Annotated in this window: 58 protein-coding genes, 1 tRNA gene and 1 pseudogene (2 of these 60 only partly in view); 17 read left to right on the top strand and 43 right to left on the bottom strand. The window is 74.1% G+C overall.

What is annotated here, in order from left to right; all coding sequences use genetic code 11:
* Window positions 1–1,143: the 3' portion of an aldehyde dehydrogenase family protein gene (locus AB3388_RS08060; RefSeq protein WP_495410241.1), read on the top strand. The gene continues 348 nt to the left of window position 1, outside the view; 1,143 of the gene's 1,491 nt are visible here — the last part of the coding sequence; its start codon lies beyond the left edge, outside the window; its stop codon occupies window positions 1,141–1,143.
* Here AB3388_RS08060 and AB3388_RS08055 read toward each other — a convergent pair.
* The 10 genes from AB3388_RS08055 to AB3388_RS08010 form a co-directional block, all read right to left on the bottom strand.
* On the bottom strand, window positions 1,106–2,539 hold the full coding sequence (locus AB3388_RS08055) for an amidase (protein WP_495410240.1): 1,434 nt from the start codon (window positions 2,537–2,539) through the stop codon (window positions 1,106–1,108). The two genes, AB3388_RS08060 and AB3388_RS08055, sit on opposite strands and share 38 nt — an antisense overlap.
* 104 nt (window positions 2,540–2,643) lie before the next feature.
* Window positions 2,644–3,588, bottom strand: coding sequence for an AraC family transcriptional regulator (locus AB3388_RS08050; protein ID WP_495410239.1), 945 nt, complete (start codon window positions 3,586–3,588; stop codon window positions 2,644–2,646).
* A gap of 127 nt (window positions 3,589–3,715) precedes the next feature.
* The gene (locus tag AB3388_RS08045; RefSeq protein ID WP_495410238.1) at window positions 3,716–4,249 is read right to left on the bottom strand and encodes a 2,4'-dihydroxyacetophenone dioxygenase family protein; all 534 of its coding nucleotides are present in this window, start codon (window positions 4,247–4,249) and stop codon (window positions 3,716–3,718) included.
* 147 nt (window positions 4,250–4,396) lie between these two features.
* On the bottom strand, window positions 4,397–5,005 hold the full coding sequence (locus tag AB3388_RS08040; RefSeq protein WP_495410237.1) for a response regulator transcription factor: 609 nt from the start codon (window positions 5,003–5,005) through the stop codon (window positions 4,397–4,399).
* Window positions 5,002–6,153 (bottom strand): sensor histidine kinase, encoded by a 1,152-nt coding sequence (locus tag AB3388_RS08035; protein ID WP_495410236.1) that lies wholly within the window; start codon window positions 6,151–6,153, stop codon window positions 5,002–5,004. The genes AB3388_RS08040 and AB3388_RS08035 overlap by 4 nt, the downstream gene beginning before the upstream one ends.
* Before the next feature lie 21 nt (window positions 6,154–6,174).
* Window positions 6,175–6,960, bottom strand: a complete 786-nt coding sequence (locus AB3388_RS08030; protein ID WP_495410235.1) for an ABC transporter permease — start codon at window positions 6,958–6,960, stop codon at window positions 6,175–6,177.
* Window positions 6,957–7,892: an ABC transporter ATP-binding protein gene (locus tag AB3388_RS08025; RefSeq protein ID WP_495410234.1), complete on the bottom strand. Its 936-nt coding sequence runs from the start codon at window positions 7,890–7,892 to the stop codon at window positions 6,957–6,959. The genes AB3388_RS08030 and AB3388_RS08025 overlap by 4 nt, the downstream gene beginning before the upstream one ends.
* Before the next feature lie 124 nt (window positions 7,893–8,016).
* Entirely contained in the window at window positions 8,017–9,432 is a 1,416-nt protein-coding gene (locus AB3388_RS08020; RefSeq protein ID WP_495410233.1) for a glycine--tRNA ligase, read from the bottom strand.
* 70 nt (window positions 9,433–9,502) lie between these two features.
* On the bottom strand, window positions 9,503–9,769 hold the full coding sequence (locus tag AB3388_RS08015; RefSeq protein WP_495410232.1) for a hypothetical protein: 267 nt from the start codon (window positions 9,767–9,769) through the stop codon (window positions 9,503–9,505).
* On the bottom strand, window positions 9,766–10,047 hold the full coding sequence (locus tag AB3388_RS08010) for an antibiotic biosynthesis monooxygenase (protein ID WP_495410231.1): 282 nt from the start codon (window positions 10,045–10,047) through the stop codon (window positions 9,766–9,768). The genes AB3388_RS08015 and AB3388_RS08010 overlap by 4 nt, the downstream gene beginning before the upstream one ends.
* Before the next feature lie 65 nt (window positions 10,048–10,112).
* Here AB3388_RS08010 and AB3388_RS08005 point away from each other — a divergent pair, with 65 nt between their 5' ends.
* Window positions 10,113–10,541 (top strand): Fur family transcriptional regulator, encoded by a 429-nt coding sequence (locus AB3388_RS08005; protein WP_495410230.1) that lies wholly within the window; start codon window positions 10,113–10,115, stop codon window positions 10,539–10,541.
* 14 nt (window positions 10,542–10,555) lie between these two features.
* Here AB3388_RS08005 and AB3388_RS08000 read toward each other — a convergent pair whose 3' ends face one another.
* Window positions 10,556–11,419 carry a hypothetical protein gene (locus AB3388_RS08000; protein ID WP_495410229.1) on the bottom strand — a complete coding sequence of 288 codons (864 nt, stop codon included), beginning with the start codon at window positions 11,417–11,419 and terminating at the stop codon, window positions 10,556–10,558.
* Window positions 11,420–11,703: 284 nt separating this feature from the next.
* On the opposite strand from AB3388_RS08000, the gene AB3388_RS07995 reads away from it, so the two are divergent.
* On the top strand, window positions 11,704–13,533 hold the full coding sequence (locus AB3388_RS07995; RefSeq protein ID WP_495410228.1) for a serine/threonine-protein kinase: 1,830 nt from the start codon (window positions 11,704–11,706) through the stop codon (window positions 13,531–13,533).
* 51 nt (window positions 13,534–13,584) lie between these two features.
* On the opposite strand, the gene AB3388_RS07990 is transcribed toward AB3388_RS07995, so the two are convergent.
* Complete coding sequence (locus AB3388_RS07990; RefSeq protein ID WP_495410227.1) at window positions 13,585–14,424, bottom strand: serine/threonine-protein kinase; 840 nt, start codon at window positions 14,422–14,424, stop codon at window positions 13,585–13,587.
* Between the two features lie 277 nt (window positions 14,425–14,701).
* On the opposite strand from AB3388_RS07990, the gene AB3388_RS07985 reads away from it, so the two are divergent.
* Both AB3388_RS07985 and AB3388_RS07980 read left to right on the top strand, forming a co-directional pair.
* The gene (locus tag AB3388_RS07985) at window positions 14,702–16,792 is read left to right on the top strand and encodes a cation:proton antiporter (protein WP_495410226.1); all 2,091 of its coding nucleotides are present in this window, start codon (window positions 14,702–14,704) and stop codon (window positions 16,790–16,792) included.
* A gap of 114 nt (window positions 16,793–16,906) precedes the next feature.
* Window positions 16,907–17,368 (top strand): ester cyclase, encoded by a 462-nt coding sequence (locus AB3388_RS07980; RefSeq protein WP_495410225.1) that lies wholly within the window; start codon window positions 16,907–16,909, stop codon window positions 17,366–17,368.
* 51 nt (window positions 17,369–17,419) lie between these two features.
* Here the strand turns inward: AB3388_RS07980 and AB3388_RS07975 are convergent, their stop codons facing one another.
* From AB3388_RS07975 to era, 6 genes are all read right to left on the bottom strand, one after another.
* On the bottom strand, window positions 17,420–18,811 hold the full coding sequence (locus tag AB3388_RS07975; protein ID WP_495410224.1) for an FHA domain-containing protein: 1,392 nt from the start codon (window positions 18,809–18,811) through the stop codon (window positions 17,420–17,422).
* Complete coding sequence (locus AB3388_RS07970; protein WP_495410223.1) at window positions 18,811–19,245, bottom strand: hypothetical protein; 435 nt, start codon at window positions 19,243–19,245, stop codon at window positions 18,811–18,813. Before AB3388_RS07970 ends, AB3388_RS07975 begins: the two co-directional genes overlap by 1 nt.
* A gap of 45 nt (window positions 19,246–19,290) precedes the next feature.
* Entirely contained in the window at window positions 19,291–20,847 is a 1,557-nt protein-coding gene (locus AB3388_RS07965) for a hypothetical protein (protein ID WP_495410222.1), read from the bottom strand.
* Between the two features lie 562 nt (window positions 20,848–21,409).
* On the bottom strand, window positions 21,410–22,174 hold the full coding sequence (locus tag AB3388_RS07960; RefSeq protein ID WP_495410221.1) for an isoprenyl transferase: 765 nt from the start codon (window positions 22,172–22,174) through the stop codon (window positions 21,410–21,412).
* Window positions 22,171–22,917 (bottom strand): DNA repair protein RecO, encoded by a 747-nt coding sequence (gene recO / locus AB3388_RS07955; RefSeq protein ID WP_495410220.1) that lies wholly within the window; start codon window positions 22,915–22,917, stop codon window positions 22,171–22,173. The genes AB3388_RS07960 and recO overlap by 4 nt, the downstream gene beginning before the upstream one ends.
* Window position 22,918: 1 nt before the next feature.
* Window positions 22,919–23,836 (bottom strand): GTPase Era, encoded by a 918-nt coding sequence (gene era / locus AB3388_RS07950; protein ID WP_495410219.1) that lies wholly within the window; start codon window positions 23,834–23,836, stop codon window positions 22,919–22,921.
* Between the two features lie 61 nt (window positions 23,837–23,897).
* Here era and AB3388_RS07945 point away from each other — a divergent pair, with 61 nt between their 5' ends.
* The 3 genes and pseudogenes from AB3388_RS07945 (at window position 23,898) to AB3388_RS07935 (ending at window position 25,104) form a co-directional block, all read left to right on the top strand.
* Window positions 23,898–24,491 (top strand): hypothetical protein, encoded by a 594-nt coding sequence (locus tag AB3388_RS07945; protein ID WP_495410218.1) that lies wholly within the window; start codon window positions 23,898–23,900, stop codon window positions 24,489–24,491.
* Window positions 24,492–24,512: 21 nt separating this feature from the next.
* Window positions 24,513–24,836 (top strand): annotated as a pseudogene (locus AB3388_RS07940) (DUF6176 family protein); the annotation flags it as partial.
* 31 nt (window positions 24,837–24,867) lie between these two features.
* Window positions 24,868–25,104, top strand: coding sequence for a hypothetical protein (locus tag AB3388_RS07935; RefSeq protein WP_495410217.1), 237 nt, complete (start codon window positions 24,868–24,870; stop codon window positions 25,102–25,104).
* Window positions 25,105–25,168: 64 nt separating this feature from the next.
* On the opposite strand, the gene AB3388_RS07930 is transcribed toward AB3388_RS07935, so the two are convergent.
* The 5 genes from AB3388_RS07930 to AB3388_RS07910 form a co-directional block, all read right to left on the bottom strand.
* Entirely contained in the window at window positions 25,169–25,501 is a 333-nt protein-coding gene (locus tag AB3388_RS07930; RefSeq protein ID WP_495410216.1) for a cytidine deaminase-like protein, read from the bottom strand.
* 6 nt (window positions 25,502–25,507) lie between these two features.
* On the bottom strand, window positions 25,508–26,842 hold the full coding sequence (locus AB3388_RS07925) for a hemolysin family protein (RefSeq protein ID WP_495410215.1): 1,335 nt from the start codon (window positions 26,840–26,842) through the stop codon (window positions 25,508–25,510).
* On the bottom strand, window positions 26,839–27,342 hold the full coding sequence (gene ybeY / locus AB3388_RS07920; protein ID WP_495410214.1) for an rRNA maturation RNase YbeY: 504 nt from the start codon (window positions 27,340–27,342) through the stop codon (window positions 26,839–26,841). Before ybeY ends, AB3388_RS07925 begins: the two co-directional genes overlap by 4 nt.
* Window positions 27,343–27,347: 5 nt before the next feature.
* A complete protein-coding gene (locus AB3388_RS07915) occupies window positions 27,348–29,534 on the bottom strand; it encodes a PhoH family protein (protein WP_495410213.1) in 2,187 nt (728 codons plus the stop codon).
* Between the two features lie 111 nt (window positions 29,535–29,645).
* Entirely contained in the window at window positions 29,646–30,464 is an 819-nt protein-coding gene (locus tag AB3388_RS07910) for an enoyl-CoA hydratase/isomerase family protein (protein WP_495410212.1), read from the bottom strand.
* A 222-nt stretch (window positions 30,465–30,686) separates the two neighbouring features.
* Here AB3388_RS07910 and AB3388_RS07905 point away from each other — a divergent pair, with 222 nt between their 5' ends.
* Window positions 30,687–31,241, top strand: coding sequence for a hypothetical protein (locus AB3388_RS07905; protein WP_495410211.1), 555 nt, complete (start codon window positions 30,687–30,689; stop codon window positions 31,239–31,241).
* Between the two features lie 94 nt (window positions 31,242–31,335).
* On the opposite strand, the gene AB3388_RS07900 is transcribed toward AB3388_RS07905, so the two are convergent.
* Window positions 31,336–31,695, bottom strand: coding sequence for a histidine triad nucleotide-binding protein (locus tag AB3388_RS07900; RefSeq protein WP_495410210.1), 360 nt, complete (start codon window positions 31,693–31,695; stop codon window positions 31,336–31,338).
* 105 nt (window positions 31,696–31,800) lie between these two features.
* On the opposite strand from AB3388_RS07900, the gene AB3388_RS07895 reads away from it, so the two are divergent.
* A complete protein-coding gene (locus AB3388_RS07895) occupies window positions 31,801–32,799 on the top strand; it encodes a pyridoxamine 5'-phosphate oxidase family protein (protein WP_495410209.1) in 999 nt (332 codons plus the stop codon).
* A gap of 42 nt (window positions 32,800–32,841) precedes the next feature.
* On the opposite strand, the gene AB3388_RS07890 is transcribed toward AB3388_RS07895, so the two are convergent.
* From AB3388_RS07890 to hrcA, 3 genes are read right to left on the bottom strand one after another with little or no spacing between them, the layout of a single operon-like run.
* Window positions 32,842–33,597 (bottom strand): 16S rRNA (uracil(1498)-N(3))-methyltransferase, encoded by a 756-nt coding sequence (locus AB3388_RS07890; protein WP_495410208.1) that lies wholly within the window; start codon window positions 33,595–33,597, stop codon window positions 32,842–32,844.
* Window positions 33,597–34,733 (bottom strand): molecular chaperone DnaJ, encoded by a 1,137-nt coding sequence (gene dnaJ, locus AB3388_RS07885; protein ID WP_495410207.1) that lies wholly within the window; start codon window positions 34,731–34,733, stop codon window positions 33,597–33,599. The genes AB3388_RS07890 and dnaJ overlap by 1 nt, the downstream gene beginning before the upstream one ends.
* A gap of 12 nt (window positions 34,734–34,745) precedes the next feature.
* Window positions 34,746–35,768 carry a heat-inducible transcriptional repressor HrcA gene (gene hrcA, locus AB3388_RS07880; RefSeq protein ID WP_495410206.1) on the bottom strand — a complete coding sequence of 341 codons (1,023 nt, stop codon included), beginning with the start codon at window positions 35,766–35,768 and terminating at the stop codon, window positions 34,746–34,748.
* 224 nt (window positions 35,769–35,992) lie between these two features.
* Between hrcA and AB3388_RS07875 the strand changes: the two genes are divergently transcribed.
* On the top strand, window positions 35,993–36,379 hold the full coding sequence (locus AB3388_RS07875) for a type II toxin-antitoxin system VapB family antitoxin (protein WP_495411444.1): 387 nt from the start codon (window positions 35,993–35,995) through the stop codon (window positions 36,377–36,379).
* Here AB3388_RS07875 and AB3388_RS07870 read toward each other — a convergent pair.
* The 6 genes from AB3388_RS07870 to hemW all read right to left on the bottom strand — a co-directional run bounded on the left by AB3388_RS07870 (window position 36,376) and on the right by hemW (window position 41,863).
* Window positions 36,376–36,981, bottom strand: a complete 606-nt coding sequence (locus AB3388_RS07870; RefSeq protein WP_495410205.1) for a response regulator transcription factor — start codon at window positions 36,979–36,981, stop codon at window positions 36,376–36,378. The genes AB3388_RS07875 and AB3388_RS07870 overlap by 4 nt on opposite strands.
* Entirely contained in the window at window positions 36,978–38,078 is a 1,101-nt protein-coding gene (locus AB3388_RS07865) for a sensor histidine kinase (protein ID WP_495410204.1), read from the bottom strand. The genes AB3388_RS07870 and AB3388_RS07865 overlap by 4 nt, the downstream gene beginning before the upstream one ends.
* Window positions 38,079–38,098: 20 nt before the next feature.
* Complete coding sequence (locus tag AB3388_RS07860) at window positions 38,099–38,848, bottom strand: ABC transporter permease (RefSeq protein ID WP_495410203.1); 750 nt, start codon at window positions 38,846–38,848, stop codon at window positions 38,099–38,101.
* Window positions 38,845–39,732, bottom strand: coding sequence for an ABC transporter ATP-binding protein (locus AB3388_RS07855; RefSeq protein ID WP_495410202.1), 888 nt, complete (start codon window positions 39,730–39,732; stop codon window positions 38,845–38,847). Before AB3388_RS07855 ends, AB3388_RS07860 begins: the two co-directional genes overlap by 4 nt.
* A 70-nt stretch (window positions 39,733–39,802) precedes the next feature.
* Entirely contained in the window at window positions 39,803–40,663 is an 861-nt protein-coding gene (locus AB3388_RS07850) for an oxygenase MpaB family protein (protein WP_495410201.1), read from the bottom strand.
* Between the two features lie 12 nt (window positions 40,664–40,675).
* On the bottom strand, window positions 40,676–41,863 hold the full coding sequence (hemW, locus tag AB3388_RS07845; RefSeq protein WP_495410200.1) for a radical SAM family heme chaperone HemW: 1,188 nt from the start codon (window positions 41,861–41,863) through the stop codon (window positions 40,676–40,678).
* Window positions 41,864–41,912: 49 nt separating this feature from the next.
* Here hemW and AB3388_RS07840 point away from each other — a divergent pair, with 49 nt between their 5' ends.
* Window positions 41,913–42,680 (top strand): enoyl-CoA hydratase-related protein, encoded by a 768-nt coding sequence (locus AB3388_RS07840; protein ID WP_495410199.1) that lies wholly within the window; start codon window positions 41,913–41,915, stop codon window positions 42,678–42,680.
* A 70-nt stretch (window positions 42,681–42,750) separates the two neighbouring features.
* Here the strand turns inward: AB3388_RS07840 and AB3388_RS07835 are convergent, their stop codons facing one another.
* A complete protein-coding gene (locus AB3388_RS07835; protein ID WP_495410198.1) occupies window positions 42,751–43,125 on the bottom strand; it encodes a PH domain-containing protein in 375 nt (124 codons plus the stop codon).
* A gap of 124 nt (window positions 43,126–43,249) precedes the next feature.
* On the opposite strand from AB3388_RS07835, the gene AB3388_RS07830 reads away from it, so the two are divergent.
* Complete coding sequence (locus tag AB3388_RS07830) at window positions 43,250–43,405, top strand: hypothetical protein (RefSeq protein WP_495410197.1); 156 nt, start codon at window positions 43,250–43,252, stop codon at window positions 43,403–43,405.
* A 64-nt stretch (window positions 43,406–43,469) separates the two neighbouring features.
* Here the strand turns inward: AB3388_RS07830 and selB are convergent, their stop codons facing one another.
* The 5 genes from selB to AB3388_RS07805 form a co-directional block, all read right to left on the bottom strand.
* Window positions 43,470–45,215, bottom strand: coding sequence for a selenocysteine-specific translation elongation factor (selB, locus tag AB3388_RS07825; protein WP_495410196.1), 1,746 nt, complete (start codon window positions 45,213–45,215; stop codon window positions 43,470–43,472).
* Window positions 45,206–46,522, bottom strand: a complete 1,317-nt coding sequence (gene selA, locus AB3388_RS07820; RefSeq protein ID WP_495410195.1) for an L-seryl-tRNA(Sec) selenium transferase — start codon at window positions 46,520–46,522, stop codon at window positions 45,206–45,208. The genes selB and selA overlap by 10 nt, the downstream gene beginning before the upstream one ends.
* A gap of 28 nt (window positions 46,523–46,550) precedes the next feature.
* A complete protein-coding gene (locus tag AB3388_RS07815; RefSeq protein ID WP_495410194.1) occupies window positions 46,551–47,738 on the bottom strand; it encodes an ABC transporter substrate-binding protein in 1,188 nt (395 codons plus the stop codon).
* The gene (locus tag AB3388_RS07810; RefSeq protein WP_495410193.1) at window positions 47,739–48,224 is read right to left on the bottom strand and encodes an ABC transporter substrate-binding protein; all 486 of its coding nucleotides are present in this window, start codon (window positions 48,222–48,224) and stop codon (window positions 47,739–47,741) included. It lies immediately after the preceding gene.
* Window positions 48,225–48,305: 81 nt separating this feature from the next.
* A tRNA-OTHER gene (locus AB3388_RS07805) sits at window positions 48,306–48,401 on the bottom strand.
* A gap of 52 nt (window positions 48,402–48,453) precedes the next feature.
* On the opposite strand from AB3388_RS07805, the gene AB3388_RS07800 reads away from it, so the two are divergent.
* The 3 genes from AB3388_RS07800 (at window position 48,454) to AB3388_RS07790 (ending at window position 51,098) form a co-directional block, all read left to right on the top strand.
* Window positions 48,454–49,035 (top strand): helix-turn-helix transcriptional regulator, encoded by a 582-nt coding sequence (locus AB3388_RS07800; protein WP_495410192.1) that lies wholly within the window; start codon window positions 48,454–48,456, stop codon window positions 49,033–49,035.
* A gap of 28 nt (window positions 49,036–49,063) precedes the next feature.
* A complete protein-coding gene (gene selD, locus AB3388_RS07795) occupies window positions 49,064–50,071 on the top strand; it encodes a selenide, water dikinase SelD (RefSeq protein WP_495410191.1) in 1,008 nt (335 codons plus the stop codon).
* Between the two features lie 61 nt (window positions 50,072–50,132).
* Entirely contained in the window at window positions 50,133–51,098 is a 966-nt protein-coding gene (locus AB3388_RS07790; RefSeq protein ID WP_495410190.1) for a zinc-binding dehydrogenase, read from the top strand.
* Here the strand turns inward: AB3388_RS07790 and AB3388_RS07785 are convergent.
* A complete protein-coding gene (locus tag AB3388_RS07785; protein WP_495410189.1) occupies window positions 51,088–52,383 on the bottom strand; it encodes an acyl-CoA dehydrogenase family protein in 1,296 nt (431 codons plus the stop codon). The genes AB3388_RS07790 and AB3388_RS07785 overlap by 11 nt on opposite strands.
* 94 nt (window positions 52,384–52,477) lie before the next feature.
* Here AB3388_RS07785 and AB3388_RS07780 point away from each other — a divergent pair, with 94 nt between their 5' ends.
* Window positions 52,478–52,939 carry a YbaK/EbsC family protein gene (locus AB3388_RS07780; RefSeq protein WP_495410188.1) on the top strand — a complete coding sequence of 154 codons (462 nt, stop codon included), beginning with the start codon at window positions 52,478–52,480 and terminating at the stop codon, window positions 52,937–52,939.
* Here the strand turns inward: AB3388_RS07780 and AB3388_RS07775 are convergent.
* From AB3388_RS07775 to AB3388_RS07765, 3 genes are all read right to left on the bottom strand, one after another.
* The gene (locus tag AB3388_RS07775; protein WP_495410187.1) at window positions 52,936–53,244 is read right to left on the bottom strand and encodes a hypothetical protein; all 309 of its coding nucleotides are present in this window, start codon (window positions 53,242–53,244) and stop codon (window positions 52,936–52,938) included. The two genes, AB3388_RS07780 and AB3388_RS07775, sit on opposite strands and share 4 nt — an antisense overlap.
* A gap of 104 nt (window positions 53,245–53,348) precedes the next feature.
* Window positions 53,349–54,752, bottom strand: a complete 1,404-nt coding sequence (locus AB3388_RS07770; protein WP_495410186.1) for an FAD-binding oxidoreductase — start codon at window positions 54,750–54,752, stop codon at window positions 53,349–53,351.
* 119 nt (window positions 54,753–54,871) lie between these two features.
* Window positions 54,872–55,392, bottom strand: partial view of an FAD-binding oxidoreductase gene (locus tag AB3388_RS07765; RefSeq protein WP_495410185.1) — the 3' portion only. The gene runs 868 nt beyond the window's last position; only the last 521 of its 1,389 coding nucleotides appear in the window; its start codon lies off the right edge, out of view — the gene reads right to left on this strand; the stop codon is at window positions 54,872–54,874.

Below are 55,392 nucleotides of genomic sequence, written 5' to 3'. Positions count from 1 at the left end.
ACGACGGCGTTGCTCCGCCAGGCCGCCGCCGTGGCCTACCAGCCCCACGGCGAGCTGCTGCCCTCGGACGTACCCGGGACGCGGGCGATGGCGGTCCGCCGCCCCGTGGGCGTGGTGGCCGCCATCGCCCCGTGGAACTCCTCGCTCGTGCTCAGCGGCCGGGCCACCATCGGGCCCCTGGCGCTGGGCAACACCGTCGTCCTCAAGCCCTCGGAGGAGTCCCCCTACACCGGCGGGGCCCTGTGGGCCGAGATCCTCCAGGAAGCGGGCCTGCCGGACGGGGCCTTCAACGTCGTCACCCATGCTCCCGGGGAGGCAGGAGCCATCGGGGACGCCCTGCTCGCCAACCGGCACGTCCGGCGCCTCAACTTCACCGGGTCCACCCCCACCGGCCGCCGCCTCGCCGAGAAGGCGGGCACGCATCTCAAGCGGACCGTCCTGCAGTTGAGCGGCCAGAACCCGCTGATCGTGCTCGCCGACGCCGACGTCGACTACGCCGTGAACGCCGCTGCCTACGGCGCCTTCGTCCACCAGGGGCAGGTGTGCATGTGCGCGCGCCGGATCTACGTCGAGCGGCCGCTGGCCGACCGGTTCACGCAGGCGTTCGCCGCGAAGGTGGCCCAGCTGCCCACCGGCGATCCCAGGGATCCGTCGACCGTGGTCGGCCCGGTGATCAACGAGTGGGCGCTGGCCCTGCTGCAGCGCCGGGTCGACGAGGCGGTCGCGTTGGGCGCCCGCGTGCTCGCCGGAGGAACTCCCGCACCCCCGTGCTATCCGGCGACGGTGCTGGTGGACGTGCCCGACGAGGCCGAGATCGCCCTGGGCGAGACGTTCGGTCCGGTCGTGCTGGTGGAGGCGGTGGACTCCGCCGAGGAGGCGGTGGCACGGGCCAACCGGACCGAACTGGGGCTCGCCGCGTCGATCATCACCGGCGACACCTACCGGGGGCTGTCGCTCGCCACCCGGCTGGACGCCGGGATCGTCCACGTGAACGACCAGCCGGTCAACGACGAGCCGCACATGCCCTTCGGCGGGGTCAAGGACAGCGGATGGGGCCGGTTCGGGCTCGGCTTCGCCGCCGAGGAGTTCTCCGACCTGCAGTGGATCACCTCCCGCGACCAGGACCGCTCGTTCCCGTTCTGACCTCGTCCCCGGGGCCGGGGACTCCCGACGGCGTCGTCGCGCCGCCACCGGCCGGCGGCCGGGGCACCGGTCCCCGGAGTGCCTCGTACGCGGCACCGACCCGGAGGACCAGCCCGTCCGCCCCCTCGGGACCGGCCAGCTGCAGCCCGACCGGGAGCCCGCTCGCCAGGCCGCACGGCAGCGTCAGAGCGGGCAGGCCCGCGGCGTTGAAGACCGACGTGAAGCCGGTCAGCATCTCCTCCACGTGCAGGTCCTCGTCCGCGACGCGCAGCCGGACGGCGCCGATCGAGGGAGCGGTCGCGGGCGTCGTCGGCGTCGCGAGGACGTCCACCTGGGCGAACGCGGCCCGGAGCGCCGTGACGCCGGTCCGGATCACCCGTTCGGCCTCCCGCCGCTCGTCCTCGGTGGGGCTGGGACGCCCGAGGTTCTCGGCGAGGTCGGCCCCGTAGTCCTGCCGGCGGGACGGGAACGTCGCCCGGTGCACCTCCTGCGCCTCCGCGCGGACCCGCAGGAAGATCGCCTCGACGAGCGGGCGGAGATCACCCACGTCCACCTCCCGGACGTGCGCGCCCGCGGCCGCCAGCAGATCCACTGCCCCACGCACGGCGGCGCCCACGCCGGGGTCCACCAGGTCGAAGAAGTACGCCGTCGGAACGCCCACGGTGATCCCGCGGAGGTTCTCGGCCGGGGCGCCGGACAGGGCGTCCCATCCCGACGTCGTCCCGGTCATCGCATCGAGCAGCAGGGCGGCGTCCAGGACCGACCGCGCGAGGGGGCCGACGTGGTCCAGGCTCGGCGCCAGCGGCAGGACCCCGTCGAGGCTGACCAGGCCGCGGGTCGGCTTCAGACCGACGCAACCGCTCAGCGCGGAGGGGATCCGCACGCTGCCGCAGGTGTCGGTGCCGACCGTGCCCGGTGCGGTACCGCTGACGACGGCGGCGGCCGAGCCGCCGGAGGAGCCGCCCGGGATGCGGTCCAGGGCCCAGGGGTTGCGGGTGGGCCCGTAGTGCGGGTTGTTCGTCGTCCCGCCGTAGGCGTACTCGTGCGTGTTGGTCTTGCCGAGCAGCACCGTGCCGGCGTCCCGGAGGTGGCGAGCCACCGTCGCGTCACGCTGGGGCACGTGGTCGGCGAGGATGCGCGACCCGGCCGTGGTGCGGATCCCCGCGGTCTCGATCAGGTCCTTGAGCGCGATCGGCACGCCGTGCAACGGGCCGCGCCGGTGGCCGCCGCGCAGCTCGCGTTCCGCCCGAGCGGCGTCGGCGCGCGCCCGCTCGGCGGTCACCGTCACGTACGCGTTCACGTCCGCGTCGCGTTCGTCGATCGCCCGCAGGTACGCCTCGGCGAGCTCCACCGGCGAGGCGAGCCCGGCGGCCAGCAGCTCCCCCGCCTCAGCCATCGACCAGTCGAGGGGATCCGGCGTCGGATGGGCAGGTGACGTAGGCATGGGTGCTCCCTGGTCGGACGAAGGTGGTGAGGAGGCGGCCGGCCGGGAGCGTCGGGTCAGGGCTCCGGACGCTGCGCCGACCGGTACTCCCCCGGCGTGCAGCCGTAGGCGGTCCTGAACAGCCGGGTGAAGTGCGCCTGCGAGACGAAACCCCAGCGGCTCGCCACGTCCGCGATCCGTCCCGCCTGCCCGGACGGCAGCCGGAGGTCCTGCCGGGCACGCTCGAGCCGCCGGCTCCGGATGAGCTGGGTGACGGTCGTGCCCTCGGCCGTGAAGGCGCGGTTCAGGTGCCGGGCCGTGACACCGACCGCCCGGCCGACGGAGTCCGCGCACAGGCCGGGATCGTGGAGGTTCTCGGCGATGTAGGTCTTCGCGGCCAGTACCTGCGCGGCGCCCCGCGGCGTGCCCCGGCGAGTGCCCATCGTCTCGATCAGGTCCAGGACCCGGTCACCCACCGAGTCGTCCGCGGTCACCGGGTCGGTGATGGCGCCGAGCAGCAGCTCGCGGAGGGCCCGGGCCGTGGTGCTCTGCGCGCCGGACCCCGTTCCCGGGACCAGCCGCGGGCCGTCCGGACCGCGCCCCTCGAACAGGCCCTGGGGGACGTCGATCAGCAGCTGCCGCATGGCCCGGCCGAAGCCGAACAGGTAGGGACGGTCCGTCGAGTAGACGACGACGTCCCCGGCGCCGACGGTCAGACAGCCGCCCGAGTGGTAGAAGAAGCCGTCCCCCTCGAGCAGCAGACTCACGAAGGTGGCGTCCTTCGGGCGGGATCTCACCAGCCCCGGGGAGCGCTCGATGACGTGCGGGTTGCCGGAGATGTCCGCCACCCGCAGCGCCCCGAGGCCGAGGTTGACCTGGCGGGCGAGCAACCCCTCGGCCTCGTACGTCCGGCAGGTGAGCCCGACCAGCGCCTCGGCGTTGTAGTGCTCCCACAGCGCGAGGCGCTCGCCCTGGTCGATGCCCACCGTCGACACCGACGAGAGCACGGTGGGTGCGGGCACGGGACCTCCGGCGACGGTGTGCGACTACCGCGACGTCCGCACCCTCTCGGCGTTGCGTCCTCGCGAGCCCGCACACGGTACCCACCCGTTCCGGCCGAGTGTGACCAGGCGCCGCCGCGCCACCCCGTCAGCGGATGAGGGTCTCCACGAAGTCCGCGCCGATGCCCACCCGGTCGTAGTGCTCCCGGCAGAGCGCGAGGTAGTCGTGGACGTCGAAGTGGCCGGCGCTGTTGCCGTCCTCGTCCAGCCAGATCAGCGGGCCCTTGACCACGAAGAAGGCGCGCATCGGCTGGTCGGACTCGTACGCGACGAGCGTGTGCCCCTCACCGGGGGTCTCGTAGACGAACGAGCCCTCGGTCGCCGTCCAGGGCTGCTCGAGGTACCCCCACTTGCCGCTGATCGTGTAGGCGAAGACCTCGTGCGGGTGGTAGTGCCGGTTCACCAGGCCGGCGGTCTTCGCCCACAGGATGTCGGCCCAGCGGTTGTCCCGCGGGGAGATCCAGAGCGGCCGCGAGCCGACGGTCGGGCTCAGGGGCACGTAGTAGCGCTCGTCCTCGATCGGCGAGAACTGGTGGAAGACCTCCGGCTGCGCATCGGGCTTCATCGAATTGACGATCGGCTTCAGATCGCGCCAGAACTCGGTCCCCGGCGTCTGCGACATGGGACTCCTCCTCCACTGTGACGGGCGTGTGCGAGGGGAAGTGAAGAGGATCCGGGGCCCCGGCGTCTTCCACCAGCAGGACGTCGTCCTTGCCTGATCCGGACATGCATCGGCTCCTCCGAGGGGACTTTCGGCGCGGAAAGTCCCTTACAGGAGCCAGCCGCGGTCCTCGGCGAGGCGGACGGCCTCGGCCCGGTTGCGGGCGCCGGTCTTGCCGATCGCGGCGGAGAGGTGGTTGCGCACCGTCCCCTCCGACAGGTGCAGGACGGCGGCGACGTCGGCGACGGTGTCCCCGCCGCGGGCCGCCCGCAGCACCTCGGTCTCCCGGGCGGTCAGCGGGCTGGCGCCGGAGACGAGCGACTCCTCGGCCAGCGCGGGGTCGAGCACCCGCAACCCGGCGTGCACCCGCCGCACCGCCTCGGCCAGCTGCCGGGCGGGGGTGTCCTTGACGACGAACCCACTGGCCCCGGCCTCCATCGCCCGGCGCAGGTAGCCGGGGCGGCCGAAGGTGGTCACGATCAGCACGCGGCAGGCGGGCCGCATCGCGCGCAGTGCCGCGGTGGCGGCGATCCCGTCGCTGCCGGGCATCTCGATGTCCAGCAGCGCGACGTCCACCTGGTGCTCGACCGCGGCGGGGACCACCTCGTCGCCGCGGGACACCTCCGCGACCACCTGCAGGTCGCTCTCCAGGTCGAGCAGGGCGGCGAGGGCGCCGCGGACCAGGGCCTGGTCGTCGGCGAGCAGCAGTCGGATCACGCGCGCGTCACCCGGAGCAGGAAACCACCCTCGGCCGACCGGCCGGTCTCCACCCGGGCCCGGGCCGCCTGCGCCCGGCCGCGGAGCCCGGCCAGCCCCGAGCCGCCGACGACCCCGTCCGGGCCCCGCCCGTCGTCGCTCACCTCGATGCGGTCCGCCGTCAGCCGGACCACGCAGCGGCTCGCCCCCGAGTGCCGGACGACGTTGGTGACCCCCTCCCGCAGCGCGAACGCGAACAGCTCGCGGAACCGGGCGGGGACGTCGTCCACCGCGCTGGGCAGGTCGGCGGCGATGCCGGCGGCGTCCAGGGCCTGCCGGGCGACGGCCAGCTCGCCGGTGAGCGAGAGCTGCCGCATGCCGGCCACGGTGGCCCGGACGTCGGCCAGCGCCTCGCGGGCCAGCCGCTCGGCGTCGGCGAGCTCGGCGCGGGCGCGGGTGTCCCCGGCGCCGGTCGCCTCCAGCAGCCGCCCGGCGAGCTCGGTCTTCACCGTGATCACCGTCAGCGAGTGGCCGAGGATGTCGTGCACGTCGCGGGACATCCGCTCGCGCTCCTGGGTGACCGCGAGCTCGACCAGCTGCGCCCGTGCCTGCGCCAGCTCGACGTTGCGCGTGAGCACCTGGCCGACGCCGTAGGCGGCGAACGTGGCCAGCAGCAGCTGCGGGATGAAGTCGTCGAGCGACTCCCATCCCCGGACGACGAGCGGCAGCACGACCGCCCCCGCGGTGAGGAAGGCGACCACCGCCAGCACCTGCCGGCCGGGCAGGGTCATCGCGGCGGTGACGCCGACGTAGACCGCGCCGGCCACGACGTCCTCCCCCGCACCCGGAGCCGCGATCACCAGCAGCAGCACCATCACGGCGAGCATCGCCCAGACCGGTCCCGCGTGCAGCTCTCCGGTGCGGATGCGGTGGCCCCGCATCCAGGCGAAGTACGCGGCGAACCCGACGGCGAAGACGACGAGCGCCACGACGGCGACCACCCCGGCGACGGTCTCGCGGTGCCGCCACGCGGTCCGGATCGGCACGGCCAGGTAGAAGAGCCAGACGGCGGCCCAGAGCCAGCCGATCCTCGAGGGGGCGAGCGGACGCGCGACGTCCCCACCGACCCGGCGTGAGGTCGGTGGAGACGACGGCGGTGCGGCGGTCACGGCGAGCAGTGTGACTCCCGCTCACACCCGGGCGGTGTCGCGGCGGAACCGCCACACCGCGCCGGCGGCGAAGAGCGCCGTCCAGACGACCACGTTGACCACCGCGCCGATGTCGACGCTGTTGTCGACCAGCGCCGCCCGGGCGAGCACGCCGACGCCGTACGCGGGGGTGTACGAGGCCAGGGTCTGCAGCGTGTGGCTGAGCACGTCGAGCGGGACGAAGATGCCGCCCATCAGGGCCAGCAGCGCCAGCGCCGGGCCGAGCAGCTGCATCACGTTCTCCGACGGCACCAGGTAGCCGATGAACAGCCCGAACGCGGCGAAGACGATCGCGCAGATCCAGGCGACCAGCCCGCTGACGACCCACGCCCAGCCCGGCATCTGCACGGCCCCGCTGAGCGCGCCGACGGTGAAGACGATCGCCACCGACACCGCGCCGAGCACCATGGCGGTCAGCACCTTGGTGACCATGTAGGCCAGCGGGTTGAGCGGGGTGAGGCGCAGCTGGCGGGACCAGCCGAGCGCCCGCTCGACGGCGACCGAGGCCCCGGCCGCGGTGTTGGCGATCATCGAGCCGTACACGGCGAAGCTGATCATCAGGTACGCCGAGACGTTGCCGCGGCCGGCGGCCTGCTGCTGGTAGGCGTCGCTGAGACCGCCGAAGAGCAGGAAGAACGCCGGCGGCATGATCAGCGTGAACACCAGGGTGCGGCGGTTGCGCAGCAGCCGGCGGATCTCCAGCCGCAGGAAGGTGAGCGAGAACCCGCCCAGCGGCGGGACGCGGCGGTCGAGCACGGCGGTCGTCATCGGTTGTCTCCGGTGAGGGCGAGGAAGGCGTCCTCGAGCCCGCGCGAGGTGATCTGCAGGTCGCGGGCCGGGGTGGCGGTGAGCAGGTGGCGGGCCACGGCGTCGGAGTCCGCGGCGGCGATGAGCACGGTGTCCCCGCGCAGTTCGACGTCCTCGACGCCGGGCAGGGCGCGCAGGGCGACCGCGTCGGCGGTGGCGATGCCCTCCCAGGTGGCGGTGAGGCGGCGCCCGGCGGAGCGGGCCTTGATCTCGGCCGCGGTCCCGTCGGCGACCACCTGCCCGCGGCTGACCAGCACGATGCGGTCGGCGTAGGCGTCGGCCTCCTCGAGGTAGTGGGTGGCGAACAGGACGGTCCGGCCGCGCTCGGCGTCGGCGCGGATGGCGGCCCAGAACTCCCGGCGTCCCTCGACGTCCATCCCGGTGGTGGGCTCGTCGAGGATGATCAACTCCGGCTCGGGCAGCAGCGCCAACGCGAAGCGCAGCCGCTGCTGCTCCCCGCCCGAGCACTTGCCGACGCGGCGGTCGGCGATCCCGGCGATCCCGGCCCGCTCGAGCACCTCGGCGACCGGCCGGGTGTGCGCGAACAGGGCGGCGGTCAGCTCGACGGTCTCCCGGACGGTCAGCTCCTTGAGCAGCCCGCCGGTCTGCATGACGGCGGAGACCAGCCCGTGGGCGACGGCGGTGCGCGGCGCGCGGCCGTACACCTCGACCGTGCCGGCGTCCGGGCGCGAGAGCCCGAGCACCATGTCGATGGTCGAGGTCTTGCCGGCGCCGTTCGGGCCGAGGAAGGCGACGATCTCGCCCGGTTCGATGCTCAGGTCGAGGCCGTCGACGGCGGTGACCGTGCCGAAGCGCTTGGTCAGCCCGCGCAGGGCGACGGCGGGAGCGACGGCGCGGGGACCCGCCGGCGTCTCGAGGGCGGTGAGTTCCATGCCCCGAGCATCGGCAGCGCCGGCCCCGTGCACCTCGGCCGCGCATCACGACCTGCCCATGACATCGATCATGGGTGGGACTTCTTCGGGCTCAAGTCCGGGGACTTGAGCCCGAAAAAGTCCGTCAGCAGACGGGGAGGCGGGCCTTGAGGTAGGCCTCGACCTGGCCGAGGCCGATGCGCTCCTGGGTCATCGTGTCCCGCTCCCGCACGGTCACCGCGTCGTCGGTGAGGGTGTCGAAGTCGACGGTGAGGCAGAACGGCGTGCCGATCTCGTCCTGCCGGCGGTAGCGGCGGCCGATCGCGCCGGCGTCGTCGAAGTCGACGTTCCAGCTCCGCCGCAGGGTCGCCGCGAGGTCGCGGGCCTTCGGCGAGAGGTCGGCGTTGCGCGACAGCGGCAGGACGGCGGCCTTCACCGGCGCCAGCCGCGGGTCCAGCCGCAGCACCGTGCGGACGTCGACGCCGCCCTTGGTGTTGGGCGCCTCGTCCTCGTTGTAGGCCTCGATGAGGAAGGCCATGAGCGAGCGGGTGAGCCCGGCCGCCGGCTCGATCACGTACGGCGTCCAGCGGGTGTTGGTCGCCTGGTCGAAGTAGGTCAGGTCGACGCCGGAGTGCTCGGAGTGGGTCTTCAGGTCGAAGTCGGTGCGGTTGGCGATGCCCTCGAGCTCACCCCACTCCGACCCCTGGAAGCCGAAGCGGTACTCGATGTCGACGGTGCGCGTCGAGTAGTGCGACAGCTTCTCCTTCGGGTGCTCGTAGTGGCGCAGGTTGTCCCGGGAGATGCCGAGGTCGGTGTACCAGCGGGTCCGCTCGTCGATCCAGTACTGGTGCCACTCCTCGTCGGTGCCGGGCTCGACGAAGAACTCCATCTCCATCTGCTCGAACTCGCGGGTGCGGAAGATGAAGTTGCCCGGCGTGATCTCGTTGCGGAAGGACTTGCCGATCTGGCCGATGCCGAACGGCGGCTTCTTCCGCGCCGCGCCGCTGACGTTGGCGAAGTTGACGAAGATGCCCTGCGCGGTCTCCGGCCGCAGGTAGTGCAGCCCCGACTCGTCCTCGACCGGACCGAGGTAGGTCTTGAGCATCATGTTGAAGTCGCGCGGCTCGGTCCACGCGCCCTTCGTGCCGCAGTTCGGGCAGCTGATGTCGGCCAGGCCGTTCTCCGGTGCCCGGCCCTTCCTCGCCTCGTACTCCTCCTCGAGGTGGTCGGCCCGGAACCGGTGGTGGCAGCTCTGGCACTCGGTCAGCGGGTCGGAGAAGACGCCGACGTGCCCGGAGGCCACCCAGACCTGCCGCGGCAGGATCACCGAGGAGTCCAGGCCGACGATGTCGTCCCGGCTCTGGACGACGGTGCGCCACCACTGCCGCTTGATGTTCTCCTTGAGCTCGACGCCCAGGGGCCCGTAGTCCCAGGCGGAGCGGGTGCCGCCGTAGATCTCCCCGGACGGGAAGACGAAGCCCCGTCGCTTGCAGAGGTTGACCACCTTGTCGAGGCGGGCGGGGTCGTGCTTGGACGTGCTGGCGTTCGCGGGCGCTGCCACGGGGGCTCCATCCGGCTGGCGGTCGGCGGGTTGACCCGTCCACGGTAGTTGGGCGCGTTCGCCCCTGCCGTCACCCCCAGACCAGGACGGCGGCCACGCCCACGGCGACGATCAGCAGCACCAGCGCGGCGATGACGTACGGCGTCGGGCTGCGCCGGCGCGGCGCCACCGCCGGCAGCGGCTCCGCGGCATCCAGCGGGCTGGTCGGATCGGGCGCATCCGGCGGCTCGAGCTGCTCGGTGGGCTGATCGGTGAGGGGATCGCCCGGCGGCGGCACCGGCAGGGGCCGCTCGCGGGTGGGCTGCGGCTCGTCGGGGGGCTCCGGCGGCCGGTTCATGCCGGCCCCTCCCCCGACTCGACGTAGACGCCGGGTTCGTCCAGGGCGTGCACCCAGACGGGGGCGCCGGCGATCTTCACCTCGGCGGCGGAGAGGGCGCGGCGGTAGGAGCCGACGCCGTCCCAGCGGGTGAGCAGCGCCCACAGCCCGCCGTCCTCGGTCGAGCGCCCGACCTCACCGTCGACGAAGCCCGGGCGGGCGGCCAGCGCGGCCAGCAGCGCCGACGCCGCCGCGTCGAGCTCCGCCGCCCCGCTCTCGGGCACCCGCAGGCGCGTCACCGCGAACACGGTCGCCGTCCTCTCGTAGGGCCGCTGGTCACCGAACGGAATGGCACCATGGCGGCATGGCTCGCACCACCCGACAGCGCGCCGCGGTCCGGGCGGTCTTCCAGGACCTGGAGGGCTTCCACAGCGCCCAGGAGGTGCACGCCCGGCTGCGGTCGACCGGCGACCCGGTCGGCCTGTCGACGGTCTACCGCGCGGTGCAGTCGCTGGCCGACGACGGCGAGCTCGACTCGATCCGGACCGACTCCGGCGAGGCGCTCTACCGCCGCTGCAGCCCCCAGCACCACCACCACCTGGTCTGCCGCGAGTGCGGGCGGACGGTGGAGGTCGCCGGGCCGCCCGCCTTCGAGCGCTGGGCCGACACGGTCGCCGACGAGCACGGCTTCGCCGACGTCAGCCACACGCTGGAGATCTTCGGCACCTGCGCCGACTGCCGCCTCGCGCCGCCGGCGTCCGGCCCGGCGCGGGAGGAGCAGACCCGGGCCTGAACGCCGACGGGGCGTCACTGCCAGCCGCAGACCGCCAGGTCCTGGTCGATCGCCACGAGCAGGTTGTAGGTGCTGCCGTCGTCGAGAGCGAGGGTGAACGACACGATGTCGACGCCGTCCCCCGACTGGACGCCGTCCGCGCTGCCGTCGGTGATCCCGCGACCCTCGAGGATGCCCTGGTAGAACACCGCCGCGAGCAGGTCCTCGTTGCTCAGATCGTTCTCCGTCGCGAGCTGCTGCAGCTGGCCCTGCAGGTCGGGGCACATGGACGCCCACGCCGTCGTGAAGTCGCCGTTGTACATGGCGTTCACCCAGGCCACGGCCGAGTCGCCGGAGCCGGCGAACTGGCCGCCGTCGCCGGCCGCCGTGTCCTCGGTCATGCTGCCGCCCGGGTCGGTGGGCGGGGGCTGCTCGGCGCCCGGGGGCAGGCTCACGTCGGTCATGGGCGCCATCGACTCGGCCGGGGACGACGGGCTCGCGGTGCTCGACGTGCTGGTGGCGGACGAGCTCGCGGTGGCGACCGGGTCGTCGTCCCCGCGGAGCAGGAAGAACAGCAGGACGCCGACGCCGGCGAGGACCACGACGACCGCGGTGATGATCCACGGCAGGGCGCTCTTCTTCGGCGGCCGGCCGTACGGGCCGTACCCACCGGGGCCGCCGGGGCCACCGGGCGGGAACCCGCCGCCGGGAGGCCCGTACGGACCGGGCTGACCCGGCGCACCGTACGGACCCGGCGCGCCGTACTGACCGGGCTGACCGGGCGGGCCGTACGGGCCCGGCTGACCCGGCTGGCCGTACGGGCCGGGCTGACCGCCGGGCGGACCGTACGGGCCGGGCTGGCCGTACTGTCCGCCGTAGGGGCCTGGAGGCTGACTCATCGTCCTTCTCTCGTTCGGGAACGGCGGGCGCTGAGCCCCGGAGCAGTCGGCCAACGTAGTGATCGCCGCTCGTCCCGCCTACCGGTTGATGCGCGGTATCTGTCACGACTCCGTCACGAAGCGCCGCACCGGCCTGCCCGCGGCGGTGCGCACGGTGATCCGGCTCGCCCGGGGCCCGGACGCTGGTCGCGCCTGCGGTCCGTCCTTAGACTCCGCCGACGACCGCGACCCGCGCGGCGGTTCGGACGAGCGCCGGGGTGGCGGCACACGGAGGGTCTTTCGCGGTGGAATTCGAACAGTTCGGCGCCTATCGCATCGAGGCGCTGCTCGGTCGCGGGGGCATGGGCGAGGTCTACCGGGCCTACGACACCGAGCACGACCGGGTCGTGGCGCTCAAGGTCCTCTCCGAGACGCTGGCCGCCGACCAGGGCTACCGCGAGCGGTTCCGCCGCGAGGCGCACCTGGCCGCCCGGCTCAACGAGCCGCACATCGTGCCGATCCACCGCTACGGCGAGATCGACGGCCGGCTCTTCCTCGACATGCGCCTGGTCCCGGGCCGCGACGTCGCCGCGGTGCTCGCCCAGGAGGGGCCGATGAGTCCCGAGCGCGCCGTGTCGATCATCGGCCAGACCGCCCGCGCGCTGGACTCCGCGCACGCCGACGGGCTCGTGCACCGGGACGTCAAGCCGTCGAACGTGCTGGTCACCGGCGAGGGGGACGACGAGTTCGTCTATCTCGTCGACTTCGGCATCGCCCGCTCGACGACCGACGCGCAGGGCCCGTCGCTCACCCAGACCGGCGCGGCGCTCGGCTCGTTCGACTACATGGCCCCGGAGCGGTTCCTGGAGAAGCCGGTCGACAAGCGGGTCGACGTCTACGCCCTCGCCTGCGTCCTCTTCGAGTGCCTCACCGGGCGGCGGCCGTTCACCGGCGACGGGCTGGCCACCCTCATGTACGCCCACCTGAACACCGACGCCCCGGCCCCGTCGTCGCTGCGGCCGGACCTCCCGGCGGCGCTGGACGAGGTGGTGCTCACGGGCCTGGCCAAGGACCCCGATCAGCGCTACGGCACCGCGGGCGAGCTCGCGACCGCGGCGCGCCGGGCGCTGTCGGCCGCGGGGGTCACGCCCAAGCCCGAGGTGCGGGCGCCGGTCGCGCCGCCGACGGCGATCACGCCGCTGCCGTTCATCCCGCAGACCGTCGGGTTCTCCAACCCCGGCGCGGTGGGCAGCTACGGCCCGCCGTCCGACCCCGGCCGGCCCGGCGGCTACGGCCCGCCCTCGAACCCCGGCCAGCCCGGCGGCTACGGCCCGCCCTCCAACCCCGGACAGCCGACCGGCTACGGCCCGCCGCCCAACCCGGGCCGGCCCGGGTACGCGCCGGGTGCGCCCGGCTACCCGCCGCCCGGGCAGTCCGGTCCCCCGTTCGGGCCCACCCCGGGCGGCCCCGGCGGGCCGCCGCCCTCCGGGGGCGGCAAGCGGCTGCTGCCCGTGCTGCTCGTCGTCGGTGCGCTCGTGGTCGTCGGCATCGTCCTGCTCGTCGTCGTCCTCACCGGTGGGGACGGCGGCGGCGGTGACAACCCGCCGGTGACCTCCCCGCCGACCACCGAGCCCTCGACCCCGCCGACGACGACCGAGCCGTCGACGCCCGCGCCGACGGACGAGGAGACGCTGATCGCGCGGGTCCCGGGCGGGTTCGACCCGGCGAACTGCCGCACCAACGAGCCGGCCGGCGACGGCGACCTCGCGTCGGTCGACTGCGGGGGCGCCACGGCCCAGCCCGGCCCGACCGCGTCGGTGTTCTACCTGTACCCGGACAGCGGCTCCCTCGACGACGTCTTCCTCGCCGACGTGAAGTCCCGGGACCTGGCCGAGCTGACCGACACCGACTGCCCCGACGCCCAGGGCTACCGGTTCTACAGCGGATCCGACGACCAGCGGGCCGGCCGGGTCGCCTGCTACATCGACCCGGACACCCAGCGGGCGCTGGTGGTCTGGACCCAGGACGACGCCAACGCCGAGGGGATCATCCTCGCCGAGGGCGGCCAGGAGGGTCTGGCCACGCTGTGGGACTGGTGGAACCAGCCGGCGAACAGCGACTTCACGGTCGACTGACCGGCGACGGCGGCCCCGCTCCCGAGCACGGGAGCGGGGCCGCCGTCGTTCTCAGGCGTGCGTGAGCTGTGGGGCGGCGAGGGCCTCCAGCCGCTGGGCGACCTCGTCGGCGGTCGCGGGCCGCTGCCCGACCGGCGCCAGGCAGGCCCGTACCAGCGCGGCCTCCTCGGCGGTGAGGCCGGCGGCGATGACCGGCTCGGCGCTCATGACCTTGCGGATGGCCAGCAGCGGCTCGCTGTCGGGCAGCTCCCCGTACAGGCCGGTGCCGGTGAGCGCCCGGTGCAGGGTGGCCCCGAGCGCGTAGACCTCGGTGGCCCGCGACGGGCGGTCCCCGCGCAGCAGCGCCGGGTCGAGGAACTCGACCGACGACGCCCCCGCCATGCCGGTGACCGTGACCCCCGGCGTCAGGTACCGGGCCAGGCCGAGGTCGGAGAGCTTCCCGCCGTTCTCGGTGAGCAGGATGTTCGCGGGCTTGAGGTCCCCGTGGGTCAGCCCCGCCTGGTGCAGCGCGTGCATGGCGTGCGCCGCGTGCGCGACCGCGCGCAGCACCTCGCCGCGGGAGAGCGGCCGGGCCGGGGCGGCGAGCGAGCCCAGCGGCAGGTACTCCATCGCGTACAGGAAGCTGTCCTGCAGGACGGCGTCGTAGACCTTCACCAGGTACGGCGAGTTCACCTGCGCGAACGCGCGCAGTTCGCGGACGCCGCGCTCGTAGGCCTTCTCGCTGTGCTGCCCGGAGAAGACCTTCACCGCCACGAACTCGTCCGGCAGTCCGAGCCGAGCGGGTGGGCGGGCCAGGTAGAAGCGGCCGTTGTTGCCCTCACCGAGCACCCGGACCACCTGGTAGTCCGCGATGCTGGTGGGGGCGGCTCCCGCCAGGCCGGCGGCGTCCATGCATGTCCTCCCGTTGCTGCACATCCCCGGTCCGGAACCGGGGCGCCGCGGCGCGGCAGCGCGTCAGTCTGCCGGTGGGGTCGGCCCGGGGGAACCCCGTTCGCCGTGGCGCGCCGCGCGTCCGATCACGGCGTGCGACGGACCGCCACGAGGCTCACCGCGCCGTTACGATCCCGCGCCGAGCGACGCCTGCTGCGGCGTGTTCGCGCAGGCCGTCCCGGCCGTCCTCGTCCACCGGACCTGGCAGCACAGGCCGATCGAGCACCGCGGAGCAGTCGTGGAACGGGAAGTACCCGAGATCATCGCCTACGTCTTCATCGACCTGGCGGTGATCGTGGTGATCGCCCGGCTGATGGGCCGGCTGGCGGTCAAGGTGGGCCAGCCCGCCGTCGTCGGCGAGATCGTCGCCGGCATCCTGCTCGGGCCCACCCTGCTCGGCGCGCTCCCCGGGAACCTCGACACCCTGCTCATCCCGGCCGACATCCGGCCGTTCCTCAACGTGCTGGCCCAGCTCGGGCTGGTGCTGTTCATGTTCCTGGTCGGGCTCGAGGTCGACCTGTCCTTCATCAAGGGCAGGGAGAAGATCGCCGTCTCGGTGTCGGTCGCCTCGATCGCGCTGCCGTTCGGCCTGGGCTTCCTGCTGGCCACGTACCTGCACGGCCGGCACGACGTCGTCGACGGGCGGCAGGTCACCTTCCTCGCCTTCGCGCTGTTCCTCGGCGTCGCCATGTCCATCACGGCGTTCCCGGTGCTGGCCCGCATCCTCGCCGAGCGCCACATGCACCGGATCCCCACCGGCGTCCTCGCCCTGGCCTGCGCCGCCGTCGACGACGTCCTGGCGTGGGCGCTGCTGGCCATCGTCGTCGCGATCGTCTCGGCGACGTCGTTCACCGGCGTGATCCAGATCCTGGGCTTCTCCGTCGTCTTCGCGATCGTGATGTTCACCGTCGTCAAGCGGCTGCTGAAGGGGCTGGTGACCCGCTACGAGCGGTTCGGCCAGCTCACGCCCGACATGCTGGCACTGGTACTGGTCGGCATCCTGGCCAGCGCGTGGGTCGCCGAGGAGATCGGCATCCACTTCATCTTCGGAGCCTTCGTCTTCGGCGTGGTCATGCCGCGGCAGGGCGCCGCCCGGCTCACCCACGACATCACCGACCGGCTCGAGCAGGTCAGCGTCCTGCTGCTGCTCCCCGTGTTCTTCGTCGTCACCGGGGCCAGCGTCGACATCGGCGCGGTGGGCCTGGCCGGCCTCGGCGAGCTGGGGCTCATCCTGCTGGTCGCGATCGCCGGCAAGTTCCTCGGCGCTTTCCTCGCCGCGCGCGCCCAGCGGGTGCCCAAGCGGCAGGCCACCGCGCTGTCGGTGCTGATGAACACCCGCGGCCTGACCGAGCTGGTCATCCTCACCATCGGCATGCAGCTCGGCGTCCTCGACGGCGAGATGTTCACCCTCATGGTGATCATGGCCGTGGTGACGACGGTGATGACCTCGCCGCTGCTGAGCCTGGCCTACCCGAAGCGGGTGCTGGAGCGGGACATCGCCGCGGCCGAGCGCGAGGCGCTGGGGCTGGTCGACGCCTACACCGTCCTCGTGGTCGTGGACGACCCGCAGCAGGACGCGTCGCTGGTGCACCTGGCCTGCGACCTCGTCGGCCGGGAGTCCCCCGCCCAGGTCGTGCTGGCCCGGGCGGTGCGCCGGTCGACGCCGAGACCGGAGGTGGCCACGGGGCTCGGCGCCGATCTGGCGCTCATGGCCTCGGCCGGCCTGGAGCTGCGCGAGCTGGCCCGGATCGTCGACTCGCGAGGCCTGAAGTCCTCGGTCGCCTCCCGGTTCAGCGACGACCCGTGGCAGGAGATCGCGGGCATCGCGGCGAGCTCGGACGCCGACGTCGTCCTGGTGCGGGCGGGCTGGGGGGTCCCCGAGGGGAGCGCCGACGCGAGCCCGTGGCCGGCCGCGCTGACCGGCAGCGTCGTCGTCGTGTCCGGGGAGCTCGGCGAGCCGGGGCTGGCTCCGCAGGGCCCCGTCGCCGTCGTCCAGGACGGCGACGCCCACGGCCGGGCCGCGCTGCGGCTGGCCGCCCAGGCCTCGCTGAGCCGCGTGTCGGCGCTGCAACTGCACGTCGGCGACGGCTGGCGGGCCGAGCGCCGCGCCGCCGGCGTCGCCGAGGGACTGCGGCGCGCGGGCGTGCTCGTCGCCGAGGAGGACCCGTCGACGCTGCCCTCCCTGCTGGTGACCCCGGCCGGCTCGGTCCCGGAGCGGGCGGCGCACGACCTCACTCCGGTCCTCACCGTGCACGCCGGCGCGGCCGACAGCGACCGCGACATGGACGAGACGCTGGCCGGTATCGCCGCGGGTTCCGGCAGCCGCTGAGGCACCCGTTCCGCGTCGTGAGGCCCTTCCGGGGTCGGCGGCCCGGGAGTAGCTTTCGCCGGTCCCACGGGGGCGTCAGGGGGACGAGCCACAGCTCACCGAGGAGTGGGAACGATGGCGGACAACGCGGCAGGCTCCGGGATCCCCAGCTGGGCGACGGCCTATCTCGAGGCATGGAACAGCCACGACCCGGCGAAGGTGCTCGAGTGCGTGACCGACGACGTCGTCTTCGACGACAAGGCGATGGGGGAACGCGTCGAGGGCAAGGACGCGCTGCGCACCATGCTCAGCGAGATGACGGAGAACTTCTCCAGCGACTTCCGCCTCGATCCGGGCGACCTGGTCGTCACCGCGGACGACACGTGGGCCGCGGAGTGGGTCATGACCGGCACGAACGACCGGGAGGACCGGGTGCACGGCCTGCCCAACACCGGCCGGCCGTTCCGGATCATCGGGCTGTCCATCGGCCGGATGCGCGACGGCAAGATCTCCGAGGAGCACCTCTACTGGAACATGGCCGACTACCTGCAGCAGATCGGCCTGATGCCGGAAGCGCCGGAACCCGCCACGGCCTGAGGACGACGGTCGCCCGCGTCCCCTTCCGACGGGGGCGCGGGCGACCGCCTCTCAGGTGGTGCCGTGCGGGGACTCGAAGGTGAACTGCCGGCTGCCCATGCGCACCGCCATGCCCGGGACCAGCCGGACCGGCTGGTGCGGCACCAGCGAGGACCACGCGGGCGCGCCGGGAGGCGCCACCAGCGTGCCGTTCGCCGAGCCGATGTCGGCCAGGACGACGTCCCACCCCTCCAGCCGGATCTCGGCGTGGTGCCGGCTGACACCGCCGGTCTGGTCGACCACGAGCAGCGGCCGGAGCGCGCCGGACTGCACGCGCTCGTCGGTCTCCGGCTCGCGGCCGAGCAGGTAGTCCACGTCCAGCGACACGGTCGCGCCGTTGTCGAACACCAGCAGCCCGAGCGGCGGGCGGACGCCCTCGATGAAGACGCCGGTCCGCTCGGCCATGCGGATGCCGCACAGGTTGCAGAACAGCACCCGCGGGTCGTTGAGGTGACCGCGCGAGCAGAGGAACCCCTTGACCTTGGGCCGGGTGTCCTCCGGCTCCTGCTCGGCCAGCGCGGCCGGCGGCTGCTCGGTGCTCAGCACCGGCAGCGGCTCGCGCTTCGCCTCCTCATCGGGCGAGGCCAGCAGCGACGCCGACAGCACGGGGGCCGGCAGCTGCACCGCCGGCGCCGGCTCCGGGGCGGGCGGCACGGGCGGCTGCGGAGGCGTCGGCGCCGCGGCCACCGGCGGCACCGGCACGCCCGGCGGGGGCAGCAGGGCGCTGGGTGAGGGCAGCCGCACCAGCGCCGTCGGCGACGGGGCGTCGGGCGCGGGCACCGGCGCCGGTGCCGCGGCCGGCGACAGGATCGCCGCCGCACCGGGCACTGCCCCGGCCTCGAGGTCGGCCAGCGGGTGCGGGGCCTGGCCCGGCGCCGCACCGGCGGACAGCCGCAGCGGCGCCGGCGGCCAGTCGACCAGCCGGTCCAGGAACGGGGTGCCGTCGTCGCGCCGCTCGCCGTCCGCCGGGGTCAGCCGCAGGCCGAGGTCGGGCACCTCGGCGACGCCCTCCCCCACCAGCGCGACGGCCAGGCCCTCCTCGGTCGCCGCGGCGACGGCGAAGGAGGGCAGGCCGGAGACGGTGGGCAGCCAGGTCCGCAGCTCGTCGTGCAGCCGGCGGCCCGGCGCCCGGCTGCCGGCGGCGGAGACCCGCCGGCACAGGGCGACCAGCTCACCGACCGTGGTGTCGCCCGCCGTCGCGGCCGGCGGCGCCTGCACCGGCGTCGCGCCCCATCCGTCGAGCTTCGGCGGGCCGGCCGGCGGCGGTGCCGGGGTGGCCGCCACGCCGACGACGAGCAGGATGCCCGGCATCCGGACGACGAGGTCGTCCCCGGGCGCGATGGCCACCGAGACCTGGTCGAACGGCGGCACGACCACCGGCGCCGGCGCGCTGTCGACCGTCATCAGATCAGCCTCCCGCCACGGATCCGCCAGTGGACGAACGGCACCCGCATCGGGCCGTTGGCGACCAGCCAGACCAGCAGCCAGGTCGTCGCGAAGTCGATCACGAACGCGGCGCCGGGGAGGGAGTCGATCCACGGGATCGCCCCGCCGGCGAAGAGGAACCACACCAGCAGCCCCTCGGGGACGGCGGTCAGCAGCCCGAAGAGGGTGGGCCAGTCCTTCTCCCACCGGAACTGCTGGATGCCGTGGTAGACGAACTCCCACAGCACGCCGAGCACGAGGACCACGAGCAGCACCGAGAAGGTGGTGCCGTAGGCGGTGGAGAGCGGGGCGTCGATGGGCAGGATCGGCGTGATGATCAGGGTCCAGATCGAACCGACCACAGCCAGCAGGAAGATCCTCGTCTGGATGCGGCCGTTGAGGGTGGGCAGCACGGTCGTCTCTCTCGGTCGTTCGAAGGGGTCGTCGAGGGCGGTCGGTCAGATCGGCGCGTTCCGGACCCACTTCCACCACTGGCTGGTCGACCGGCCCGGACCCAGCTTCGTGGCGAAGCCCTGCGCGACCAGGTCGTCGGCGATCTCCTGCGCGGCGATCTGCAGCCCGAAGAAGGTGTCCACCCCCGGGAACGGGCCGCCGAGCGTGGCGCTGCCGGAGGCGTAGATCTTGCCGCCGTTGGCCGTCCCGGTGACCTCGAAGTTCTTCTGCACGTCGAGCCGGCCGACCGGGTTGCGGGTGGCGTTGGAGTGGTCGAGCAGGTCGGCGAGCACGCGGTGCTCGCGGATGTCGGCCTCGAGCCCGGTGCAGTCGATGACGGCGTCGAACGTGCCGAGCTGCGGCCCCTGGTCGCTGGAGACGGCGACCTCGACCAGGTCGCCGACCGGCCGCATCGCGTCGATCTGGCCGATCATGACCCGGTACCAGCCCTCCCGCCGGCCGCGGGAGAGCTGCTCCTGCCAGTTGCGGCGGATCGGGGTGTTGGTGCCGCCCATCTCCTTGTAGAGCCGGGCGCGCTCGGCGCCCTCGCTGTTGCGCACCTGCTGCTTGAGCTGGCCGCCCCACACCGACTTCGGGTAGTTGAAGCCCTGGTAGGCCCAGCCGTCGGCGCCCTTGCGGCGCTTGAGGAGGCCGGTGCCGTGCGGCTTGTCGACATAGGTCCGGAACAGGTGGACGATCTGCGTCTGCAGTCCCAGCCGGTCGCGGTCGTCGATGAGCCGCTGCAGCACGCGGGAGGCGACGATGCCGCCGCCGCGGATCAGGATCGTGGCCGGCTTGAGCGTGAGCTTGTCGTAGACGTGCTCGTGCGGCTCGTAGGCGTTCACGACCTTGGAGTAGTCGTGGTACTGCGAGCGGTAGTTCTGCAGGTCGTCGAGGAACTTCAGCCCCGGGTAGCCGACGGCCACGTGCACCCACTGGCTGCGGTAGGCGATCCGCTTCGTGGGGGCCGCGCCCTCCGGCGGGGTGAGGATCGTGAAGTAGCCGCCGCCGACGCGCCGCCGCACCATCCGGACCTGGCCGTGCACGACCATCTCCGGGTAGCGGATGCGGTACATCTCCTTCTCCATCGACTCGAACGCATGCCCGGCCCTGGGCGTGTAGTAGTTCGCGAAGATGGGCTCGACGAGGACGTTCCACAGCTGCTTGAGGTCGCCGTGCAGCCCCTCGCGGAGGGCGTAGCTCGGGAAGCCCCAGATGTTGTCCGGGCAGGAGGAGGAGTCCGACCGGAGCCGCTCGCCGCGCGGGATCTGCGAGACCGTCGTCAGGTACTCGTAGCTCTCCCAGGGCGTCTTCAGCGGCGTGAGCACCCGGATGGCGCCGGTCGGCACCCCGCAGATCCGCAGGTAGTCGACGGTGACGAACGAGCCGATGCCGCCGCCGAAGGTGACGAACGGGACGTCGACGATCGGGATGCCGGCCTCGGCCAGCATCTGGTCGGTCCAGAAGTCGCTGGCGATCAGCTGGTCGTTCAGGTCGCCCGGCGTGCGGGCGGGCGCCGCGACACCCTGGGCATGCTGCGGCGCGATGGTGCTCTCGCTCACTGTGGGGATCCGTCCTCTCACGGGGAGCCGCCACTCTCGGGTGCGCGGATAGCCGTGTCAACGGCTTCGCGCACGTCGGGAGCGGGCGAGGCCGAATGGTGGTCCGACCTGCCCGGGAGGGATCCCCGGTGGCTGGGACCACCCTCGCCGCGGCCCCTTGGAGGCGGCTTGCGCCCGCCTTGGACGGGCACGATCGTCATACGTTCCGTCCGCCGTCCACGGCGCAGCCCGGTCCGACACCAGGTCGAGGAGCGTCGTGGCCGTCTTCAGCCTCATGGGCCCGCACCCGCTGCACGAGGACGAGGTCGCGGTGTGGTCGACCCTGACGAGAGCCGGCGGCTGGCTCGTGTTGGGCGTCCAGGCGCTGGCCCTCTCCCCGGCGGGACGGCGGCTGTTCGGCCATGCCGGCCGGACGATGTTCGGCGGAGGCCGGCCCCGGTTGTCCTGGTCGTTCCTGCTCGCCGGCCGTGAACACCCCCTCCCGCTCGAGGGCCCCGGCGGCGGCTCGGAGCGGCACGGCGAGTGGTCGTGGATCGCCGACTGCCCACGCGCGGGCCGCGGGTCAGGCGCTGCCGAAGCGCCGCTGCCGCGAGGCGTACTCCTCGCAGGCCGCCCACAGGTGCCGGCGGTCGAAGTCGGGCCAGAGCGTGTCGAGGAAGACGAACTCGGCGTAGGCCGACTGCCAGAGCAGGAAGTTGCTGGTCCGGTTCTCCCCGGAGCTGCGGACGAACAGGTCGACGTCGGGCATGTCCGGCTCGTCCAGGAACCGGGCCACGGTGGACTCGTCGACCTTGTCCGGGTCCAGCCGGCCGGCGGCCACCTCGCGGGCGATCGCGGCGGCGGCGTCGGCGATCTCGGCCCGCCCGCCGTAGTTCACGCACATCGTCAACGTAAGGACGTCGTTGTCGCGGGTGAGCTCCTCGGCGATCTCGAGCTCCTTGATGACGCTGCGCCACAGCCGCGGCCGGCGCCCGGCCCAGCGCACCCGCACGCCGAGCGCGTGCATCTCGTCGCGGCGGCGGCGGATCACGTCGCGGTTGAAGCCCATGAGGAAGCGCACCTCCTCCGGGCTGCGCCGCCAGTTCTCCGTGGAGAACGCGTAGGCGCTGATGGCCTGGATGCCGAGTTCGATCGCGCCCTCGACGCAGTCGAACAGCGAGGACTCCCCCGCCTCATGCCCGGCGGTGCGCGGCAGGCCGCGCTGCTTGGCCCAGCGGCCGTTGCCGTCCATCACGATCGCGACGTGCCGCGGCACCTTCGCGCGCGGGATCTGCGGGGGGCGGGCTCCGGACGGATGCGGGTTCGGGGCCTTGGCCGGTCGGGTCACGTGCGGTCCACCAGGGACAGCGAGCGCAGCCCCCGCTCCAGGTGCCACTGCAGCAGCGCGGCGACCAGGCCGCTGCCCTCCCGGCGCTGGGCGTTCTGGCTGGCCTCGGCGCGGTCCCAGTCGCCGGACAGCAGCGCCTCCAGGTGCTCGATGGTGACCGGGTTGGGCATCCCTGCACCGGTGGGGCGGCACGACGGGCAGACGGTGCCGCCGGCCGGGACCGAGAAGTGCCGGTGGGGGCCCTGCTCGCCGCAGCGGGCGCAGTCGCCGAGCGCCGGCTCCCAGCCGGCCACCGACATCGCCCGCAGCAGGAAGGCGTCGAGCACCAGCCCGGCCGGGTGGGTCTGCTCCTCCAGGGCCCGCAGCGCACCGATGACCAGCAGGAACAGCCGCAGCGACGGCTCCTTCTCCTCGGCGGTGAGCCGGTCGGCGGTCTCGAGCACCGCGGTGCCGGCGGTGTAGGCGGGGTAGTCGCCGGCGATCGCCTGGCCGTAGGCGCGGATCGACTCCGCCTGGTTCACGATGTCGAGGTTGCGGCCCGTGTAGAACTGCAGGTCGACGTGGCTGAACGGCTCCAGCCGGGCGCCGAACTTGCTCTTCGTGCGGCGCACGCCCTTCGCCACCGCGCGGACCTTGCCGTTCCGGCGGGTCAGCACGGTGATGATCCGGTCGGCCTCGCCCAGCTTCTGGGTGCGGAGGACGACCCCCTCGTCGCGGTAGAGCGACTTCGGCGTGGTGCTCACGTCAGTAGCCCAACCGGTTCAGCTTCTTCGGATCGTCCTGCCACTCCCCCAGCACCGTGACGTGCAGGTCGAGGTGCACGCGGGCGCCGAGCAGCTGCTCCAGGCCGGCCCGCGCCTCGGTGCCGATCCGCTTGATCATCTCGCCGCCGCGGCCGAGCAGCATCGGCTTCTGGCTGGCCCGCTCGACGTGCAGCAGCGCGTGCACCTCGACGAGTTCCCGGCCGGGGTTCTTGGCATCCGGACGGCGGATCAGCTCCTCGACGGTCACCGCGAGCGAGTGCGGGACCTCCTCGTACACCTTCTCCAGCGCCGCCTCGCGGATCAGCTCGGCGATCTGCCGCTCGACGTCGTCGTCGGTCCGCTGCTCCTCCGGGTACATGGCCGGGCCCTCGGGCAGCAGCCCGACCAGCAGGTCCTCGAGCAGCTCGACCTGGTCGCCCTTCACCGCGCTGACCGGCACCACCTCGGCGGCGTCGACCAGCGAGCTCGCCGCCATCAGCTGCTCGGCGATCTGCTTCTTGCTCGCGGCGTCGGTCTTGGTGACCACCACGACGACCGGGGCCGTGAACTCCTTGAGCTGGCGGGCGATGAACCGGTCACCGGCGCCCACCGGCTGGTCGGCGGGGACGCAGAAGACGATCACGTCGACGTCGGCGAGGGTGTCGCGGACGACGTCGTTGAGCCGGCGGCCCAGCAGGCTGCGCGGCTTGTGCAGGCCCGGGGTGTCGACCAGCACCAGCTGCCCGCCCGGGCGGGTGATCACGCCGCGGATCGCGTGGCGGGTGGTCTGCGGCCGGTTGCTGACGATGCCGACCTTGGCGCCGACCATCGCGTTGGTCAGCGTCGTCTTGCCGGCGTTGGGGCGGCCCACCAGGCAGGCGAAGCCGCTGCGGTACGGCCGCTCCTCCGGTGCGCTCACGGCGACCAGTCTCCCACCCCGGACCGACACCACCGCGCAGCGCGGTTGGGAGGATGGCGACATGGCGGGACGGGCGCAGCGCGGGCACGACGAACCACCGGCGGTGCGGGCCGCGCGGGACCGGGAGCGGCACATCTCCCAGGTCACCGCGTTCGGCTTCTTCTTCCCGGGCCGGCCGAAGCGCTCGGTCACCGTCACCCCGCCGCCGCTGCGCTACTGGCAGTACGACCTGGCCCGCTGGGTCGTCGTCGTCCTGGTCGCCGCGGCGGCCGCCGGCTGGCTGGGGTTCCTCGGCTGGCGGGACGGCGCCGCAGCGGTGACCGACGAGCTGCCGCTCGTGCTCGTGCTGTCGGTGCTCGTCCTGGCCTTCTCCACCGGCCGGCTGACGGTGTCGGACTTCGCGGTGTCCACGGACATCGCCGGGCTGCGCCAGTCGTCGTCCTTCGGCGTGGTGACCCTCGGCCTCGTCCGCGACGTGGTGCGCGGCGCTCCCCCGCCCGGCTGGCCGCACGCGAAGCGCCGCGGGGGCTGGTGGCCGGGGCGCGCGCGGGTCGCCGTCCGCCACCTCGGGCCCGACGGCGAGACCGACCGCGCGTTCACCGTCTGGGTGCGCGACCCCGAGGCGTTCGCCGAGGCGCTCGACCGCCCGCTCTGAGGTGGCAGGGTCCGGGCGTGAGTGACTTCGCGATGCCGCCGTCCGTGCCCCCGGGCCTGCGCCTGGAGCTCTCCCGCGCCCGGCTGCTGCCGGGCGCAGCAGGAGACCGAGCGCTGGATGGGCATGCTGCACGACCGGTACGAGGAGTGCCTGGACACCCTGGCGGCCGAGCGCATGGCGTTCGAGGCGAGGTTCCGGCACACCGACGCCGACGGCACCGAATGGCTCTACCACCTGCAGCTCCACGGCGAGGACGGCGGCGTGCTCGACACGTCCAACCCGGTGGACGCCGAGCACCAGGCCTTTGCGATGCGCTGCAAGGAGCCGGGCTGGGAGGAGCTGCGGCCGGTGCTGCGGCCCCGGCAGCTCCACGCTGATGACCTGGGACTTCCCGTTCGGCGGCGACGTCGATCCCGACGCGGTGGCCGGCTACGTGCGCGAGGCCCTGGCCAGGCGCGACACCTACCTGGCGAACGCGGAGGAGATCACGGCCGAGGCCCGCGCCCGCGCCCGCGCGAAGAAGCCCCGAGACGCGGCTGTGTCGCGCCGAACGCGCTCAGGCCCGAGTGGCCGCCGTCGCCGAGCCGGGTTGAGCCGCTCCCCCGACCGTTGACCCGCGCCGTGGCGTGGCGTGGCGTGGCTCAACGGTCGATCATGCGGCTTGACGTCGTCCCCGCTCAGGCCTGGGTGCGGACGGCGCCGTCGGGCCCGGCGAGGAACACCGGGGCGGACGGCGTCAGGTCGTGGACGGCGGCCAGCCCCTCCTGCTCGACCGCCTCCGCCTCGGAGACGACCGCCGCCGCCTCCAGGGCGGTCACCCCGCTGGACACCGCGGCCACCACGGCCGCCTGCAGCGCCGAGAGCTGCAGCGACGGCAGCGCGACGCTGGCCGCGAGGTAGGTCCGTCCGTCGGTGTCGCGGACCGCCGCCCCCTCGGGCGCGCCGGTGCGGCCGCGGGCGGAGCGGGCGAGGGTGACGAGCTTGGCGTCCTCGGGCTGCAGGTCGGGCACGGGGCGTCAGCCTTCCACGCCGGCCGGCTCCTCCGCGCGGGCGGGTTCGGCCGGCTCCCCTTCCGCCGCCTCGGGCGCCCGGCAGACCACCAGGGTGTCGATGCGGTTGCGCCGGCCGCCGGTGCTCTCCGCGACCAGCCGCAACCCGGCCACCTCGGCCGCGGAGCCCTCGATCGGCACCCGGCCCAGCGTGCGGGCGAGCAGTCCGCCGACGGTCTCGACGTCGTCGTCCTCGGGCAGCTCGACGCCGGGGAAGAGCTCGGCGAGGTCCTGCACGGGCAGCCGGGCGGTGACCCGCATCGAGCCGTCGGGGAGCTCCTCGACCGGCGGGCGCTGGAAGGCGTCGTGCTCGTCGGCGATCTCGCCGACGATCTCCTCGAGGATGTCCTCGATGGTGACCAGGCCGGCGAAGCCGCCGTACTCGTCGACCACGATCGCGATGTGGATGCGCTGCGCCTGCATGTCGCGCAGCAGCTCGTCGACCGGCTTGGACTCCGGCACGAAGGTCGGCTTGCGCATCACCTCGTCGACCTTGGGGCCGTTGCGCTCCGAGATGTTCTGCGACCGGCGGACGAGGTCCTTGAGGTAGACCACCCCGACGACGTCGTCGACGTTCTCGCCGATGACCGGGATCCGGCTGAAGCCGCTGCGCAGGGCCAGCGCCAGCGCCTGGCGGACGGTCTTGGTGCGCTCGATCCACACCACGTCGGTGCGCGGCACCATGACCTCGCGGGCGATGGTGTCGCCCAGCTCGAACACCGAGTGGATCATGTTGCGCTCGCCGGACTCCACGACGCCGCGCTCCTCGGCCATGTCGACCAGCTCGCGCAGCTCGACCTCGGAGGAGAACGGCCCGTCGCGGAAACCGCGGCCGGGGGTGATCGCGTTGCCGACCAGGATGAGCAGCGTGGCGATGGGGCCGAGCACCCGGCCGAGCAGCTTCACCAGCCCGGCGGTGGCCAGCGCGATCCCGTAGGCGTGCTGCCGGCCCAGGGTGCGCGGCCCGACGCCGACGAGCACGTAGCTGACCACGATCATCACGCCGGCGGCGGTGAGCACGGCCCGCCAGCCGCTGCCCCACACGTCGATGAGAGCGACGGTCACCAGCACCGCGGCAAGGGTCTCGCAGACGATCCGCAGCAGCAGGAGGAGCGCGACGTGCCGCGCCCGCTCGGCGAGGACCTCCTCCAGCGCGCGGGACCGCTTGACGCCCTCGCGGCGCATCTCCTCGACCCGCGCCTTGGAGACCCGTTGCAGGGCGGCGTCCATCGCGCCGAAGAGCCCGGCCAGCGGGACCAGGCAGACGGCGATCACCAGCAGGGTGACCGCACCGCTGCTCATCGGGGCCCCGTCTCCCGGGTCGCCGGCTCGCCGGTCACCGGCTCGCGGGGGGCGGAGCGCCAGCCGTCGAGCAGCTTCTGCTGCAGGCCGAACATCTCCTTCTCCTCCTCGGGCTCCATGTGGTCGTAGCCGAGCAGGTGCAGCACGCCGTGGGTGGCCAGCAGGACCAGCTCGTCGTCCATCGAGTGCCCGGCGGCGCGGGCCTGGCGCACCGCCACCGACGGGCACAGGACGACGTCGCCGAGCAGCGCCGGCCCCGGCTCGGGGTCGTCGGGCCGCGCGGTGTCCAGCTCGTCCATCGGGAAGGCGAGCACGTCGGTCGGGCCCTTCTCGCCCATCCACCGCTCGTGCAGCGTGCTCATGTAGTCGGTGTCGACGCAGAGCACCGACAGCTCGGCCATCGGGTTGACCTTCATCTGGGCGAGCACGTAGCGGCAGACGCCGGCCAGCTCGGCCTCGTCGACCGCGATCTCGCTCTCGTTGGCGACCTCGACGGGCACCGTGCTCAGCTCCCCTGCCGGCGCGGACGCGGGCCGCGCACCGGCGGGCCGGCCGCGGGTCGCGTCTGCTGGTTGGCGGCGTCCCACCGCTCGTAGGCGTCGACGATGTCGCCGACCAGGCGGTGGCGGACCACGTCGCTGCTGGTCAGGTTCGAGAAGTGGACGTCGTCGATGCCGTCGAGGATCTCGCGGACGATCTTCAGCCCGCTCTGCGCGCCGCCGGGCAGGTCGACCTGGGTGACGTCGCCGGTGACCACGATCTTCGACCCGAATCCCAAACGCGTCAGGAACATCTTCATCTGTTCCGCGGTGGTGTTCTGAGCCTCGTCGAGAATGACGAACGCATCATTCAACGTGTTGTGCGTGACGAGGAAGTCGTCCGTCACGTACAGCGAGTCCTGCGCCGCCACCTGGATGCACAGGGTCTCCATCTCGCCCACCGGCTCGATGCTGTCGATGAAGCGCATCGGCCGACCGCCGCCAGTGGCCGCGTAGACCCTCCGCTTGCGTTCCAGCCGGAACGGCTGCACGCCAGCCGGCAGCCGAATGTCGAGGATGTGAGCAGCGCGGCGGTGGTGTACGGGACGCCGCCCTGTCGCCGGGCGGGTGCGAGAGGTCACGACGCCGCCCAGTGACCGCACCAGGAACATCACGTCGTCCCGCAGACGCTCGGATGACGTCGTGTACTGGATCCGGCAGGTCCCGCCGGCCCGCGTGACAGGTCCGCCGTCCGAATCCAGCAGCCCTTGCAGAAGCGCCGTCCGGACCTCCGCGGAGTTGTGGGAGTAGACCCGAGGTACGAACGTGGTTGCCGACCGCGTGCCCGCCAGGTTCAGTTCCCGGATCGCCGCCGTCACTGGGTTCGCGATGCGAAGACCGCCGCGCCCACCGTTGACGTGATGAAGGACGTAGTCCGGTCCGGCCTTGTGGCGAACGACGATGCCGTCGAGCGCCTTCTCCAGGGCTTCAGCCAGTTCAGGGTCTTCCGTGGAGAAGGAGGGAGTCGTGGCGGTAGTCAGGCAGCCGTCGCCGAGCAGGAGTCCGAGCGCGTAGGGGTCGAGCGGTACCTCCTGCGGCTCGAACTCGACCGCGTCGACGAGTGGCAACTCGTATCGATGCGCGCCGGCGCCCCACCGAAGGCGGCCGACCATTTCCTGCGTCTCGAGGGTTCGACTGGCGCCGCGGCGCCGGTCGTCCGGAGTCGTCACGGTCCACAGGTGCTCACCGCAGGCCAGCGTGGAGCCGCCGTCCTGAGTGGTGACGCGATAGACCAGCTTGTTGCCCTGCGGATGGACGCCGAGCACAGGCGTTGGCAGCCCGTCGGAACCTACGACGAGATCGCCGACCTGGAGCGTCCCGATAGGCATGTAGCCATTCGGCGTCAGCACCATCGCGTCGTACGGCTGCGCCCTTCCGCGCATGTACGCCAATGGCGCCACTTCAATGGTCCCGGCTGCCATCAATCTCGGAATGGATTCCGGGTCGACCATGTCGTGCAGCGCGTCGTACAGCGGCCGCAGATACGGGTCGATCTTCTCCGAGAGCGTGCCGGGCAGGTAGCCCAGCCGCTCGCCGGCCTCGACCGCGGGCCGGGTCAGGATGATCCGGTTGACCTGCTTGGTCTGCAGCGCCTGCACGGCCTTGGCCATGGCCAGGTAGGTCTTGCCGGTACCGGCCGGTCCGATGCCGAAGACGATCGTGTGCGCGTCGATCGCGTCGACGTAGCGCTTCTGGTTCAGCGTCTTGGGCCGGATGGTGCGGCCGCGCCGGCTGATGATGTCCAGCGACAGGACGTCGGCCGGCCGCTCCGAGCCGCCGCTGCGCAGCATGCCGATGACCCGGCGCACCGAGTCGGGGCGCAGCTGCTGGCCGGTGCCGAGCAGCGCGATCAGCTCGTCGAAGACGCGGACGGCGAAGGCGTTGTCGGCCGGCTGCCCGGTGACGGCGATCTCGTTGCCGCGCACGTGGACGTCGGCGTCGAGCTCCGTCTCGACCAGCCGGAGCAGCTCGTCGCCGGAGCCCAGCAGGGCGACCATGGACACGGAGTCGGGAACGGTGATCGTGGTGCGGACGGCGGCCGGCTGCTGCCGGAGTGGACCGGTGGCGGCGTCGTCCGCGGCGGCGGCCTGCGCCGAGGCCTCACGGGACGTGGGCGGACCGGCGGCGGGGGCGCCTGGGGCGGTGTCGGGCAAGAACCCTCGACCCTGCCTTCCTGAAACGGAACTACGGACCCTCGCGAGTCTACCCGCGGGGCCCGACAGCAACCCCTGCTTCGGCTCCGCCGGGGCAGCGCTTACGGCAGGTCAGCGCCCCGAGTAGGTGGCCTTGCCCGGACCGTCGGCGAGGAAGGAGCGCACGGCGCCGCGCAGGTCCTCGGTGGCGAACAGTGCCCCCGACAGCGCGGGAACGAGGCCGTCGGCCGCCCGGACGCCCTCCCGGACCGCGGTGGTGACCAGCCCCTTCGTGGCCGCGTGGGCGACCGTGGGCCCGGCGGCGACCCGGCGGGCGTAGTCGCGGGCCGCCTCGGCGAACCCCTCGTCGGGCAGCACCCGGTTGACCACGTTCCACTGCGCCATCACGGCCGCCGGGTAGCGCTCGCCGGTGAAGATGAACTCCTTCGCGCGCGCCGGCCCGGCCCGCTCGGCCAGCCGCTGCGGCCCGCCCATCGACGGCGTCAGCCCGACCACGATCTCGACCAGGCCGAACGAGGCCCGCTCGGCGGCCAGCAGGATGTCGCAGGCCAGCGAGATCTCGAAGGCGGCGGTGAGGCACAGCCCGTGCGCGGCGAACACGGTGGGCACCGGCAGGTCCTCGAGGGTCTGCGCGATGCGCAGCAGCCGGGTCCACAGGGCGCTGCCCCGCGCGACGGCGTCCGGCGACGACGCGATCGCGTCGAACTCGTGCACGTCCACCCCGCCGGAGACGACCTTGCCGCGGGCCTCGAGGAGGACGGCGCGGGCGCGGTCGGCGCGGCCGGGGTCGGTGAGCATCACGAGTTCGGCGACCGCCGCCTCGAAGCCGGCGAACACCGACTCGTCGAAGAGGTTGAGCGGCGGGTTGTCGAGGACGACGACGGCGACGTCGCCGTCCCGCTCGATCCGGACGGGGGCTGCCTCGGTCATGGGCCCGATCCTGGCAGGGCGGTCCGGGCGGCGCCCCACGGTCGACCGGCGACGGTGGCGGCAGTGGGAACTACCGCGGGTCACGCCCCGCCCGATGGCCCGACCCACGCGCCCGGGCGAGCCCCGGCGGACGGGGGTTGTGAGGCGGCTGTGAGGTGGCCAGGGTCGTCGGGTCGGCGTCAAGCAGCGGCACCGACGACGGATCCGAAGGGGGTGCCCCCCATGAATCGTTCCCGCCTGCTCCTCGTCGTCCCCGCGACGACGGCACTCGTCTTCACCGGGCTGTCCCCCGCCTGGGCGCACGGTGACCACGGCCACAGAGGACCCTCCGCCGAGGTCATCAGCATCGACGACGACGTACGCGCGAACGACGAGGGCGACCGCGCCTGGGTGTCGTTCGACTACAAGTGCAGCGGTCACGAGAGGGACATCGACGTCGAGGTCGACCTCACGCAGGGCGACGCGCACCTCGACGCGGACTTCAACGGCAAGGGTTACCTCGACTGCGACGGCCACCGGCACACGCTGACGGTCACGGTGCGGGACCACGGCGATGACCTGCGCAACGACGACGCCGAGGTGACAGTGCGCTTCGAGGATGCGGACACCGGTGACCGCCTCGACTCGCTGACCGACGACGTGGACGTGTCGGGCGTGGACCGCCACAACGACAAGCGCCACGACGACAACCGCAACGACGACAACCGCCGGGACGACAACCGCCACCACGACGACAACCACCACGACGACAACCACGACTACAACAACCGGTACTAGGCCGACCGTCGACGTCCTGAACTGACCGCCGACACGACCGAGGGGCGCAGGGACGAGTCGTTCCCGGCGCCCCTCGCCACGTCACGGCCCGGACTCAGCCCGGCGGCCACTTCATGGGGCGTCCCCCCAGTACGTGGAAGTGCAGGTGGTCCACCGACTGGCCCGCCTGCGGGCCGGTGTTGGTCACCACCCGGTAGCCCGGCTCGATCCCGCCGTCACTGACCAGGCCCTCCTGCAGCGCGACCGCCTGCGCGGCGCGGGCCACCTCCGCGAGGAGCCCGGCGTCCGCGGCGGCGAGCGCGCCGAGGTTGCGGTGGTGCTCCTTGGGGATCACCAGCACGTGCGTGGGCGCCTGCGGGTTGATGTCGCGGAAGGCGAGCACGCGGTCGGTCTCGTGGACGACGTCGGCGGGGATCTCGCCGGCGACCATGCGGCAGAACAGGCAGTCGGTCACGGCCCCCGACACTAGGGCTGCGTGCAAGTCGCCGTTCAGCGGCCGTCAAGCGGGTGGGCACAGCCTGGCGCCGTCCCTCCGAGCCCCGCACCCCAGGAGCACCCCGTGACCGCGCTGATCCCCACTCCCGTCGCCTGGCCGGCCGACCTCGCCGAACTCGGTCGGCGCAGCTTCTCCGCCGAGTACGCGAGCCTCACCCGCGGCGGCCGGCCGATCACCTGGCCGGTGACCCCGTACCTCGGCCCGGACGGCGCCACGGTCGACGTCAGCACCGGCCTGACCTACCCCGCGAAGGCCGAGCGCGCCCGGCGGGACCCGCGGGTCGCCGTCCTCTTCTCCTCGCGGATCGCGCCCGGGGTCAGCGACCCGGCGGTCGTCCTGGTCCAGGGGCTGGCGACGGTGCGCGACGCGGACCTGCAGGCCAACCTCGACCGCTACGTCCACGACACGCTGGCGAAGCTGCCGCAGGCCTACCGCGGCGTCCCCAAGGCGGTGCTGCGGCGGATGGCCTGGTACTTCGCCCGCGTCTACGTGCAGGTCACGCCGCTGCGGGTGCTCCACTGGCCGGACGGGCGGCTCGACCGCGAGCCGGAGCGCTGGACGGCGCCCGAGGGCACCACCGCCCCGCCGTCGGACCCGCCGCCCAGCGGGCCCGCGCTGGGCTCGGGCTGGGCGACGCCGGCCGGTGACTGGCGGCCGTTCGCCGACCGGGCCGAGCGGCTCGGTGCGCCGGTCCTCACGGTCGTCGGCGAGGACGGCTGGCCGCTGCCCGTTCGCTGCCCGTCCTCCACCCGGACGACCGACGGCTTCCTGCTGGAGCCACCCGCCGGCGTGCGCATCGGCGCCGGGCCCGCCTGCCTCACCGCGCACTGGCACGACGAGGCGTTCACCGGCCAGGAGAACGTCGTCCTCGTGGGCGCGGCGGAGCCCACGTCCGACGGCCGCGTGCACCTGCGGGTGGCGCGGCCGCTCACCGACTGGAGCCTCACGGGCAACAAGCTGACCCGGACGGTCGGCTTCCTGGCCAAGGGCCGGCCGCTCGCGCGGCGCCTGCACGAGGAGGCCGCCCGCCGCGGCCAGCCCGCGCCCGTCGTGCGCCTGTAGCGGAGTGGGAAAGTGGCGGTAACCGCCACTTTCCCACTCCACTCAGGCCCAGCGGGTCTTGGTGGAGACGACGGCGAGGGCGGCGGCGCCGGCGGTGGAGGTCCGCAGCACCTCCGGGCCGAGCCGGACGGCGTGCGCACCCGCGGCGCGGAACGCGACCACCTCGCCGTCGGTGAGCCCGCCCTCGGGCCCGACGACGACGGCGACGGTGCCCGTCCGCGGCACGTCGAGCTGGGCCAGCGGATGGCGGGCCTGCTCGTGCAGCACCAGCGCCAGGTCGGCGTCGGCCAGCAGGCCGCACACCTGGCGGGTGCTCATCGGCTCGGTGACCTCGGGCATCCGCGGCCGCCGGGCCTGCTTGGTCGCCGCCCGCGCGGCCGCGCGCCACTTGGCCAGGCCCTTGTCGACGCGGTCCTCGCGCCAGCGGGTGACGCAGCGCGACGCCGTCCACGGGACGATCCGGTCGACGCCGAGCTCGGTGGCCAGGTCGACGGCGAGCGGCCCGCGGTCGCCCTTGGGCAGCGCCTGGACCAGGACCAGCTCCGGCTGCGGCGGCGGCACCTCGTAGCGGGCCTGCGCCTGCACCCGCAGCCCCTCGGGCCCGGCGGAGAGGACGACGCCGTCGATCACCGCGCCTCGGCCGTCGCCGACCCGTACCGACTCCCCCGCGCCCAGCCGCAGGACGTCGACCGCGTGCCGGCCCTCGGCGCCGTCGACCAGCAGCTCGCCGGCGTCGGGCAGCTCGTCGAGCAGGAACAGCGGGGCGCCGTCGAGCGCGGGCACGCCCGAGGCCGTCATCAGCGGCCGTTCCACGCGTCGCGGACGCGGGAGAACAGGCTCTGCTGCGAGTCCCGGGTGCTGTGCGAGGAGTCCTCACCGCGCAGCGCGGCCAGCTCGCGGAGCAGCTTCTCCTGCTCGGGGTCGAGCTTGGTGGGGGTCACGACCTCGACGTGCACCATCAGGTTGCCGCGGCCGGTGGCCCGCAGCCGCGGGGCGCCCTGCGCGCGCAGCGTCAGCACGCTGCCGGACTGCGTGCCGGGCTTGATGTCGAGCTCGTGCTCGCCGTCGAGGGTCTGCAGGTTCAGCGTGGTGCCCAGGGCCGCCGAGGTCATCGGCAGGGTGACCCGGCAGTGCAGGTCCTCGCCGTCGCGGGTGAAGACCGGGTGCGGCCGCTCGGCGATCTCGACGTACAGGTCGCCGGCCGGCCCGCCGCCGGGGCCGATCTCGCCGTGGCCGGTCAGCCGGATCCGCATGCCGTCCTCGACGCCGGCGGGCACCTTGACCGGAATCGTGCGGCGCGCGCGGACGCGGCCGTCGCCGCCGCACTGGGGGCACGGCTCGGGGATGATCTGGCCGGTGCCCGCGCAGGACGGGCAGGTGCGCGTGGACACGACCTGGCCGAGGAAGGAGCGCTGCACGCTCTGCACCTCGCCGCGCCCGGCGCAGGTGGTGCAGGTCGTCGCGTGGGTGCCCGGGGCGGTGCCGGCGCCGGTGCAGGTGCCGCAGAGGACCGCCGTGTCGACGGTGATCTCCTTGGTGGTGCCGAAGACGGTCTCGTCCAGGTCCAGCTCGATCCGGATGAGCGCGTCCCCGCCGGCGCGGACGCGGCTGCGCGGGCCGCGCGTCGTCGTCCCCCCGCCGAAGAAGGCGTCCATGATGTCGCCGAGGCCGCCGAACCCGGCGCCGAACGGGTTGCCGCCGGCACCCACTCCGGAGGTGTCGAACGGGTCGCCGCCGAGGTCGACGATGCGGCGCTTCTCGGGGTCGGTCAGCGCCTGGTAGGCGCGGTTGACCTCCTGGAAGCGCTCCTTGGCCTCGGGGTCGGGGTTGACGTCGGGGTGCAGGTCACGAGCCAGCCGCCGGTAGGCGCGCTTGATCTCGCTGTCCGTCGCCCCCCGGGCCAGCCCGAGGACGGCGTAGTAGTCGGTCGCCAAGTTTCTCTTTCCTCAGCTCTCGGCCAGCAGTTGGCCGACGTAGCGGGCCACGGCTCGCACCGCGGCGATGTTGCCTGGGTAGTCCATGCGGGTGGGGCCGACGACGCCCAACCCGCCGAGTGCGCGGTCGCCGGAGCCGTACCCGACCGAGACGAACGACGCACCCGTCAGCGCCTCGTGGGCGTTCTCCTCCCCGATCCGCACCAGCACGGTGCCCGCATCGACCTCACCCATCAACCGCAGGACCACGACCTGTTCTTCCAGCGCCTCCAGCAGTGGCCGGACGCTGCCGGGGAAGTCCAGCGCGCCGCTCTGCGCGAGGTTGGCGGTGCCGCCGATGACCAGCCGGTCCTCGCCGGGCTCGACCAGGGTCTCCATCAGCGTGGCGCTGACCGTGCCGACCAGGCCGCGCAGGTGCAGCGGAGCGGTCTCCAGCACGTCCGGCACCTTGGCGCCGGCGTCGGCGAGCTTGACCCCGACGAAGGCGGAGTTGAGCAGCGTGCGCAGCTCGGCGACCGCCTCGTTGTCGACCTCGTACGGGATCTCGATCACCCGCTGCTCCACGCGGCCGGTGTCGGTGATCAGCACCAGCAGCAGCCGGGAGGCGCCGACGGGCACCACCTCGAGGTGGCGCACGGAGCTGCGCGCCAGGGTCGGGTACTGGACGACGGCGACCTGGCGGGTCAGCTGCGCCAGCAGCCGAACCGTGCGGCCCAGGACGTCGTGCAGGTCGACCGCGCCGTCGAGGAAGCGCTCGATCGCCCGGCGCTCGGCCACCGACAGCGGCTTGATGGCCGAGAGCCGGTCGACGAACAGCCGGTAGCCCTTGTCCGTGGGCACCCGGCCGGCGCTGGTGTGCGGCTGGGTGATGTAGCCCTGCTCCTCGAGCACGGCCATGTCGTTGCGGATGGTGGCCGGCGAGACGCCGAGATCGTGCCGCTCGACGAGGGCCTTGCTGCCCACCGGGTCGTTTGTCGAGACGAAGTCCTGGACGATCGCCCGCAGGACCTGCAGGCGGCGTTCCTCGTGCGCCACGGTGACACCTCCCCGTACCGGTCGACGCGCCCTTCGACGCCAGTGCTGGGGCCTGGCACTCGCAGGGACCGAGTGCCAGCCCAGCATACGACCGGCGGCCCTTCCCGTCGCGCTCCTCGCCGTACCGGACGCTCCGGCGAGGGAGCGGCGACCGGCAGGGGCGCCCGTTAGGGTGGGAACGGTCGGCGGCCCCAGGCAGGGGCGGGAGAGCGGAGGTCGTTCCCCTGATCTTCAAAGCGGTGCGCGACGGTCGCCCCTATCCCGACCACGGCATGACGACCCGGGACTGGGCGATGATCCCGCCTCGGCAGGTCCGGCTCGACACTCTCACCACCACGAAGCGGGAGCTGGCCCTCGACGCCCTGCTGGCCGACGACTCGACCTTCTACGGCGACCTGTTCCCGCACGCGGTGATGTGGCACGGGGAGCTCTACCTCGAGGACGGCCTGCACCGGGCGCTGCGGGCGGCGCTGCAGCAGCGCAACGTGATCCACGTGCGGGTGCTCGACCTCGACGCGCTCATGCCGGTGGCCCACCCGGCGAGCGGGCCCACCACCGAGTCGCTGCCCGCCCAGCCGCCGGTGCCGGCGCCGCAGCAGCGCAACCGCTAGAGCCAGCCCTTCTCCTCGGCGACCCGGGCCGCCTCGACGCGGGTCCGGGCGCCGGTCTTGCCGATCGCCGAGGACAGGTAGTTGCGCACGGTGCCCTCCGAGAGGAACAGCCGGCGGGCGATCTCCGCCACGGTGGCGCCGTCGGCGGCCTCGCGGAGGACGTCGGCCTCCCGCGCCGACAGCGGCGTCGCGCCGATCGCCAGCGCCGCGGCGGCGAGCTCCCGGTCGATCACCCGCTCCCCCGCCACCACGGCGCGGATCGCGCGGGCCAGCTCGGCGACCGGGGCGTCTTTGACCAGGAAGCCGGAGGCGCCGACCTCCATGGCGCGGCGCAGGAACCCGGGCCGGCCGAACGTGGTGAGGACGACGGCGCGGCAGTCCGGCACCGCGGTGGCGAGCGCGCGGGCGGCCTCGATGCCGTCGCCGCCGGGCATCTCGATGTCGAGCAGCGCGACGTCGGGCCGGTGCTCCCGGGCGGCGGCCACCACGGCGTCCCCGCGGCCGACCTCGGCGACCACCTCGAGGTCCTCCTCCAGGTCGAGGAGCGCCCGCAGCGCCCCCCGCACCATCGTCTGGTCCTCGGCGATGAGCACCCGGATCACGGCGCGGCCACCGTCGTCGGCACCGCCAGCGGGACCTGCGCGGACAGCCGGAAACCGCGCCCGGGCGCGGCGCCGCTCTCCAGCCGGCCGCCCAGGGCCTCGACCCGCTCGGCGAGCCCGGCCAGCCCGGCGCCCTCGCCGCCGGCGGGGCCGCGGCCGTCGTCGGTCACGGTCAGCGTGGCGCCGTCCTCGGTCTGCGTGAGTTCGACGGTGACCGCGCGGGCGCCGCTGTGCCGCAGCACGTTCGTGGTCGCCTCGCGCACCACCCAGCCGAGGACGGCGTCGACGCTGCCCGGCAGCGGCGGCACGGCGGAGGGGGCGCGCAGAGCGATGCCGGCCGCCGACAGCGCCGACCGGGCCTCGGCCAGCGCCTGGGCGCACCTGACCTGCCGGTAGCCGGAGACCGCGTCGCGGACCTCGGCCAGCGCGCGGCGGGCCGCCGCCTCGACGTCGGCCATCTCCTGGCGGGCGCGGGCCGGGTCGCGCTCGGCCAGCCGGCCGGCGAGCTCGCTCTTCAGCGCGATGAGCGACAGGCTGTGGCCCAGCAGGTCGTGCAGGTCGCGGGCGAAGCGCAGCCGCTCCTCGGCGACGGCGTTGCGGGCCAGCTCGTCGCGGGCCTCGATCAGCTCGGCGTTCATCGAGACCAGCCGCCGGGTGCCCTGCAGCGCGAATGCGGTGAGCAGGCACAGGACCGGCAGGATGAACAGCTCGCCGAGCAACCCCTCCGACGCGAGGACGCCCGCGCAGACCGCCGCGGCGCCGAGGACCGTGGGCACGACCCAGCGGGCCGGCAGCGCCGCCGCGGCGGCTGCCGACACGTAGATCATCAGGCCCGCCCACGACGGCCCCAGCCAGACGGCCAGGGCGACCCCGAGGACGGCGACCACCGCCAGCCGGCCGAGGACGGGCCCGCAGCCGCCGAACGCCCGCCGGAAGATGTCGAGGTAGACGACGGTGAACGCCAGCAGGCCGAGGGCGGCGACGACCTGGACGGCCGCCGGACGCGGGGTGCTCACCAGGTCGGCGATCGGGAAGGCCTGGAAGAGCAGCCAGGGCAGTGCCCAGCCGATCTGCTGCCAGCGCCCGAGTCGGTCCACGGACCGGACGGTAGCGCCGCTCATCCGCTCACGGCGTGCAGCGGGCGGCGCCGTCCCACGACGGTGGCGAGGACCGCGAACAGGGCGGTGAACCCGAGCATGGCGAGCACCGGGCTCACGCCCGGCGCGGACCCGGCGGCGACGTCGCGGCCCAGTTCGGCGTACCAGTACGAGGGCATGGCGTGCGCGACCGTCTGCAAGGCCTCCGGGAAGACCTGAACCGGCACCCACAGCCCGCCGAGCGCGGCCAGCACGACGCCGAGGATGCCGATCGCGCCGCCCGCCGCCTTCTCGTCCAGCGCCAGCCCGACGAGCAGGCCGAGCGCGACGAAGGCGATCGACCCGGCCCAGAGGGTCGCGACGAGGGCCACCCAGGTGCCCAGCGGCAGCTGCACGTCGTTGACGAACCGGCCGACCAGCGCGACGACGAGCAGGCTGGGCAGCGTCAGCAGGGCGCCGACGACGACGTCGACGGCGAGCACCGACCAGGGCGGGACCGGCATGATCCGCAGCTGGCGCAGCCAGCCCGACGCCCGGTCGAAGGAGAGCCGGATGGTCGCGCCGAGGGCGGCCCCGAGCGCGCCGTAGGCCATCATCGAGACCAGGAAGTTGCTGGCGTAGTCCTGGTACTGGGCGGCCGACGTGGCCTGCGCGCCGAAGATCTTGGTGAAGAAGATCGTGAACAGCGCCGGCAGCAGGACGGTGAAGAAGAGGTACTGCTTGTTGCGGCCCACGCGGCGCAGCTGGAAGAGCAGCAGGGCGGCGGTCATCGGGCGGCTCCCGTCAGGGTGAGGACGGCTTGCTCGAGGCTGGCGCCGCGGACCTCGAGGTCGGGCAGGGGAACGCCGTCGGCGAGCAGCGCGCGCAGCGTGGCCTCGTGGTCGGCGGTGGTGAGGGAGACGCTGCGGCCGCGCCGCTCGGTGGCGGTGACGCCGGGCAGGTCCGCGAACGCGCGATCGTCGGCGGCGGTGAAGGAGATCGTGCGGCCGGAGGCGCCGGCCTTGATCTGCGCCGCGGGGCCGTCGGCCACGATCCGCCCGCCGGCCAGGACGACCACCCGGTCGGCGACGGCGTCGGCCTCCTCCAGGTGGTGGGTGGCGAAGACGACGGTGTGCCCGCGCTCGGCCAGCCCGCGCATCGTCGTCCAGAAAGCGCGTCGTCCCTCGACGTCCATGGCCGACGTGGGCTCGTCGAGCAGCAGCAGCGGCGGGGCGCCGGCCAGCGCGAGGGCGAGCAGCACCCGCTGGCGCTGGCCGCCGGAGAGCGCGTCGGTCGCCCGGCCGAGCAGCCCGTCGATGCCGGCGGTGGTCACCAGGTCGTCGAGCGGCCACGGGTGGGCGAAGCCGCGGCGGGCCAGGTCGAGCACCTCGCCGACGCGGGCCTCGCTGGGCAGCCCGCCGTGCTGGAGCATCGCGCCGACGCTGCCGGCGCGGACGGCCGCCGCCGGCGGGCGGCCGAGCACCCGGATCGTGCCGGTCGTCGGGGGCAGCAGGCCGAGGACGGCGTTGACGGTCGTGGACTTGCCGGCGCCGTTGGGGCCGAGCAGGGCGACGGTCTGACCGCGCGGGATGGCGAGGTCGACGCCGTCCACGGCGCAGGTCTCGCCGAAGCGGACGGACAGCCTCGAGACGTCGAGGGCGAGCGGGCTGGTCACGCCGTCGAGCCTGCCGTGACCAGGCCTTTCGGCGGCAGTGCGAGACGTCGCCGGTCCGGCGTGACAAGTGTCAAGCGGTCACGGGGAAGGTGCCGAGCTCGGCGACGTCATAGCCGTCCGGGTAGCTGCGGACCTGCGGCAGGTCGCGGGCGAACCGCGGCGCGGTGCGCGGCGGGAGGAACCGGACCGCCCGGCCGCGCGCCTTGAGCCCGCCGCGCACCAGCGCCCGGAAGGCCGGGGTCGGGTGCGGGAAGTCGAAGGCGTCGAGCAGCGGGTCGTCCATCAGCGCGTAGGACATCCGCCGCACCAGGGCCGGCGGCAGCGTGTCGTTCGGCGGGAAGGTGTTCAGCAGCTCCAGGGTCGCCTCGGCGACCCGGCGTCCGCCGTCGCTGTGCGCGAACCGCTCCCGCTCGTAGGCGTCGAGGTGCCGGGCGAACGCCTGCCAGGTCTCCGGGATGTCCCGGATGCCCATGTACCGGCCGAGCTCGCGGTAGTAGTTGGCCGACGCGATCCGCTCGGTCTCGCTCATCCGGCGCCAGCCGTACTCGTCCAGCCACCGGATCGGCGTGACGACGAAGGTGCACAGCACGTAGCGCAGGTCGTCCTGGCCGACGTGGTGGAAGCCGTGCATCTGGTTCATCCGGCGCAGCGCCGTCCGCCCGTCGCCCTCGGTCGGCCCGTGCTGGAGGATCGCCTCGAGGAGCAGGACGGTGTCGTCGTAGCGCTTCTGCACCCGGTCGACCAGCTCGCGGGTGCTCGCCAGCAGGCTGCCGATGCTCGGCACCGCGTAGGTCCGGAACAGCGCGAACGACAGCGCCTGGTTCATGTCCCAGGGGAACTCGTAGGCGCTGGTCAGCCAGTAGATCTCGCGGAAGTCCCGGGCCGGGTCGAGCTGCTCGATCCGGTCGCGGACGGCGAAGCGGCGGCCCATGTCGGGAGTGCGTCAGTCGGTGAGGTCGCGGATCACCGCGTCGGCCAGCAGCCGCCCGCGATCGGTCAGGACGGCGCGGCCCGCGGCGTGCTGCCCGGGCTCGAGCAGGCCGTCGGCGACCGCGGCCGCGGCCCGGGCACGGCCGGTGGCCGACAGCGCGGTCAGCGGCAGGCCGTCGCGCAGCCGCAGCCCGAGCATGATCGCCTCCAGCGCGCGGTCGGCGTCGCCGAGCAGCTCGCTGTCCTGCGCCGGGCTCTCGCCGCTGGCCAGCCGCTCGGCGTAGGCGGCCGGGTGCTTGACGTTCCACCAGCGCAGCCCCCCGACGTGGCTGTGCGCGCCCGGCCCGACGCCCCACCAGTTCGCGTTGGCCCAGTACAGCTCGTTGTGCCGGCAGCGGGCCGCCTCCGACATCGCCCAGTTGCTCACCTCGTACCACTCGAAGCCGGCCTTGCGCAGGGTCGCGTCGGCCTGCTCGTAGCGGTCGGCGAGGACGTCGTCGTCCGGCGTCGGCAGCTCGCCGCGGCGGATCCGCCGGGCCAGCCGGGTGCCCTCCTCGACGATGAGCGCGTAGGCGGAGACGTGGTCGACCGGCGCGGCGAGGACGGCGTCCAGGCTCGCCGTCCAGTCCGCCTCGGTCTCGCCGGGCGTGCCGTAGATGAGGTCGAGGTTGACGTGCTCGAAGCCGGCCGCCTGGGCCTCGCGCGCGGCCTCCACCGCCCGGCCGGGCGTGTGCCGCCGGTCCAGCACCGCGAGCACGTGCTCGGCCGCGGACTGCATGCCGAGGCTGACCCGGGTGAACCCGGCCGCGCGCAGCCGGCTCAGGTACTGCGGGTGGACCGTCTCGGGGTTGGCCTCGGTGGTCACCTCGACGTCGGCAGCGACGGGAAACAGCCGGTGGATCTCGGCGAGGACGGCGGCGAGGTCGTCCGCGGGCAGCAGCGTGGGCGTGCCGCCGCCGACGAAGACCGTCTCGACGGTCGGCAGGTCGGGGCCGAGGGTGGCCGCGGCCCGCCGCAGCTCGGCGATCGCCGTCCCCGCGTACTCGGTGCGGGTGGCGCCGGGGCCGAGCTCCTCGGAGGTGTAGGTGTTGAAGTCGCAGTAGCCGCAGCGGGTGGCGCAGAACGGGACGTGCACGTACAGCCCGAACGGTGTGGTGGCCAGGCCGTCGCGGGCGGCGTCCGGCAGCTCGAAGGTGTCCATCTGCTCCCAGTGTCCCCCGGGGCCGCCCTCGACCGGCAGGATCGGGGCTGTGAGCGACGACAAGGTGCTGCAGGTCGAGGTCGCGCGCGGGGTGGCGACGCTGACCCTCGACTCCCCCGCCAACCGCAACGCGCTGTCCCGGGCGATGCGCGCGCGGCTGCGCACGGCGCTGGCCGACGCGCTCGCCGACGACGCGGTGCGGGTGATCGTCCTGGACCACACCGGCCGGGTGTTCTGCTCGGGCATGGACCTGTCCGAGGCCGCCGGCGGGGGCGCCCAGCAGCAGGGTGTGCGGGAGTTCCCGGAGATCCTGCAGGCCCTCTGGTCCTCGCCGAAGCCGGTGCTGGCCGCCGTCCGCGGCCCGGCGCGCGCCGGCGGGGTCGGCCTGCTGGCCGCGTGCGACGTCGTCGTGGCCGCCGCCTCGGCGACGTTCGCGTTCAGCGAGGTCCGGCTGGGCATCGTGCCGGCGGTGATCTCGGCAGTGGTCCTGCCGCGGATGCAGCCGCACGTCGCCCACCGGCTGATGCTCACTGGCGAGGTCTTCGACGCGGCGACCGCTGCGACCGGCGGGCTGGTCGACCTGGTCGCCGCCGACGACGACGTGTCCGGTGTGGTGGCCGGCCAGGTGACCGCGCTGGCCGCGGGCGCCCCGGCCGCGCTGGCCGAGACCAAGCGGCTGCTGCGCGCCGGCACCCCGCCGCTGGCCTTCGACGACCTGCTGGAGCTCTCCGCCCGGTTCTTCGCGAGCGAAGAGGGGCAGGAGGGCATCGCGGCCTTCCGCGAGAAGCGCCCGGCCCGCTGGGTGCCGGCCGGCTGACCTGTCCCCGGCACGCTTGTGCTCTGCCCACGATCGTGGGCAGAGCACAAGCGTCCGGGAACCTCGAGGATCAGAGCACGTAGCTCGCGATCATGTGGCCCAGCTGACGGATGTCCGCGCTGCCCTTGAACTCGAGTCGGACCTTGCCCAGCCCGCTGAACCAGAGATCCAGCTCTGCGTCGAGGTCGAACGTGCCCGCCGTCTCGATCGAGAAGGCCTGCACCTTGTTGTACGGCAGCGATGTGAAGTCGCGCTTCTTGCCCGTCATGCCTTGGACGTTGACGGCGATCAGCCGCTTGTTCGTGAAGACCACGAAGTCCCTCACGCCCTTGAAGCAGGCGACGATGTCCTCGCCCGGGATGATCAGGGGTGCCACCGAGGGAGCGATGTCCTGGTTGCTTGCGGGGCTGAGCTTGAAGACGGAACCGTTGGAGAAGTCGATCACTGGGTCACTTTAGGCGAGGAAACAATCACGGACGGTTGCAAGGCCGTTGCGGACCCGCACCAGCCATGGGCGATGCAGAACGACGGCACTGGCCCGGGACAGGAGGACGTTGCACCCTGTGCGCATGAGCGAGCGGGCGGACGAGAACCGCTTCCGGCACCTGCCCGAGCAGGTGCGGCCCGGGGACATGGTGGAGACGGTGGACGTGTCGCGTCGACCCGAGCGGGACGAGGAGACCGAGGAGCGCGAGCGCTTCCTGCGCAGCGCCGGCGGCGTCTGACCGGCGCGAGGTCCCCCACTCGGTGCGGCCGATCCGGGGACGTTCGGCGTCCGGAACGACAGGGTCAGCGCAGCCGGCGGCTGGCATCCGGCAGCCGCTCGGTGACGCCTCGGGCGTCGAGCCACTCCGCCAGGGGGACGGCGACGCGGCGGCTGGTGCCCCACGCCTGGCGGGCCTGGCTGAGTGTGAACGGCTGCGGGAGCGCGGCCAGGCGGGCCCGCGCCTCGGCGTCCACCCCCGGCGCGAGGTAGACGCCGTCGGCGAGGCGCACCAGCTGCCCGCTCCGGACCGCCGCCGCCAGTTCCCGCGGGCCGAGCCCGGCGGCGGCGAGCTCGCCGGCCTCCGGGGCGGCGAACGGGTCGGCGGCCAGCCGGCCCCGGATCGCGTCGACGGCTCGCTGCACGGCGGGAGGCAGCCCGGCGTCGGCGGCCACCACCCGCCCGTCCCGGAGCGCCAGCGGCGGGCGGACGACGGCGGCCACCAGCTCGGCGTCGGGCAGCTCGAGCTGCCGGCGGACCACCTCGACCGGCGGCCCCGGCTCCAGCGGGTGCTGCCGTCGCCAGTCGGCCACCAGGGCGGGCAGCCGCGCGGCCAGCGCGTCCGGCAGCCCCCCGGCCAGCAGCCACGGACCGATCCGGACCGCGCCCGCCGGCTCGGGCCAGCCCATCGCGGCGAAGTCGGCGGCCCGGACCACGCGCCGCCGGTCGAGGTCCTCGGCGGCGCCCGCCGTCCCCGGCGCCCGCGCGGCCAGCTCGTCACCGCGCCGGCGGGCCGCGCCGCGGCGGCGCAGCTGCGGCGGGTCGACGTCGCGCACGTCGGCGCCGAGCACGCGGCGCGTGCCGGGGTCGCGCAGCAGCACCCGGTCGCCGATCCGCAGCGGCAGCGGTGCGGCCAGCCGCAGCCGCAGCGCCGTCCCGCCGAGCGGGCGCAGCCGGGCGGCCACCGTGGCCGAGCCGACGTGCAGCACCGGTTCGGCGGACAGCCGATCCGCTGGTGTCGCGTCCAGGGTCACGTCGACCAGCGCGGTGCGGCGGAACGCGCCCGGGGTGAGCAGCGCGTCCCCCCGGGAGAGCTCCTCGACCGCGACGCCGCGCAGGTTCAGCGCCACCCGGGCGGTCGCCGTGGCCCGCGGCACCGGCTCGCCCAGCGCGTGCACCCCGCGGACGGTGACCTCGCGGCCGGCCAGCTCCAGTCGGTCCCCTGGCGCCACGCTGCCCGCCGCGAGGGTGCCGGTGACGACGGTGCCCGCTCCGCGGATGGTGAACGCCCGGTCGATCCACAGCCGCACGGGCGCGGCCGGGTCCGGCGCCGGCAGCCGGGCGAGCAGGTCCTCCAGGGCGCCGGCCACTTCGGGCACGCCGGCACCGGTGGCCGCGCTGACCGCGACCCCGGGCACCTCCCCCATCGAGGTCTTCGCCAGCCGCTCGCGGGCGTCGGCCAGCACCGGCGCCGGATCGGCGAGTTCGGCCTTGGTGACGGCGAGCAGCGCGTGCCGCACGCCGAGCGCGTCGAGGACGGCGACGTGCTCGGCGGTCTGCGCGGACCAGCCGTCGTCGGCGGCGACCACGACCAGCGCCGCCGGCACCGACCCGACGCCGGCGAGCATGTTGCCCAGGAAGCGCTCGTGGCCCGGCACGTCGACGATCGCCAGCCGCCGACCCGAGGGCAGCGTCGTCCAGGCGAAGCCGAGGTCGATGGTCAGCCCGCGCCGGCGCTCCTCCTCCCACCGGTCGGGCTCCATGCCGGTGAGCGCCCGGACCAGCGTGGACTTGCCGTGGTCGACGTGGCCCGCGGTGGCGATCACGTCCACCGGCGGGCCACCTCCAGCACCGCGGCGGCCAGCGCGTCGTCGTCCGCCGGCGGCAGGCTGCGCAGGTCGAGCAGCGTGCGCCCGGCCTCGACGTAGCCGACCACCGGCGGCCGGCCCCGCCGGAGCGGTTCGGCGAACTCCGCCGGCAGCGAGACGCCGGCGCTCGGCAGCGGGTGCTCCGGCGCTCCTCCCCCGCCGACCCGCGCCTCGGTGTCCACCGCGCGGGCGTCGAGCCCGGCGGCGGCGAATCTTCCGGCCAGCGCGTGGGCGCGGGCGCGCAGGCCGTCGACGTCGGCGGCGAGCATCGCGCGCACCGGCGGCACCGGCCCGCGCAGCGTCGCCTCGAGCCCGGCGAGGGTGGTCTTGTCCACCCGCAGCGCCCGGTAGAGCGGGTGGCGGCGCAGCTGCCGGACCAGACCTGCTCGGCCGAGGATCAGCCCGGCCTGCGGTCCGCCGAGCAGCTTGTCGCCGCTGGCGAGCACCAGGTCCGCGCCGGCGGCCAGGGTGGACTGCAGGTCCGGCTCGTCCGGCAGCGCCGGATCGGGGGCGGGCAGCCCGGAGCCGACGTCGGCAACGAGCGGGACGCCGGTGCCGGCCAGCGCCGGGGCCAGCTCGGCCACCTCGACGGACCGCGTGAAGCCGCGGACGACGAAGTTCGACGGGTGCACCTTGAGGACGGCGCCGGTGTCGGGGCCGAGCGCGCCGGTGTAGTCGGCGAGCGTGACCCGGTTCGTCGTCCCTACCTCGCGGAGACGGGCACCGGTCGACGCGAGCAGCTCGGGGATGCGGAAGCCGTCGCCGATCTCGACCAGCTCGCCGCGGGCCAGCACGAGCTCGCGGCCCTGGCCGAGCGCGGTGGCCACGAGCGCGAGCGCGGCGGCGCAGTTGTTGACCACGAGCGCCGCCTCGGCCGCGGGGACGGCGGCCCGCAGCGCGGCGAGCGCGGCCTCCCCGCGCGGCCCGCGGCGGCCGGTGGCCAGGTCGAGCTCGACGTCGGTGGTGCCGCTGGCCGCGGTCATGGCCTCGACCGCGGCCGCCGACAGGGGCGCGCGGCCGAGGTTGGTGTGCACGAGGACGCCGGTGGCGTTCAGGACCAGCCGCAGGCTGCCCGCGGTCGCCGGCAGCGCGGCGAGGACGGCGACAACGGCGTCGCCGGCCGGCAGCTCGCCGTCCCGGATGCGCTGCTGCACCCCCTGGACGGCGCTCTTGACCAGCGCACGGCCGAGCCGGTCCCCGGCCGCGGCCAGCGCCGGGTCGGCGAGCAGCGCGTCGGTGCGGGGCACCTGCCGGCGCGGGTCCGTGATCATCAGACCCGCAGCGTAAGCGCCCCGCCGCTCAGCAGGCGTTCCCCGACGCCCCCGCGAAGGTCGGCCCGACGGTCGCCGGCCGCCGCGCCGTCCCGGCGTCCGTACCGGCCACCGACCAGTGCTGCCCGTCAACGGTGACCTCGGCCAGCTCGAAGGTGGTCTTGTACGGCGCGAAGGTCACGTGCTCGTTGACCGCGTAGAGCGCCTGCGGCGCGCACAGGAACAGCGCCAGCGCCTGGTCGTGCACGTAGGCGTCGATCCGCTCGGCCACCTCCACCAGCCGGGCGGGGTCGAGCTGCACCTTCATCTCGTCGTACAGCGCGTCGAACTCCGGCAGCGGCGGGCCGGCCCGGAAGGCGCCGTCCAGCCCGAAGAACTCGCGGTGCACCGCCGCCGGGGGCGCCTCGGAGGAGAGGTCGAACCAGGGGTGCAGCAGCACGTCCCAGGGCAGCTCGAGCTTCTTCTCCACCAGCGCCCGGGCCCCGGCCGGGAGCGCCTCGGCCGGCACCACCAGGACCTCGACCATCAGGTCCAGGGCCGAACGGATGCCCGCCGCGAGCAGGTACGCGATCCCCGCGAACGGCTCGGGCGTGGCCAGCCGGAGCGGCCGGCGGGCCGGCCAGCCGGCGCGCGCGAGAGCCTCCCGCGCCCGGACGGCGTCGAACCCGTAGGGCTCCGCCCCGGCCGGGAAGCCGCTGCACCAGGGCGGGGTCAGGGCCGGGATCACCGACGCGTAGCCGCCGAAGGCCTGCTCGACGAGGGCCTGGCGGTCGACGGCCAGGTTCAGCGCCCGCCGCACCTCGACGTCGTGCAGGGGGGCGTCGCTGCCGCGGTTGAGGATCCCGGTCAGCACCCGGTTGGCGTCGCAGACCACCAGCCGGGCGTGCGCGGACTCGAGCACCCGCTGCACGTCGGCCGGCGAGACCTCGGTGAGGATGTCGACCTCGCCCTCGGCCTCGCAGACCAGGCGCAGCGCCTCGTGCGGCGCGAGGTCGTTGCGGAACACCACGCGCTCGACGCGGGGGCCGCGGGCCTCGCGGTTCCAGTGGTCGAGGTTGGCCTCCAGCACGACCTGCGGGTCGCGCTGCTCGCTCTCGATGAGCCAGGCCGCCCGGAACGGATCGGCGTTCATGATCGCGGCGCGGGTGGTGATCGACGACGCACCCTGGACCAGGGTGAACGGGCCGGTGCCCCACGGGCCCGGCTCGTCGATCACCTACCAGTGCCCCTCGCCGGAGCCGAACTTCTTGTAGCCGAAGCCGGGCGCGTCCTTGCCGTGCCAGAACGCCGAGCTCGCGACGTGGAAGCCGCGGAGCTTGCCGACCGCGAGCCCGTCCGGCCCCGGGAGGTGGAGGCGGATCGTCGCGTCGTCGACCACCTCGGCGGTGGACTCCGGCGCGGGGAAGTTCAGCCAGGTGCCCGGCGGGTGCGGCGCCGCCCAGCGCTGCATCTCGTCGAAGTTCTGCTTGACGCTGTGCGCGGTCAGGTGCTCGCCGTCCTGGAACCGCACGCCGCGGCGCAGCCGCAGCTCGAGCGTGCGGTCGTCGAGCCACTCGGCCGACTCGGCCAGGGAGAAGACGGTCCGGCCCGCCTCGTCGATGCGGATCGGCTCCTCCATGGTGTTCCAGGTGATGAACAGCCAGTTGAGGGGCGAGGGGTCGACCACGCGGAGGGTGCCGACCGGGTCCGTGGGTGCGCTCATGTCTCGGCCTCCCAGGGGATGTGAGCCAGCTCACATCGCAAAGGAACGGTAGCGCACGACCGGCTGGGCGCCGGGAGTCTTTGGCGGAGGCGGACGGGAATCGAACCCGCCTGACCGAGCTGCTCGGTCACGTCGGCTTTAGAGGCCGCGGGGGCCACCAGGCACCCTGACGCCTCCGCCGCGCAGCCTACGTCCCGGAATTGTCAGAGGGCGCGGCCACCATCCCGGCATGGCCCGCACCGAGCACCGCCCCGCCGCGACGCTGTCCCCGGTCACGCTCACGCCCGAGGAGGCGGCGGCCATCGCCGTCGCGCTCGCCGCCCAGCCCGACGGCCCCTACGCCGAGGCCGGCCGGGGCGCGCTGGAGAAGGTGCTCGGCGTCCTCGAGCCCGACGCCGGCAAGCGCGCGCAGCTGCTCGCCACCAGCCTCTGGGTGAGCGCCGAAGCCGGCCGCTCGGCGGAGCTGCGCACGGTCGTCGAGCAGGCGGTCGAGCGCCGGCGTGTGCTGGTCCTCCGCTACCGCGACGGCAAGGGGCAGCTGAGCCGGCGCGAGGTGGAGCCGCACCTGCTGGCCCGCAGCCACGACCACTGGTTCCTCGTCGGCTGGTGTCGGGAGCGCCAGGCGCCGCGCTGGTTCCGGGCCGACCGCATCGACAGCGCCGAGCTCACCACGGAGACCGCGCCGCGGCGCGACCCGGCCCTGTTCGGCGCCCCGTCCGAGACGCACCCGGCCGGGCGGGCGCTCGGTCGCCGTCCCGACCCGGCGGACCCGCGCCGCGGGCTGGTGGTGCTGCCCGGCGGAAGGGCCTGAGTCGCGCCCACGCCCTAGATTCGCGGGCATGACCAGCGCTCCCGCCACGGTGCGGCTCACCCAGTACGCGCACGGCGGCGGCTGCGCCTGCAAGATCCCGCCGGGCGAGCTGGAGTCGGTGGTCGCCGGGCTGACCGCCACCGGGCCGGCCGACCCCGCCGCCGAGCTCGTGGTGGGTCTCGACGACGGCGACGACGCCGCGGTCGTGCGGATCGGCGGTGGGCAAGGCATCGTCCTGACCACGGACTTCTTCACGCCGGTCGTCGACGACGCGTACACGTTCGGCCGGATCGCCGCGGCCAACGCGCTCTCGGACGTCTACGCGATGGGCGGCACGCCGGTCGTCGCGGTGAACCTGCTCGGCTGGCCGCGCGACGTGCTGCCGGCGGAGCTCGCCGCCGAGGTGCTGCGCGGCGGACTGGAGATCGCCCAGGAGGCCGGCTGCCACGTCGGCGGCGGGCACTCGATCGACGACCCCGAGCCCAAGTACGGGATGGCCGTCACCGGGGTCGTGGACGTCGACCGGATCATCCGCAACGACGCCGCGGTCGCCGGGACGCCGCTGACGCTCACCAAGCCGCTCGGGGTCGGCGTCCTCAACAGCCGGCTGAAGCAGACCGGCGAGGTCTCCGAGGAGGCGATCGCCTCGATGACCGCCCTCAACCGCGACGCCGGCCGGGCCGCGGTCGCCGCGGGCATCCGAGCCGGCACCGACGTCACCGGCTTCGGCCTGCTCGGCCACCTCTACAAGATGGCGCGAGCCAGCGGGGTCACCGCGGTGGTCGACGCCGCCGCCGTTCCCTACCTCGCGGGCGCGCGTCAGGCGCTGGCCGGCGGGTTCGTCTCCGGCGGCACCCGGCGCAACCTCGACTGGGTGCGGCCGCACGCCGACCTGTCCGCGGTCGACGAGGGCGAGGCGCTGCTGCTGGCCGACGCGCAGACCTCCGGCGGGCTGCTGCTCGGCGGCGAGCTCCCGGGCGCCCCGGTGATCGGCGAGTTGGTCCCCCGCGGCGAATACGTCGTCGTCGTCCGGTAGGGACTTTTTCGGGCTCAAGGCCCACGTCGCCGCCTCGACGCGGCTTCGTTACGTTGCCTGCATGCTCGCTGCCTTCGTCTCGAAGCCCGCCCCGAAGGACCCGCTCTCCGTCCTGGAGGTCGGCGAACGCCCCGAGCCCGAGGCGCCGGAGGGCTGGACGACGGTGCAGGTCAAGGCGGTGTCGCTGAACCACCACGACCTGTTCAGCCTGCGCGGCGTCGGCCTGCCCGAGGAACGGATGCCGATGATCCTCGGCACCGACGCGGCCGGCCTGGACGCCGACGGCAACGAGGTCGTCGTCCACGGCGTGGTGGCCAGCCCCGGCTGGACCGGCGACGAGACCCTCGACCCCAAGCGCTCGCTGTTCAGCGAGCTGCACCAGGGCACGATGGCCGAGCAGGTCGCCGTCCCCCGGCGGAACCTGCTGCCCAAGCCGGCCGAGCTGTCCTTCGCCGAGGCGGCCTGCCTGCCGACGGCGTGGCTGACCGCCTACCGGATGCTGTTCGTCAAGTCCGGCCTGCGGCCCGGGCAGACCGTGCTCGTGCAGGGGGCCAGCGGCGGCGTCGCGACCGCGCTGATCGTGCTCGGCCGCGCCGCCGGCTACCGGATGTGGGTGACCGGCCGCAGCGAGGAGAAGCGGCAGGCCGCGCTGGCGCTGGGCGCCGACCAGGCCTTCGAGTCCGGCGCCCGGCTGCCCGAGCGGGTGGACGGCGTCATGGAGACCGTCGGCGAGGCGACCTGGTCGCACAGCGTCAAGTCGCTCAAGCCGGGCGGCGTCCTCGTGACCTCCGGCGCGACCACCGGCTTCAACCCCGGCGCGGAGCTGAACCGGGTCTTCTTCACCCAGCTGTCGGTGATCGGCTCGACGATGGGCACCCGCGAGGAGCTCGAGGACCTGATCGAGATGTGCCGGACCACCGGCATCCGGCCGCAGATCGACGTCGAGCTCCCGCTGACCGAGGCCCGCGACGGGTTCGAGCGGATGCTCGAGGGCCGCACCGCCGGCAAGATCGTCTTCAGCCTCTGAGCGCTCCCGCCTCCTCCCGCCAGGGTGGCACCTCGCCGCGCGCCGCGAGCATGGAGTCGTAGCCGGGCTGGCGGAGGATGTCGTGCAGCTGCCGCCGGCGCACGCCCCGGTTCCCGCCGTCGTAGAGCGGGAAGACCATCGCGTCCCGCATGAGGCGCTCCAGCGGCGTCTTGTCCCGCGTGTAGCTGACGACACCGGTCACCTGCATGCAGTCGTAGATCGCGCTGACCGCCGTCTCCGAGCAGAACACCTTGGTCATGATCGCCAGCTCCTCCGCACGTCCCCCGGTGCGGTCGAAGTCGTGGCAGGCCTTCCACGTGAGGTACCGGCACGCCTCGATGCGCATCTTGACGTCGGCGAGCATGAAGCCGACGTTCTGGTGCTCGATGACCGGAACGGTGCCCAGCCGCTTCTCCGTGCGCGCGAAGTCCAGCGCGTACTCGAACGCGGCCCGCATCGTGCCGACGCAGGCGGCACCGATCAGCGCGGCGGTCCAGCTGAACGCCCCGGAGACGATCTCCCGGCCGCGCCGCCCCGGCTCCCCGATGAGGTTGTCCAGCGGAACCCGCACCTCGGTGAAGTCGACCCGGGGGGTCACCACGCCCCGGTGCCCGACCTTGTCGTAGACGTCGACCACGGTGATCCCGGGCAGCCCACCGGGCACCGCGATGACCGCCAACGACTCGTCGGCGCCCTGCGCCGGGTCGGTCCGGCACACCACCGTGTAGAGGGCACAACCGGTGCGGTCCCAGCCGGTGCCGTTGGTCGTGTAGTGCTTCTGGCCGGTGATGACCCACTCGTCACCCTCGCGGCGGGCCACGGTCTGGATCCCGCCGTCCGGGTCCGGCGAGTCGAAGTTGGCCCCGCCGCCGACATCGGTGAAGGCGTAGGCGGCCAGCAGGTCGCCCTGGTCGTCGAGCGAGAACGGCCGGAGCAGCCGCTCCTTCTGCTCGTCGGTGCCGTACTGGATGACCGGCTGCAGGCCCAGCCCGGTGGCCAGCAGCGTCGTCGGCACGTTCACGTCGACCCGCGTGAGCTCCTCGGCGGCGATCGCGAAGTCGAGCATCGAGAACCCGCCGCCGCCGTACTCGGTGGGGACGAACGACTTGGTGAACCCGGCCTTCGCCATCTCCCGATAGGCCTCCCGGCCGGCGAGGAACGCCTCCCACGCGTCCGCGGCGCGGTCGATGCGCTCGCCGACGGGGCGCAGGACCGCCTCGGCGAAGTCGTGCGCGTTCTGCCGGAGCTCGCGCTGGCTGTCGGTCGGCGTGAAATCGATGGCCATGTCGTCCATTCCTCCCGCTGCTGGGTGGACCGAACGATGTCACCGCGGGGGCGCTGCCGACAGAGGCCGCCGGCGTCGGGGAGACTGGCTCGCCATGGATCCGGTGAGTCGAGTGGTGGCGGCGCTGCGGACCGCGGGGATCGCGGCGGAGGTCCGCCGCTTCGACACCCCGGTGCCGACGGCGGCCGCGGCGGCCGCGGTGCTCGGTGTCGAGATCGGCGCGATCGCCAACAGCCTGGTGTTCGACGCCGACGGCGAACCGCTGCTCGTCCTGGCCAGCGGCGCGCACCGGGTGGACACCGCCAAGGTCGCCGCGCTGATCGGCGCCGCACGGGTGCGGCGGGCGACGCCGGAGTTCGTCCTCGCCGCCACCGGCCAGGAGGTCGGCGGGGTCGCCCCCGTCGGCCACCCGGCGCCGCTGCGCGCGGTGGTGGACGTCGACCTCGCCGCGTACGCGCTGCTGTGGGCCGGCGGCGGCGACCACCACACGATGGTCTCCCTGACCTACGCCGACCTGCTCGCGGCGACCGGCGGCGAGGAGGCCGCCGTCTCCTAGCTGACCAGCGCGGCGCTCGGGATGATCAGCCCGCGCGGCTCGAACTCCTCGACGACGGGCTCGCCGGGCTGTGGTTGGCCGGCCGAGAGCTCGGCGATCACCGGCTGGACGAATTCAGCGTCGTAGCGGCCGTACTGCTCCTTGGACTCCCAGAGCTCGATGATCTGGAAGCCGCGGGGCGTGGCCCGGCCGAGGTGCAGCAGCAGTCCCTCCACCGGCCCCGTGACCCGCCGGCCGATCTCGGCGTGGATCGCGTCGTACGCCTCGATCGGCGCCGGCACGTCCATGACGAACCCGTAGGTCATGGCGACCTCCACTCAGACTGCGGCCCCGGTCCGGCGTGCCGCCGGGCCGGGGCTGAAGGTAGTCCGCTCTCCCCCCGTTCAGGACAGTGCGGAAGGACCTTCGATCAGATCGTGCGCGTCCACCGCCCGATGTGCAGCACGCCGTCCGGGTCGTAGGTCCGGACGACGTCGGCCAGCCGGCGCAGCGTCGCCTCGTCGTAGGCCCGCCGAGCGGAGTGCTCGTCGTGCACCGGGCCGAAGTTCGGCCACACCCGGCCGTTGTCCCACGGCGCGAGCGCGGCGAACACAGCCTCGGCGTCGACCATCGCCCGGGCGGCCATGTCCGGCTCCGCCGCCAGCCCCACGGCGAGGACGCTGAAGCGCGCGCCCCGGTGGCAGAAGGCGTCCGGGTGCTCCGGCGCACGGGCGTAGGCACCGCCCAGGGCCCGCACCTCGAGCAGGATCAGAGTCGATCCCGAGTCGCGGCCGGCCGTCTCGAGCAGCCGCTCGGCGGCCTCGGCCGGGAACTGCGACAGCAGGATCGCCGGGTCGATCGCCGGCGTCGGGTCGACCGGGTCGGTGTGCACCGAGTCGACCGCGGCGTAGGGCTTGAGCGAGCAGTCGTCGAGGATCGCCGGGGCGACGGCACGGATCCGGTCGAGGTGCCGCTCCCCCTCCACGGCGTCGCCGGTCCACAGGAACCGGATGGACAGCGTCATCCTGCCGGCCAGCATCGGGGGAACACCCGGCATCGGCGGCAGCTGGAACAGGCCGAAGGACGTCGTCCCCGCCTCGGGCAGCTCGTCCGCCCAGGTCCGCCAGGCCTCGATGACCCGCGGCGCGTCCTCGGCGTCGAACCACAGCGAGCCGCCGTAGAACGTCGGCTGGTGCACGAGGTCGAACTCGACGGCGGTGACGATGCCCGCGGTCCCCTTGCCACCGCGCAGCGCCCAGAACAGGTCGGGGTGCTCGGTCGGCGTCGCCCGGCGCACCACGCCGTCACCGGTGACGACGTCGAACGCGCGCACCTTGTTCGCCGCGATGCCGTGGGTGCGGGCCATCGGGCCGACGCCGCCGCCGGTGGTGTAGCCGACGACGCCGACGTCGGTGACCGAGCCGGAGAGCGGGGCCAGCCCGTAGGGAGCCGCCTCCTCGACCACGCGCAGCCACTTCACGCCGGCGCCCACGCGGGCCCAGCCCTCGGGGTGCACGGTGACCTCGTCGAGGCCCTTGGTGCTGATCAGCAGCTGCCCGGCGATGCCGGGGACCGCGCCGTGGCCGGTCGCCTGCACGCCGGCGGTGAGGCCGAAGGCACCGGCGAAGCGCACCGCGGCGGCGACGTCCTCGGCGCTGCGCGCGTCCACGACGGCGGTCGGGGTCAGCGGCACCGCGAGGTTCCACGGCGTGACGTGCGCGGCGTACTCGGGGGCCTCGGGCGTGTGCACGGAGCCGGTGATGACGGCGTCCAGGACGTCGAAGGGGGCGTCGATCGTGACGTCGTCGACAACGGTGTCGAGGGTGAAGCTCACGGTTTCCTCCTGCTTCCGGTTGACGTCCGGTCGACGTCTGCGGAAACCGTGGACCCGTGGCCTTGCCGGGCTCTTGCGCGCCTCTTGACGGGCGAGCCCGCCGCTCTTGAGGGCAGGCCTCAGGAAGCGGCGTGCGGGGCGACGAACAGGTCCCGCGGGTCCACGCCGCGCCGGATGGCGGACAGGCGGGCGTGCACCCCGGGCGGGAACACCTTGCGGGTGTCGATCCGGTCGTCGTGCATCGGCAGGTACTTGCGCCCGGTGGCCCAGGGCTCGAGCGCGTCCAGGAACGCGGCGGCCGCGGCGCGCTGGGCCGGCCAGTCCGCGGGGCCGCCCTCGAACCCGACGCCGAGCGCGAGGAAGGCGCCGTCGAGGTAGGACAGCGCGCCGCCGGCCGGGTCCGGGCGGCCGAGCGCGCCGCCCAGCTGGCGCAGCTCGGCGACCGCGAGCTGGGTGCCCGACCCCGGGCCCACCGTGTCGAGGACCGCGGCGATCGCCCCGTCCGGCAGCCCGCCGACGAGGGTGCTGCTCGCGTAGGCCGAGGTCGGCCCCTCCGGCTCCAGGTGCAGCCGGACCAGCGACGCGGCCGGCACGCGGGCCACGGTGTCGAACTCGGGCGCCAGCGCGCGCAGCGGCGCCA

This window comes from Geodermatophilus sp. SMS 5-13 (genome assembly GCF_059428245.1).
The sequence above is the reverse complement of the archived record's forward strand: the minus strand, read 5'-3'. Positions and strand labels throughout refer to the sequence as shown.

Bases quoted from the DNA above. Each gene is read 5' to 3' on its own strand.
- AB3388_RS08055 (WP_495410240.1), bottom strand. From the start codon at position 2,539: ATGGCTGAGGCGGGGGAGCTGCTGGCCGCCGGGCTCGCCTCGCCGGTG.
- AB3388_RS08045 (WP_495410238.1), bottom strand. From the start codon at position 4,249: ATGTCGCAGACGCCGGGGACCGAGTTCTGGCGCGATCTGAAGCCGATC.
- AB3388_RS08030 (WP_495410235.1), bottom strand. From the start codon at position 6,960: ATGACGACCGCCGTGCTCGACCGCCGCGTCCCGCCGCTGGGCGGGTTC.
- AB3388_RS08025 (WP_495410234.1), bottom strand. From the start codon at position 7,892: ATGGAACTCACCGCCCTCGAGACGCCGGCGGGTCCCCGCGCCGTCGCT.
- AB3388_RS08015 (WP_495410232.1), bottom strand. From the start codon at position 9,769: ATGAACCGGCCGCCGGAGCCCCCCGACGAGCCGCAGCCCACCCGCGAG.
- AB3388_RS08005 (WP_495410230.1), top strand. From the start codon at position 10,113: ATGGCTCGCACCACCCGACAGCGCGCCGCGGTCCGGGCGGTCTTCCAG.
- AB3388_RS08000 (WP_495410229.1), bottom strand. From the start codon at position 11,419: ATGAGTCAGCCTCCAGGCCCCTACGGCGGACAGTACGGCCAGCCCGGC.
- AB3388_RS07990 (WP_495410227.1), bottom strand. From the start codon at position 14,424: ATGGACGCCGCCGGCCTGGCGGGAGCCGCCCCCACCAGCATCGCGGAC.
- AB3388_RS07980 (WP_495410225.1), top strand. From the start codon at position 16,907: ATGGCGGACAACGCGGCAGGCTCCGGGATCCCCAGCTGGGCGACGGCC.
- AB3388_RS07975 (WP_495410224.1), bottom strand. From the start codon at position 18,811: ATGACGGTCGACAGCGCGCCGGCGCCGGTGGTCGTGCCGCCGTTCGAC.
- AB3388_RS07945 (WP_495410218.1), top strand. From the start codon at position 23,898: ATGGCGGGACGGGCGCAGCGCGGGCACGACGAACCACCGGCGGTGCGG.
- AB3388_RS07935 (WP_495410217.1), top strand. From the start codon at position 24,868: ATGACCTGGGACTTCCCGTTCGGCGGCGACGTCGATCCCGACGCGGTG.
- AB3388_RS07925 (WP_495410215.1), bottom strand. From the start codon at position 26,842: ATGAGCAGCGGTGCGGTCACCCTGCTGGTGATCGCCGTCTGCCTGGTC.
- AB3388_RS07910 (WP_495410212.1), bottom strand. From the start codon at position 30,464: ATGACCGAGGCAGCCCCCGTCCGGATCGAGCGGGACGGCGACGTCGCC.
- AB3388_RS07905 (WP_495410211.1), top strand. From the start codon at position 30,687: ATGAATCGTTCCCGCCTGCTCCTCGTCGTCCCCGCGACGACGGCACTC.
- AB3388_RS07890 (WP_495410208.1), bottom strand. From the start codon at position 33,597: ATGACGGCCTCGGGCGTGCCCGCGCTCGACGGCGCCCCGCTGTTCCTG.
- AB3388_RS07860 (WP_495410203.1), bottom strand. From the start codon at position 38,848: ATGACCGCCGCCCTGCTGCTCTTCCAGCTGCGCCGCGTGGGCCGCAAC.
- AB3388_RS07850 (WP_495410201.1), bottom strand. From the start codon at position 40,663: ATGGGCCGCCGCTTCGCCGTCCGCGACCGGATCGAGCAGCTCGACCCG.
- hemW (WP_495410200.1), bottom strand. From the start codon at position 41,863: ATGGACACCTTCGAGCTGCCGGACGCCGCCCGCGACGGCCTGGCCACC.
- AB3388_RS07830 (WP_495410197.1), top strand. From the start codon at position 43,250: ATGAGCGAGCGGGCGGACGAGAACCGCTTCCGGCACCTGCCCGAGCAG.
- selA (WP_495410195.1), bottom strand. From the start codon at position 46,522: ATGATCACGGACCCGCGCCGGCAGGTGCCCCGCACCGACGCGCTGCTC.
- AB3388_RS07810 (WP_495410193.1), bottom strand. From the start codon at position 48,224: ATGAGCGCACCCACGGACCCGGTCGGCACCCTCCGCGTGGTCGACCCC.
- AB3388_RS07800 (WP_495410192.1), top strand. From the start codon at position 48,454: ATGGCCCGCACCGAGCACCGCCCCGCCGCGACGCTGTCCCCGGTCACG.
- selD (WP_495410191.1), top strand. From the start codon at position 49,064: ATGACCAGCGCTCCCGCCACGGTGCGGCTCACCCAGTACGCGCACGGC.
- AB3388_RS07790 (WP_495410190.1), top strand. From the start codon at position 50,133: ATGCTCGCTGCCTTCGTCTCGAAGCCCGCCCCGAAGGACCCGCTCTCC.
- AB3388_RS07785 (WP_495410189.1), bottom strand. From the start codon at position 52,383: ATGGCCATCGATTTCACGCCGACCGACAGCCAGCGCGAGCTCCGGCAG.
- AB3388_RS07780 (WP_495410188.1), top strand. From the start codon at position 52,478: ATGGATCCGGTGAGTCGAGTGGTGGCGGCGCTGCGGACCGCGGGGATC.
- AB3388_RS07775 (WP_495410187.1), bottom strand. From the start codon at position 53,244: ATGACCTACGGGTTCGTCATGGACGTGCCGGCGCCGATCGAGGCGTAC.